The following is a 55,370-nucleotide window of genomic DNA, read 5'->3' on the forward strand; positions in this document are numbered from 1 at the left end:
CGGTGATGATTCCCGTGAGCGAGCGAGGCGGCGCCGAAAGCACGGACTGCCGCACCCCTCACCGATAAACTGTGCACCGGCATCTTCATGCGAGGGGACACGGATGCTTCTTCGAGTGCGCCTGGTGCTGCCCGACCGGCCCGGCTCTCTGGCCCAGGTGACGAGGGTCCTGGGGGCGGCGGGGGCCGACATCACCCAGGTGACCGTGCTCGACCGGGGCGCCGGCCGGGCCGTCGACGACATCACGATCTTCAACCCGGCGGGCACGCCCAGGCAGGCGCTGGTCAAAAGCCTGGAAGGCGTCGAAGGCGTGACGGTCGAGGGTGTCTGGACCACCCGGGAGGCCCCGGGCACCTACCCCGAGTTGGAGATCCTCAAGTTCATCACCACGGCGGGCGACCGGGCGCTGACCACGCTCGTCGACTCGCTCCCCGTGTTGTTCAGCGCCGACTGGGCCGCCACGATGACGGCCGAGCAGCGGGTGGTCTACGCGAGCTGGCGTGCCCCGCAGCAGCCGCCCGCCATCCCGGCCGACGTCCCGGCCCGCCCCGTCGCCCTGACCCTCGACGACGACCTGCACGTCATCCATGCCCCGCTGCCACCTCTGGCGCTGTCTCTGGTGCTGGCCCGCTCCGACGGCCCCTCGTTCCACCGCATCGAGGTGCACCGCCTGACGAGGATCCTGGAGATCTTCCTCAGCCTGCCCGCGACCGAACGCGGCATGGTCCGGCTGCTCCGCGACCAAGGACCGGAAGCATCCGGTCGAAAAACCCGCTAGAGTTAACGGAGCAACGCGGAAGTGGCTCAGTGGTAGAGCATCACCTTGCCAAGGTGAGGGTCGCGGGTTCGAATCCCGTCTTCCGCTCGGAGTTTGGGCTCGGTGGCGTGGCCGAGAGGCGAGGCAGCGGCCTGCAAAGCCGTCCACACGGGTTCAAATCCCGTCGCCACCTCCACGGACGATTAGCTCAGCGGGAGAGCGCTTCCCTGACACGGAAGAGGTCACTGGTTCAATCCCAGTATCGTCCACCAGCTCTGGCGGACCCCCGGCTTCTCGTCGAAGCCGGGGGTCCGTTCTGTGTGCCGCGGTTCTTGACGAGCCGCCGTTCGTGCGCTTACGAGGCCCTCTGGCGGCGCACCACCAGCCAGTTGATCCCCCACAGGACCAGCCCGACGGCCAGGAGCAGGCCCGCCCGGACGTACACCTCGGCGGGCCGGCCGGTCAGCGGGCTCGCCATGATGAAGGCCAGCACGGCGCCGATCACGGGAAAGGCCGTGGGCGTGCGATAGTGCGCGTGCTCCACCCGGTCCTTGCGCAGCACGAGCACGGCCACGTTGACGATCGTGAAGACGCACAGCAGCAGGAACGCCGTCGTGTCGCCGAGCCCCGCGATCTCTCCCGTCGAGATGAGCGCGATGGCCAGCGCGGTGGTGAAGATGATGCCGATCACCGGAGTACGGCGGCGCGGATCGACCCAGCCGAGGCGGCGGGGCACCACGCGTTCGTTGGCCAGGCCGTACACGAGCCGGGAGGCCATCATCATGTTGATCAGAGCCGAGTTGGCGACGGCGAAGATGGCGATCGCGGCGAAGAGTTGCGGCGGGAAGTTGAGCCCGCCGGCCTTCACCACCTCGAGCAGCGGGCCGGACGACTCCTCCAGGACCCCGGGCGCGACGAGCAGCGATGAGGTGAGGGCCACGAGAATGTAGACGACGCTGGTGATCGCCACCCCGAGGAAGATCGCCCGGGGGAAGTTCCGCGAGGGGTCCTGCGTCTCCTCGGCCATGTTCACCGAGTCCTCGAACCCGACGAACGCGAAGAAGGCCAGCGCGGTGCTGCCGAGCAGGGCGTACATCAGGCCGCCCGCCTGCTCGGTGTCGATCTCGACCAGCCTGGAGGGCTCGCCCGCCCCCGTGAACACGGCGTAGACGCCGATCAGGATGATCACCAGCAGGCCGGTGAGCTCGATCAGCGTGAACACGATGTTGGTCTTCACCGACTCGGAGACGCCCCGGTAGTTCAGCGCCGCGACGGCGACGATGAAGACGATGCCGACCACCACGCTCGGCAACGTGAAGAACGCCTCCAGGTAGTCGCCGCCGATCGCGCGGGCGGCGGCGCTGGCCGAGGTGAGACCGGAGCACATCACCGTGAACGCGACCATGAACGTGAAGAAGGGCTTCTTGAAGGCCTTCTGCGTGTAGAGCGCGGCGCCCGCCGCCCTGGGGTATTTCGTGACCAGTTCGACGTAGGACATCGCGGTGAGCAACGCGATGACGAAGCCGAACAGGAAGGGCATCCAGAGGGCGCCACCGACCTGGCCGGCCACCACGCCGGTCAGCGCGTAGACGCCTGTGCCCAGGATGTCGCCGATGATGAAAAGGATGAGAAGCTTGGGGCCGATAGCCCGTTTGAGGGGAATGTGGCCGGCTTCAGGTGCGGCGCCTGTCATGCGAATGTCATTCCCCGGTCACGGTTTCTGACACCGGGCTGGGTCACCCCGCGCGGTCGAGCCGTGACGCCGCCCGCCCGTCACTGGCCCGCCAGGCCGCTGTGGGCGACGCCGCGTACGATCTGCCGCTGGAACAGCACGAACACGACCAGCAGCGGCAGCCCGGCCAGCACCACCGAGGCCATGATCTGCGCGTACCGCAGGCCGAACGTGCCCTGCACGACGTTGGCCAGGCCCACCGGCAGGGTCATGGTGTTCGGGTCGGTGGAGACCAGGAACGGCCAGAGGAAGTTGTTCCACGTGTTGATGAACGTGAAGATCGACACGGCGGCCAGCACGGGCCGCGACAGCGGCAGCACGATCGTGAAGAACACCCGCCATCGCCCCGCCCCGTCCACGAACGCCGCCTGCTCCAGCTCGGGCGGCACGTCCTGGAAGAACTTGAACAGGATGAAGACGATCAGCGGCGCGGCCACCTGCGGCAGGATGATCGCCCACCAGGTGTCGACGAGCCCGAAGGTGACCATCTCGGCGAACAACGGCGCGATGAGCACCTGCGGCGGCACCATGATCCCGGCGAGGATCACCGCCAGCAGCGCCCGCTGCCCCTTGAACCGGGTGCGCGCGAACCCGTAGGCCGCCATGGCCGAGAACAGCACGGTCATGAACGTGACGATGACCGCGGTGACGGTCGAGTTGACGGCCCACTTGAGGATGCCGCCGGTCTCCAGGACCAGCGCGTACGAGTCGAAGGTGATCTCGCTGCCGAACCACTGCAGCGGGGTCACCGTGGTCTCGTCCTCGGGTTTGAGCGAGGTGGCCACCGCCCAGGCGATGGGGGCGAGCCAGATGGCCGCCAGCACGAGCGCGGCCAGCAGGAGGACGGCCTGGCTGAAGCTGAACCGCTTGGTCACGACGCGACCTCCTCGCGCTTGCGGAACAGCCGGAGCTGCGCCAGGGAGACGATGACGATCAGGACGAACAGGATGTAGGAGACGGCCGAGGCATAGCCGATGCGGTAGCCGGTGAAGCCGACGTCGTAGGCGTACTCGATGATCGGCCTGGTGGAGTCGTCGGGACCGCCGCCCGTCATGAGGTAGATCTGGTCGAAGACCTTGAGCGAGGCGACCAGCTGCAGCACCACGATGAGCGCGGTCGTGCGGCCGAGCAGCGGGAGCGTGATGGAGCGCAGCTTGTCCCAGGCCGTGGCGCCGTCGATCGAGGCGGCCTCGTACAGGTGCTGCGGGATGGCCTGCAGGGCGGCCAGGTAGAGCAGGAAGTTGAAGCCGACCGTCCACCAGACCGTGGTCAGCACCACCGACCACATGGCCGTGGACGGGTCGCCGAGCCACAGGACGTCGGTGCCGAGCGTGCCGTTGAGCAGGCCGTAGTCGGGCGGGTAGATCATCTGCAGCCAGAGGATGGACACCACGGCGGACGGCAGCAGGAACGGCCCGAAGAACGACAGCCGCCACAACCACTGCATGAACCGCAGGTGGTGCACCAGCAGCGCGAACACCAGCCCGAGGAACACCAGCGGGATGGTGCTCAGCACGGTGAAGACCAGCGTGTTCCACAACGAGCGCCACATGCGGGGGTCGCCGAACGCCTCGGCGTAGTTGGCGAACCCGACGAGGTGGTCGTTGCCGCCGGCGATGTTGACGCTCGACAGGCTCATCCGGAAGCCGAGCAGGGTAGGCCAGACCAGGAAGACCACGTACACCAGCAGGAACGGCGCCACGAACAGCAACCCGTGCTGGGTCCATCCGCGCCGGACCCTGGCCCTGGCCGCGGGGACGGAGGAGGCCGCGGGTGGTGCGACGGCAGCAGTCATGTGCCCTCCTTGGCCGGGCCCATCGCCTTGATGACCTCGACACGCCTGATCATGAGCGCTCCTCGTCGGGGAAGGGGTCCGGGGCGGACAGCAGCCGGCCGAGCGAGGCCCTGGCCGCGGCCAGGCCCTCCTCCGGCGTGCGCTCCCCGCTGATGACGGGGGAGAACGCCTCCCCGAACTCGATCCACAACCGCGACGCGGAGCCGGCGAACCACACCTGGGGATCGAGCGCCACCTCGGTGACGACCGAGCGGTACTCCGACTGCGGCTCCAGCGCCAGGTACTCGGGCAGTTCCAGGGTCGGCAGGTAGGCGGGCACGTGGCCGGCCACGGCCCAGTCGGCGCTGTTCCTGACGAGGTAGGCGATGAATTCGTAGGTGGCGCGCTCCACCTCGGGGTCGCGGTCGCGCTGGTGCGGCAGGACGAAGGCGTGGCAGTCGGCCTGCGCCGATCCGGTGCCGAAGACGGCGGGGAAGCGCGTCATGCTGAACGGTGTCCCGCGGTCCTTGAGCCCGGTGGTCTCCCAGTCGCCGTTCCACAGGAAGGCGGCCTGGCCGTTGGTGAAGTTGGCCACGGAGGCGCCGTAGTCGGTGCGCCAGTCGCACAACCCTTCCTTGCCGAGCCGCTGCATGAACCGCAGCACCTCGAGCGCCTTGGCGTCGTCGATGGTGATCGTGGCGCCGTCGTCGGACAGCAGGGTGCCGCCGCTCTGCGGGTACAGCGACCACCACACGCGCCACGGGCCGACCGTGCCGAGGCCGAGCGCGTCGAAGGCGAGCGGCGGTTTGCCGCCCATCACCTCTTTGGCCTTGGTCAGCTGGTCCACCAGTTCGTCGACGCCGTTGGTGGGCCGCAGCTTGCCGTCCGGGCCGAGCAGCCCTGCTTTGCCGCAGATGTCGGTGTTGTAGTACTGCACCATCGGGTGGGCGTCGAACGGGATGGCGTACAGCACGCCGTCGATGTGGGCCCGCTCCCAGATGGGCGGGCTGAAATCGGCGCCCCGCAGGCCGACCTCCTCCAGCAGCCGCTCGTTGACGGGGTCGAGGATCTGGCCGGCCCCGATCCCGGCCAGCCGGGCCAGGTGGAAGGTGGCCAGGTCGGGCGATCGCCCGCCGGACCCCGCCATGGCGATCTTCGTGTAGTACGGCTCGCCCCAGGCGAGCACGTTCTCCTCGACGAAGATCTCCGGGGCTTCCTTGGCGAACGCGTTCACCATGCTGTTCATGATGATCCCGTCGCTGGCGCCCATGAAGTGCCAGTACTGGACCCGGGTCCCGGAGGAGCCGAGTCCCACGGGGATGGCGCAGCCGGAGGCGGCGGCGCCGAGAAGGGCAAGGCTGCCGCCGAGGAGGTGCCGGCGGGATATGCCGGAGGGACCTTGCACAGTGGCCTCTTCCTACCGAGCCGATGCTTGGCCGTTGTTCGCTGATGTTCTCGTTGGCGCAAGAGGATTCAGGGCAGCCGCGAACCGGCCTGGCGCACCGCGCGCAGGCGACGGTGGCGATCCGCCGGGTTGCGGAGGTCGCCGCGCGGACCCCGTGTTTCGTTGGGGTTACCCGAGTGTTAGCGGTAACACCTGGCCTGTCAAGGCCCTCGCGGAAAACGCTTGCCCGACACCCGGGGGCGAGCGCGGACCCCTTGACCCCACCGCTGATAACGCTAACAATCTGGAGCGACGTCACGCCCGCGCAACACCAGGAGTCCCCTCCGTGCACCAGGCAGAACTCACGCTCGATCCCGCGTTCAAGGTGGCTCCGGTACGCCGGCGCACCTTCGGCACGTTCGTCGAACACCTCGGGCGATGTGTCTACACCGGCATCCACGAGCCGGACCACCCCTCGGCCGACGGCGACGGCTTCCGCCGCGACGTGCTCGACCTGACCAGGGAGCTGGGCGTGTCCACCGTCCGCTACCCCGGCGGCAACTTCGTCTCCGGCTACCGGTGGGAGGACGGCATCGGCCCGGTCGCCGAGCGGCCGCGCCGGCTCGACCTGGCCTGGCACAGCACCGAGACCAACGAGGTCGGCGTCGACGAGTTCGTCCGCTGGTGCCGCAAGGCCGGCGTCGAGCCCATGATGGCGCTCAACCTCGGCACCCGCGGCATCGCCGAGGCCCTCGACCTGCTCGAATACTGCAACCACCCGTCCGGCACCACGCTGTCGGACCTGCGCGTCGCGGGCGGTTCGAAGGAGCCGCACGGCATCAGGATGTGGTGCCTCGGCAACGAGATGGACGGCCCCTGGCAGACCGGCCACAAGACGGCCCGCGAATACGGCCGGCTGGCCGCCGAAACCGCCCGCGCCATGCGCACGATGGACAAGAACCTGGAGCTGGTGGCCTGCGGCAGCTCGGGCTCCGGCATGCCGACCTTCGGCGCGTGGGAGGCCACGGTGCTGGAGGAGACGTACGACGTGGTCGACTACATCTCCTGCCACGCCTACTACGAGGAGAAGGACGGCGACCTCGGCAGCTTCCTGGCCTGCTCGACCGACATGGAGTACTTCATCTCCTCGGTCGCGGCCACCGCCGACCACGTCGGGGCGCGGCTCAAGTCGCGCAAGCGCATCGACATCTCCTTCGACGAATGGAACGTCTGGTACCTGTCACGCTTCCGGGACGCCGAGCCGCCCACCGACTGGCCGGTCGCGCCGCCGCTGCTGGAGGACCACTACCACCTGGCCGACGCGGTGGCGTTCGGCGGGTTGCTGATCACGCTGCTGCGCAACAGCGACCGGGTGACCGCCGCGTCGCTGGCCCAGCTGGTGAACGTGATCGCGCCGATCATGACGGAGCCCGGCGGGCGGGCCTGGCGGCAGACGACGTTCCATCCGTTCGCGCAGGCGTCCAGGCACGCGGCGGGCGACGTGCTGCGGGTGGAGCCGGTCTCGCCGTCGTACGAGACGAAGGAGTACGGCGAGGTGCCGCTGCTGCACGCGGTCGCCACGCACGCCGAGGAGGGCACGACGCTGTTCGCGGTCAACCGCTCGACCGACGTGCCGCTGTCGCTGACGATCGACACGCGGGCGCTCGGCGGCGCGCGGATCGTCGAGGCCACCACCCTGACGGACGCCGACGTCTACGCCCGCAACACGGCCGACGCCCCCGACCGGATCGTGCCCAGGCCGAACCCCGACGTCGAGCACGACCCGGCACGCGTCCTGCTGCCGCCGGTGTCGTGGAACGTGATCAGGCTGGCCTGAGGCTCACCCCCGGGGCGGCGCCGGTGCTCTCCCTGATGACGAGCTCCGGCTCGACCAGGCGCCGCCCGTCGGGGTCTGCGCCCGCCATCCGGTCGAGCAGCATGTGGAAGGCGAGCCGGCCGACCTCGCCGAAGTCCTGCCGCACGGTGGTCAGCGGCGGCCAGTAGTAGGCGGACTCGGGGATGTCGTCGAAGCCGGCCACGCTGACGTCCTCGGGCACGCGCCGCCCGGCCTCGCGCAGCGCCCTCAGCACGCCGAGCGCCATCTGGTCGTTGGCCGCGAACACGGCGGTGAGCTCGGGCTCCCGCGCCAGGCCGCGGCCGAGCCGGTAGCCGGAGCGCGAGCTCCAGTCGCCGCGCAGCACGTCGGGCACCGGCCGGCCGGCCTCCTCCAGCACGCCGCGCCAGCCCTCGATGCGGCCGTCGGCGTCGAGCCAGTCGGCCGGCCCCGCCACGTGCCACACCGTGCGGTGGCCGAGGCTGAGCAGGTGCCTGGTCACGCGCACGGCTCCGGCCCGCTGGTCGACCTTGGCCACGGGCACGGGGAGGTCGTCGCCGGCGTCGACCGCCACCGCCGGCATCTCGGGCGGCAGGTGGCGCAGCCCCTCTGTGGCCGACTCGTGCGGCGCGACGATGATCACGCCGTCGACGGCCTGGGCGCGCAGCCGCTGCACGCCCTCCTCCATCGACCTGCGGTTGAGCGAGCTGAGGCTGGCGATGCTGACGTTGTAGCCGGCGTTTCTCGCGGCCTGCTCGATGCAGTAGAGGGTGGTGGCGGGGCCGTAGAGGGTGGTGTCGATGCTGACCACGCCGAGCACGCCGGAGCGGCCGGTGACCAGCTGGCGGGCCGCCTGGTTGGGCCGGTAGTCGAGCTCCCTGACCGCGGCCAGCACCCGGGCCCGGGTCTCGGCGCGCACCCGGTCGGGATCGTTGAGCACGCGCGAGACGGTCATGGCCGAGACACCGGCCAGCACCGCCACGTCCATGAGCACCGCCGGCCTGCCGTTCCTGGGTTTCACCGCAGCACACCCCCTGCCGGTAACGCTAACAGGCGGAGGGGGCGGGCGCGCGGGCCTGGCCATGGGGGGGCGATGGCCGGCGCCCACGTCGGCCATCGGCGGCTGAGGGGTCAGCCGGCCTCGTCGTGCACCAGCAGGACGAAGGTGCGGGCGTACGAGATGCCCTGCTCGGGCCGCGGCCAGTCCAGCTCGGCCAGGGCCCGCGAGCCCGCCTCGTGGTAGGCGCCGTTGACCCGGATCTCGGCCGTCTCGGCGCCCTCGCCCCCGCCGAAGAACGCCTTGACGCCGATCAGGCGCTCGCGCTCGAACGTGCCCTTCAGCGCGGGAGCCAGGTGCGGCAGGACCACGTGCTGGACGGCCCACCGCTGGACGGCCTCATGGTCGTCGCCGGTGCCCCAGCCGGTGATGCCGCCGTGGATGGCGTGCCAGCCGGAGAAGCCGTCGGGGTCGTCGGGGCCGAAGTGGGCGGCGTGCGAGCCGTCCTGGACGAGGAGCTCGATCAGGGCGCTGCCGGTCGTGCCGAGCCACACCTGGACGGCCCGGTCGAGGGCCTCCTCGGTGGTGCCGCCGTACCCGGCCACGCAGTCGCTGATCGTGGTGTCCTCGGGGCGGTCGACGTTGAGCACGAAGTCGAGGTCGAGGTGGCCGGGGTCGCCGGAGTGGTCGCCGCCCAGCACGACGGCGAGCGTGCCCGGCCCCTTGGCCATGCCGTCCTGGACCTGCCACGGCCTGCCCATGGCCGCGCCGAGGCGATCGGCGATCATGCCCAGGATCACGTCGTCCGCCGGTCGTCCCTCGTCCATGCTCATCCCTCTCGACCTCGCCGCGCACCGCTCCTGACCACCCTAGCGAGTCTTGATCATCATGCGCGGGCACGGACGCCCGCCCTGCGTGCCGCCGTTGCCAGGGAACTGCCAGGTACGGTCGTTACCCTGCATCGGCATGAACCGGCAGCGAACACCGAGCACGACGCTGGCCAGGTCCGGTCCCGTCCCCTGCCGCGCGCCCGCCGCCCGCGTGCCGCCCGCCCCGGAGGCACGGGCCCGGGAGCACGCGCCATGAAGATCCGCTACTTCATGCTGCACGCCTACGGCGCCGGCGGCACCATCCGCGCGGTCGTCAACCAGGCGAACGCGATGGCCGCCGCGGGCCACGACGTCGAACTGGTCAGCCTCGTGCGGCGCCGCGAGAGGCCCCGCTTCGGGCTGGACCCGCGCATCCCGATCGTGACGCTCGTGGACCAGCGCGGCGGCCGGCGTCCCGACTCGCTCGGGCGCAGGGCGTGGCGCCGGGTGCGGGGGAAGGTCGTGCCGCGCGGGGAGTTCGCCAGCGCCTACTTCACCGAACGGGTGGAGCGCGCCGCGATGGACTATGTGGCCGCGCTCCGCGACGGCGTCCTCGTGACCGCGCGGCCCGCGCTCAACCTGATCGCGGCCCGCCGCGCGCCCAAGGGTGTCGTCACGGTCGCGCAGGAGCACATGAACCTGCCGGCCTACCCCGACTCCATCCGCAGGCAGATCGCCCGTCACTACGGCCGCCTCGACGCGATCACCGTTCTGACCCGCACGAACCGGCATGCATACGAGCGCCTGCTCCCGGGGGCCCCGATCGTGCAGATCCCGAACGCGGCCCACCGGGCGGAGCAGGAGCCGTCCCAGCAGGTGAACCCCGTGGTGGTCGCGGCCGGGCGGCTGACCGCGCAGAAGGGGTTCGACCTGCTCATCGAGGCCTTCGCGAAGGTCGTGGCCCACCACCCGGAATGGCGGCTGCGCGTCTTCGGCACGGGCGCCAGGAAGGCGGAGCTCGACGGGCTCGTGCAGCGCCTGGACCTGGGCGGCCACGTGACGCTGCCCGGGCGTACCGGCCGGCTGGACCGGGAGCTGACGAACGCCTCCGTGTACGCGCTGAGCTCCCGGTTCGAGGGCTTCCCCATGGTGATGATCGAGGCCATGGCGCACGCGCTGCCCGTGATCGCGTTCGACTGCCCGACCGGCCCGGGGGACGTGCTTGCCGACGGGGTGGACGGCGTGCTCGTGCCGCCGCGTGACGTGAACGCGCTGGCCGACGCCCTGATGCGGGTCATCTCCGACCGGGATCTGCGGGTGCGCATGGGCCAGGCCGCGGCCGAGACGGCACGGGCCTACGCGCCGGAGCAGGTGATGCCGCTCTGGGAGGATCTGTTCGCGGAACTGGCACATGGCGAACGCGTGACCGGCACCTTCTGGCACGACCGGTGAGCGTATTCGCAAAAGATTTACCTCACGAAAGGCCCGGAAATATCGGGCTTTCTGACATCCGGTCATGAATTTTTGTTGTTTTCGTCAACAGCACCCCAAAATGCGCGGCACCCTGTCGTCATGCGTATCAGGAGAGCCCCACTTGTCGCCTTGGCAGGCGCCGCCGCCCTGGTCACCGGGGTAGCCGCGCCCGCCGCCGCCCAGGCGCCGGCCGCCGCGCCCGTCATGACCGCCGCGGAAAGGGACACCCCGGCGGTCTACGGCCGGGCGGCCCATCTGATCGACGCCGAGTCCGGCGACGTGCTTTTCAGCAAGGACGCCGGCGAGCGCATGCCGGTCGCCAGCCTGACCAAAACCATGACCGCATATATCGTATTGAAGTCGGCCAAACCCACCGACGTGGTCCGGATCAAGGCCGAAGACGTCGCGTACGCGGAGGACGGCGGCGGCACCACCGCCGGCCTGCGCCCCGGCGACCGGCTCACCGTCGGCGAGCTGATGTACGCCCTCATGCTCCCCTCCGGCGCCGACGCCGCCCACGCGCTGGCCCGCACGTACGGCCCCGGCGTCAAGGGCTTCGTCGCCAGGATGAACGCGACCGCCCGCGAGCTGGGCATGTCCGACACCGAGTACGTCAACGCCGACGGCCTGCCCACCCCGCGCGGCGACGGCTACTCCACGGCCGAGGACCAGGCCCTGCTGGCGGTCAAGGCGCTCCAGGTGCCACTGATCGAGGAGGTCGCAGGCACGCGGCGGCACACGCTCGCCGCCACCGACGACCACCGCGCCTACAGCTGGCGCAACACCAACAGGCTGCTCGGGACGCCGGGCGCGATCGGATTGAAGACCGGGTTCACCCGGGCGGCGGGCTACTGCCTCGCCTTCGCGGGCGAGTCGGAGGGGCGGCGGCTGGTCGGCGTGCTGCTCGACGAGTCCGTCTCCAGCCGGCGGTTCGGCACCGCCGAGGCCCTCCTGGCCTGGGGCGGGTCGCGCGTCTCCGCCTGAGCCGCATTCTCGTCATTGCAGTCATTACTGCAATGACAGTAATATCCGAAATATGCGTACCCCCTCGGAAGCCGAGCTCGAGTTCGTCGACGACGTCGCGGTGTTCTTCGCGCGGGAGGGCCTGCCACTGATCGCCGGCCGGGTGATCGGATGGCTGCTCATCAGCGACCCGGAAGAGCAGAGAGCGGCGGAGCTGGCCGATGTGCTCCGGGTCAGCCGCAGCTCCATCAGCAGCGCGACCCGCCTGCTCACCCCCAGCGGGCTCGTCGAGGGGGTCCGCCGCAGGGGCGAGCGGCAGGAGTATTTCCGCATCGCCGCCGACGGGTGGAGCCGCATGGTCGCCGGGCGTTACGCCAAGACGGCGGCGTTCAGGGAACTCACCGAGGACGGCCTGCGGGTGCTGGCCGGCAGCGCGCCCGAGCGGCGCGAGCGCCTTGTCGGCGTCCACCAGCTCTACCAGTTCCTGGAGCAGGAACTGCCGGCCCTGTGGGACCGGTGGGAGGCGTACCGCGCCGCCGCCGAGAACCCCGGCGGAACGCACGCGTCCGCCCCGGGCCCGACCGGGACGGACGCGTCCGGGGCAGGCGAGGCGGGAAAGGGCGCGGAGTGACGGCGGGGGCGCCCGCGGAGCCGTCCGGGTTGCGCAGCACCTATCTCACCTGCCCTGAGGGCCGGCTGCACGTCTACAGCGCCGGCGATCGGGGCTCCCCCGTGCTGCTGCTGAGCGGGGCGGGCATCGACAACGCGCTGCTCAGCTGGCGGCACCTCATCCCGGCCCTGAGCGCCCGGCACCGCGTTCTCGCCCTCGACTGGCCGAAGCAGGGCAGGAGCCGCCCCTGGGACGGACCGGCCACCCACGAGCGCCTGCTGGCCGCCGTCACCCAGGTGCTCGACCATTTCGAACTGACCTCCGCGGCCCTGGTCGGCCTCTCCCAGGGCGGCGCGCTCACCCTCGCGTACGCCATCGAGCACCCCTCCCGCGTCGACCGGATCGTGGCGCTCGCCCCGGCCGGGATCCTGTCGTTCCCGCCCGTCGTGCACCAGGCGCTCTGGCTCGTCGCCAAGCTGCCGCTGCTGAGCAAGACGTTGCCGAGCGCCATGTTCAGGAGCCGGGAGAGCGTCGCCGGCTTCGCCAGGCGGGCGCTCTTCGCCGGGCCCGTCGACGACTTCGACGACGTCGTGGACGAGATCATGGCGGAGGTGCGGGTCGCGGGAGCGGGTTCCTCCGACTGGCAGAACGCCTCCATCGGGCCCCTGCGGATGCGCGTCGACCTCAGGCCGCGCCTCGGGGAGATCGCCTGCCCTGCCCTGCTCATCCAGGGAGACAGGGACGCGGGGGTGAACGCCACGCGTACCGAAGCCGCCGCCGCGCTCATCCCCGGCGGCCGGTACGCGCTGCTCGAAGGCGTCGGCCACTGGTCCAGCCGCCAGGCCCCTGAGCGGGTCAACCCGCTGATCGGCGAGTTCCTCGGCGAGGGGCGGGGAACGATGGACGGTAGTGACCCTCTGGGCTAGTTTGCCCGACATGAAGCTTCGCATCGCGTTGAGCGTGCTGTCAGCGTCCGTCGTGCTCGCCGCTCCGCTCCCCGCCCACGCCGGAACGCCCGAGCTGGGCTGGGAGCTCAAGGAGACCGCGGTGACGGCGCGCCTGCGCGGCCTGTCGCCGGTCAGCCGGCACGTGGTGTGGGCCTCCGGCTCGCAGGGCACCGTGCTGAGGACCGTGGACGGCGGGCGACGCTGGCAGAACGTCTCCCCGCCCGGCACGGCCGCGCTCGAATTCCGCGACATCGAGGCGTTCGACGCCCACAGGGCCGTCGCGCTGTCCATCGGCGAGGGCACGGACTCGCGCGTCTACCGCACCGACGACGGCGGGCGCACGTGGACGGAGACGTTCAGGAACGACGAGCCGAAGGCGTTCTACGACTGCCTGGCCTTCTTCGACCGGCGGCACGGGCTGGCCATGAGCGACCCCGTGGACGGCCGGTTCCGCATCCTGGCGACCGGCGACGGCGGGCGGAGCTGGCAGGTGCTGCCCGCGGACGGCATGCCGCAGGCGCTGCCGGGCGAGGCCGGGTTCGCGGCGAGCGGGCAGTGCCTGGTGACGGCGGGCGGCCGGGACGTCTGGCTGGCCGGCGGCGGGGCGGAGCAGTCGCGGGTGTTCCACTCGGATGATCGCGGGCGTACGTGGACCGTCGCCGACACCCCGATCCCGGCGGGTGACCCGGCGCGCGGCGTCTTCGGGCTGGCGTTCCGCGACCGGCACCGGGGCATCGCCGTCGGCGGCGACTACCGTCCCGAACAGCGGTCGCCGAGCGCCGGGGCGGTCAGCGAGGACGGCGGGACGACCTGGCGGGCCGCCGCCACCCCGCCGCCCGCGTACCGGTCGGGTGTCACCTGGCTGCCCTTCCCGCCCTTCGCCGCCGTCGCCGTCGGCCCCTCCGGGAGCGACGTGACGTACTCGGGCGGCCGGAGCTGGAAGACGTTCGACGACGGCTCGTTCGACACGGTGTCGTGCACGCGGGACCTGTCGTGCTGGGCGGCTGGCGAGCAGGGCCGGGTCGCACGCCTGACCCTGCGCTGACCGGCCGCAACCCACCCGTGGGGTCAGCGCACGCCGCGCGGGCGGAACTGGACGCTGATGCGCGGCCCCGCCGGGCGGCTGGTCTTCGGGATCGCGTGCTCCCAGGTGCGCTGGCAGCTCCCGCCCATCACGATCAGATCGCCGTGGCCGAGGTCGTGGCGGATCGAGGAACCGCCGCCGCGCGGCCGCAGCAGCAGCGAGCGGGGGTCGCCGACCGAGAGGATCGCCACCATGGTGTCCTCGGTGCTGCCCCTGCCGATCGTGTCGCCGTGCCAGGCCACGCTGTCACGGCCGTCGCGGTAGAAGCAGAGCCCGGCCGTACGGAACGGCTCGCCCAGCTCCTCGCCGTAGTGGGCGTTGAGCACCCGCCTGGCCTCGTCGAGCGCCGGGTCGGGCAGGGTCTCGTGCTCGTCGTAGAACTTCAGCAGCCGGGGCACGTCGACGACCCGGTCGTACATGTGCCGCCGCTCCGCGTGCCACGGAACCGTCTCGGCCAGCCGTTCGTAGAGCTCGTCGGCTCCGGCCAGCCAGCCGGGGCGCAGGTCGATCCAGGCGCCGTGGGCGAGGTGGGTCCTGCGCACCGTGTCGCCGAGCGGGCCGACCGCGAGCTCCTCGTCGAGGCCGAGCAGAGATGCTTGGAACGCGGCTGTCATGAGGACGAGTGTACGTCATCGTTCAAACACACATTCGATCACGCGGCGGCGCCGGGCGGCGCGGGATGGCCGCCGATGACGCGCCCGGCCTGCGCGGCACGCAGTCCGTACAGGCCGGGCCGTCCGCGAGCGCGAAGCGGCTCCCAGCAGACCGGAACGTTCCTGGCCGGCTCCCGGCGACCCCGCGCTCGCTACGGGCATCATCCCATGTAACGTCTCCACTATGTTATCCCGTTACATGGGCGGGGCCGTCGCCGCCCGCACCGGAGATGAGATGTCCGGGCCCGCGCTGCTCGTCACCGGACTCGCCGTCACCGGATCTCCCCTGCTGGCGTCGTGGTTGCTGGCCGGGCTCACCGTCTCGGCCGCCGTGGGCGGGCCGCTGCTCGGAGTGCTGCTCGACCGGGCGCGGCGGCCCGGCAGGCTGCTCGCCTGCTGCCTGTCGGGATACGCGGCCGGCCTCCTGCTGGTCCTCTCGGGACTGGGCCGGGTGCCGGAGGCCGCGCTCATCGGGGTGGCCGTCGCGACCGGCCTGCTGGGTCCCGCGCTCGCGGGCGGCTGGACCGCGCAGTTGCCGCTGGCGGCCGGGCCCGAACGGCTGGGCCGTGCCACCGCGCTCGACGCCATGACCTACAACGTGGCAGGACTCGCCGGTCCCGCCGTGGTGGGCGTGCTCGCGGCCGTGGGCGGCGCCACCATGGCGGTGCCCGCCTGCGTCGCGCTCCTGATCGTCGCCCTGCCCGTCGCCTGGACCCTGCCCCCACGTCCGGACACGTCCTTCGCGGGGCGCTCCGCCGGGACCGCCGGCTGTGGGCGCGAGGAGGTCGGGCGCCAGAGGGGTGGGCGGTCCGTACGGGCGGAGCTGATCGCCGGGTTCGCCGCCATCACCAGGAATCCGCGGCTGCGCGGGGCGACGGCCGGATCCATGATCTCGTGCGCCGGTCTGGCCATGCTGGTCGTGGCGGTGCCCGTGCTGGGTGTCCGCCTCACCGGAGAGAGCGGCCACGGCGCGCTGCTGCTGTCCGTCACCGCCGCGTGCGGGCTGGCGATGAACGCGCTCCTGGCCACCCGCGCTCCGGCAGGCGCGGGGAACGGCGCACGGACCGCCCGCGACCCGGCAGGCGCGGGAGGCGAAGCGCGGGCCGCCCGCGACCCGGTGCGGTGGTGGGATGGTGTGCTGGTCTGGGGGACAGCGGTGCTGGGGGCGGGCATGGTGCTGGCGGCCGCGGCGCAGTCGTTCTGGATCGCCGTGGTCGCCGCCGCCCTCGCGGGAGCGGGTGAGGGGCCGCAGCTCACCGCGCTGTTCTCCGTACGCCACCGCGAGGCGCCCGCCCGCCTGCGGAGCCAGGTGTTCACCACGGCCGCCAGCCTGAAGATCACCTCGTACGCGCTCGGTTCCGCGATGGCGGGCCCGCTGGCGTCGTACTCGCCGGGCGCGGCCCTGCTGGCCGGAGCGGCGCTGCAGGCGGTGGCCGTGGTGGTGCTCATCCCCCGGCGGTGACCGGGCGAGCGCCGGGGGAAGGGGGTCAGCCGGGGGCGCGGGTGCCGGAGCGGGAGCGGTGGGCGGCGACGCGTTCGCGGGTGGCGCAGCGGGCGCTGCAGTAGCGTCGCGGGCTGCCGCCTCCGAGGTCGAGGAAAGGCCGCCCGCAGCTCCGTGCGGCGCACAGCCCGCCGGGAACCCTCTGGTGGTCGGCGAGCAGCACCGCCAGCGCCATCGCCGAGGACGCCAGGAACCACTCACCCCACGGCGCGTCGTCACCGCTGTCGACGTGCAGGTGCCAGGTCGTCGAACCCCCGTGGCTGGTGAGCCTGGGGGTCTGTGCTCCGCCGGCGAGCAGCCGGTTGAGCAGGGCCGCCGCCTCGCCGGCGGTCTGCGCGGCCAGCACCTCGCGCAGCCGCGCCGCCGCCTCCCGCATCGCCGTCAGGTCGTTCGCGCTGAGATCGAGGTCTCCGGTCTCCCCGTGGTCGCGCAGGACCCGCGACACCGACTCGATCGACGGCTGCTCGTGCAGCAGCTCCACGCACAGGTCGACGGCTCGCGCGGCCATCGCCTTGGTCGAGTGAACCTCCACCCCAGCAGCGTATGCCCGCCGTGGCCGGTATCGCCCGGGTGCGGCAGGCCGGGTGCGCGGACCGCTGATCAGAGCGGGCGGCGGCCGGCGAAGCCCAGCTCGGTGCGGTGATACCAGGCGAGCTCGCGTTCGCCCTCGATCCAGCAGAGCCGTACGGACACGCCGTCGAGCTCGGAGGGGAAGTCGACGAGCACGGGCGCGATGCCCTTGACCTCGATCCCCTGCTCGCTCCATCCGCTCAGGATCTCCTCGACGCGGGCCTGCAGCCCCTTCAGCTCAGGCAGGCCGCCGAGCTCGGAGCGCCCTTTCGTACGCCGGTCGAAATCGATCTCGGCCAGGTCGGCGCGGGCGGAGATCACGACGCGGGCGTCCTCGATCACGGCGGGGATCAGCGCACGGGCCTCGTCGAGGGTGAAGATCCGGTCCATGCGCCCACGCTAGCGGCTCGGTTCGAAGGCGTGGATGAGCAGCCGCTCGGCGTGGTCGAGGTAGTCGTCGAGGTAGGCCGCGGCCACGTCGGGCCCGCCCGACGCGATGAGCTCGAGCAGCGTGCGGTTGCGGTCGACGAACGGCTCGTGGAAGGCCCGCGGGTTCTCCATCACGTGGAAGACGAGGCGCAGCTCGGCCAGCAACTGGCGCATGGCCTCGTCGATCCTCGGGCTGCCGATGAGCGAGACGAGGGCCTGGTGGAAGCGGATGTTGGCGGTGCCGACGGCCTGCCAGTCGTCCTTCGCGGCGGCCCGCTCGGCGTCACGGACGGCCTCGCCGATCGTCGCGAGCTCCGCCTCGCCGGGAGTACGCCGCACCGCGGCGCCTTCGAGCACGCGGCGCACGCGGTAGAGGTCGGAGACGTCGGCGGCGGACGGCAGGCGGACGAACACGCCGCGGTTGAGCCGGTGGTCGAGCAGCCGCTCGTGGCCGAGCAGCCGGAACGCCTCGCGCAGCGTGTTGCGCGAGACGCCGAGCGCCTCGGAGATGGACTCCTCCGAGAGCCGCTGCCCCGGAGGGAAGAAGCCTTCGCTGATGCGGTCGCGCAGGATGTCGGCCACCCGTTCCGCCGTGCTGCTGCGTCCCAGGCGGGGCCGGTCCTGGGAGAGATCGGCAACCACGTTATCCACAATCGACAGGGAATCATGGAGCAAACCTCTTGTCGAATTGTTCAACGATCCTTACGTTGAAACTATCCCCCATCAACTCTAGGAGCATTCGATGTCAGGCTCCACGCAACAGACCCGGCGGGTGATCCTCGCCAGCCTGATCGGCACGTCGCTGGAGTGGTACGACTTCTTCCTCTACACCACCGCGGCGACCCTCGTCTTCCCCCAGCTGTTCTTCCCCGACCTCGACCCCTTCAACGCCATCCTGGCCTCGCTGACCACCAACGCCGTGGCGTTCGTGGCCCGCCCGCTGGGCGGCATCGTGTTCGGCCACTTCGGCGACCGCGCGGGCCGCAAGACCGTCCTCGTGGTCACGCTGCTGGTGATGGGCGTCTCGACGTTCCTCATCGGCGTGCTGCCCGGCTACGCGAGCGTCGGCGTGATCGCGCCGATCCTGCTGGCGCTGCTCCGGTTCGTGCAGGGCCTGGGGCTCGGCGGCGAGTGGGGCGGCGCGGTCATCATGTCGCTCGAGCACGGCGACGGCCGGCGGCGCGGCTTCAACGCCAGCTGGCCGCAGGTGGGCGTGCCCGCGGGCTACGTGCTGGCGACGGGCCTGCTCACGGTCATGTCCTTCACGATGTCCGACGCGGCGTTCCTGTCGTGGGGCTGGCGGGTGCCGTTCCTGCTGTCCGGCGCGCTGGTCTTCGTGGGGTTGTGGGTGCGGCTCAAGATCTCGGAGTCGCCGTTGTTCGCCGAGGTCGAGCAGCACGGCGCCAAGGCGAAGATGCCGCTGCTCGAGGTGCTGCGCACCCACCCGCGCGCCCTGCTGTCGGCCTTCACCGCGCGGATCGGGGTCGATGTCGCCTTCTACACCTTCACGGCGTACATCATCGTCTACATCACCGGTGAGCTGGACCTGCCGCGCTCGTACGCGCTGAACGCGGTGCTGATCGCGTCGGCGCTGCAGCTCGGCCTGATCCCCGTGGCCGGCGCGCTGTCCGACCGGTACGGCCGGCGGCCCGTCTACCTGGCGGGCGTGGTCGCCGCCGCGGTGTGGGTGTTCGCGTTCTTCCCGCTGCTCGACACCAGGTCCTTCCCCCTGATCGCGCTGGCCGCCATCGTGGCGCTGGTCACCCACGCCGCGATGTACGGCCCGCAGGCCGCGTTCATCGCCGAGCTGTTCAGCACGCGCCTGCGCTACAGCGGCGCGTCCATGGGCTACCAGGTGGCCGGCATCGTCGGCGGCTCGCTGGCCCCGGTCATCGCTCTCCAGCTCTTCCACACGTTCCAGACGACGCTGGCGGTGTCGGTCTACGTGGTCGCCGCCCTGGCGGTGACGGCCGTGGGCCTGGCCATCGCCCCCGAGACGCGCGACCTCGACCTCGCCGACGACCCCGACGTACCCGCCAGGCCCTCGCTGCCGGGCCAGGTGGGCCCGTTCGCCTGAGATCCGCAGGAATGCCGCGAAAGCCGCGGGCGGCGGCTGCCAACGCCGCCCGCGCGAGAGGATCCGGATGAGAATCGCCCTGGCCGTCGTTGCCGCGATCATCGTGATCCCCCTGCTCGTCGGGGGCGTGGGCGGCATGGAGAGCACGAGCGGCGGCGAGGTGGCCGTGGTGCGCGACGGCGGCCCGCTCGACGACAACAAGGTGCGCGAGGTGATCAACCCCGGCTCCGGGGTGACCTGGACCGGCATGTGGTCGTCGGTGCACCGCTATCCGGCGCAGCAGCGTTTCTACACGATCACCGCGGACACCAGGCGGGCGACCGCCCTCGGGGTGGACGTGGTGACGGTCCCGAGCAGCGACGGCGTGAACCTCGGCATCGAGGGCACCCTCTACTTCACGCTCAACCTCGACCACGGGACGCTGAAGAAGTTCGACGACAAGTACGGGACGCGCACCTTCCGCGCCCAGGACGACAGCTCCCTCTACCCGTGGGACGGCGACCAGGGCTGGGCGGCCTTCTTCGGCCAGGCCGTCCGGCCGGTGATCGACAACGCGCTGCGCGGGCAGATCGGCGCGATGCGCTGCGCCGAACTGGTGCCCTCCTGCTCGCTGCTGGAGAGCTCCGGCCTCAAGCCGCAGGACAGCAACGCCACCATCGCCAAGGTGCAGGACGCGGTCAACGCCTCGCTGGCCCGCGACCTGCCCGCCACGCTGGGCGGCGACTTCCTGACCGGGCTCCGCTTCACGCTGGTCAAGGTGACGCTGCCCGCAGAGGTGCAGAAGGCCGTGGACCGCTCGCTGGCCGCCGCCGCGGCCGTCTCCGAGGCCCAGGCGAAGGTCGCCCAGGCCGAGGCGGAGGCGGAGGCGAACAGGGCCAGGCAGGACGGCTACGACAAGTGCCCGTCCTGCGCGGAGATCGAGAAGCTCAAGTCACTGCCGCAGGGCATCACCGTGTACGCCCCAGGCAACCCGCAGTCGGTCGTCGTGCCCGCACGCTAGGCCGCGGTCTCGGGGGCCGCGGTCCGCTCCGGCCGCCAGCGGCCCTTGAAGGCCGCCATGGAGACCAGGAACACGACCTGGCCGGCGAGCGCCACGGTCAGCCACGTCTGCCAGCCGCCGGCCTCGACGACGATCGGGGAGACGACCAGCAGGACCACGATCATGACGCGGACGACCATGCCCCAGATGCCCAGCGCCGAGCCCTGCAGCCGGGACTCGACGTCCTCGGCGTTCTCGGAGAAGCTGGCCATCCACGGCACGTACGCGATGCCCATGAACAGCAGGATCAGCGCGTACACGATGGTCACGTGGGCGGTGGGGACGCCGGGACCGATCAGGGCGATGAAGTACGCCATCGCACCGGTCGTCAGCACCGTCCCCACGGCGATGAATGGCTTGCGCAGCCGCAGCCGGTCGGACATGCGGCCGACGACGACCACGGTCAGGGCGTTGACCACGATGCTCAGCGCGACGACCCGGTTGGCCACGGCCGGGTCCATGCCGAACGCGCCCGACAGGATCGTCTGGCCGAAGATGGCGAACGTCCAGTAGAGCACCTGCCAGCCGGTGTTGCCGAGCACGTGCGCCCACAGGTGCGGGTGCCTGAACAGCTCCCTGACCTTACCGTGAGTGACGATCTCCCCCACCCGTACGGCCTGCTCGTCCTCCAGCACCTGCGCCCGCAGCGCGGCCGACGGCTCGGCGATCTTCCAGGCGATGATCGCGCACATGGTCAGTGACACGACGCCCATGATGATCGCCTGCGACTGCCACGCGTTGCCGAACAGCGGCAGCGTGAAGCCCGCGATGAGCGCGGCCAGGAACGAGGCCCCGACCGGCCCCCACGTCCAGAACGCGAACGCCTGCGCCCGCCCCATCCGCGGCGAGAAGTCCCGCACCAGCGACGCGGTGATCGTGATGCCGGCGCCCTCGATGAACAGCATGAGGCACCGGATCCAGAACAGCCCGGCCACGGTGTCGACGGTGGCGAGCAGGAAGTTGCAGGCGGCCGTGACGGTCAGCGTCGGCACGAGGATCTTGACCCGGCCCCACCGGTCGGACAGGATGCCGCCGAAACCGGCCGAGATACCGCCCACCAGCACGGACAGTGCGGCGATCTGGCCGTAGACGGTGAGCGACATGCCCAGGTCGTCCATGAGCAGGGGCAGGATGGTGGCGATCGTGGTCTCGAAATTGACCACGAGACTGGCCAGCACGGCTATCGCGAGCAGGAAGATCCTGCGACGGCCGACGGGATAAACGCTCAGTTCGCGGACATAGAACGGCTTCATTCCCATACTCCGGGGACGGACCTGAGACTGTCGCTCTAGAACGCGTTTCTAGTGGCTCAAGAGTTTCCGTTTCGCACCGGCTAGTCAATCTTTCCGGCCATCACAAACCCATCTCGATCACTCACAGCGAGCGGAGCGGTCCATCTCGTTGCCAGGCATGGCAGGTTGTGACGGAATCGCCATCGATTCACGGAACAGGCGGCCCTGAATAGGCATAAACTGCGCGCCTGTGAGCCTGCCTGTACGCGAACGTGCCCCCCGGCCGGGAGGCGGTCGCCATCGCCGTCCCGTGCCCACGTCCTTGCCGTCGGACGCCCCCCTGCTCGTGCTCGCCACCCCGGGCGACACCGCCGGAGTGGCCGAGGAGATCGCGGCGGTCGTACGCGTCGACCACCCGCAGATCGAGGTGCGGCTGAAGAGCGTCACCGACCTTGCCGACTCGCTGCCCTCCGGCCGTGACGCCGTCGTCGTGCCGCTGCTCACCTGGGAAGACCCCGTCGTCATGGCGGAGATCGGCAAGGCCGTCGCGGCCAGCGGCTCGGGAGCCGTCGTGACCGAGGCGCTCGGGCCGCACCCGCTGCTGGCCGAGGCGCTGCACATCCGCCTCGCCGAGCGCGGCCTGGCCAGGGTCGACCGCGTACGCCTGCTGAACGTCTCCAGCCCCACCGACGCCGTCATCCTCGGCACGGCGGGCGGCCAGCGGGCCGTGCAGGCCGTGCAGGCCACCGCGGTGCTCCTGGCCTCCAGGCTCACGCTGCCCGTCCTCGCCGCCTCGATGGACAGCGAGCCCGGCGTCGTCCTCGCGGCCCGGCAACTGCGCAAGGCCGGCGCTGAGCGCCTCGCCATCGCGCCCTGCATCATCGGGCATGAGGCCCCGCAGGGCATCGTCGAGCAGGCGGCCGCGGCGACCAACGCCGGGCACGCGGAGCCGCTCGGCTCCCACAGCGCCATCGCCGAACTTGTCGCGCGAGCTTACGGAAGTCAACTCGCCACTTGACATCCACTTGTAGAGATCGCGGGACTTCCGTTACCGTCTGCGCATGCGGCGTGTCCTGTGCGAGGGTGAACGGTTGGGCCTCCGTGACGTCACGGAGGCCGACGTCACCGCCCTGCACGCCGTCTACGGCGACCCCGCCGCGACCCAGCACATGCCCTTCACCCCGCGCGGCCTGCACGAGGTGACCGCGCTGGTCCAGCAGGCCATGGAGGCCGCCTGCGCCGAGCCGCGCCGCCTCTACGTGCTGGCCGTGATCGACGCCGGGCGCCGCGACGTGATCGGGGTGGCCCGCCTGCGCGTCGAGGCCGACCACCCGCACAGCGCGGAGATCGGCTTCGGGCTCCATCCCGGCCAGTGGGGCCGGGGCATCGGCACCGACCTCGTGCGCCTGCTGCTGAAGTTCGGCTTCAAGCAGCTCGGGCTGCACCGCATCTGGGGCGCCCGTTCCCCCGCCAACCTGCCGGCGCAGCTCGCGATGCTGACGGCGGGCATGGTCGAGGAGGGCCGCATCCGCCACCACCTGCACACGCCGCACGGCTGGCGCGACTCCATCGTGCACTCGGCGCTCGAGGACGAGTGGACCGAGCGCTAGACGCCCCACCCCTTGACGACCAGGGCGGCGACCTGCGCGGGAGGGCCCGCGCCGGCGTCCACGGCGTAGTCCTCGACCTGGGCCGCGTCCAGAATCGATGCCAATTCCCCGGCCCTCTCCAGGTGCCGGTCAAGTGACCCGGGATCGTTCGTGTGGCGTGTTCTCAGCCGCTCGCGTACCTCGGGGAGAGCGGCGTGGAGCCGGCAGACCGTGAGCGGGACACCCAGCACCTCCGCGTAGGAGGCGCGCTCGGCGCGGCTCTCGACGACGCCGGCGAGGACCAGCCGCTGCGCGCCCGCGGCCAGGAAGTTGGCCGCCACCGGGCGCAGGTTGCGCATCGTCAGGGCCCCGTTGAAGGGATCGCCGGGGGGCGCGGGCCAGGCCCGGCGGAGCCAGTCGACGTCGATGACCGCGTTGGGCACGCCGGCGTCGGACAGAACGTCGCCGGCGGCGTCCGCCACCGACGTCTTCCCCACACCCACGGTGCCGGTGATCAGGAGAGCCTCAGCCACTTACGTGACCTTACCGCTCTTACCGGGCGGACCCGCCGGGCAGGCGGAGTGGCGCGATCCGCGATTGTCGGTGGGGCGTCCTACGATGAGCCTCCTCACGGAGGGAAACTGCCATGCTCGACGCGCTGATCGTGCCCCTGTTCGTCACCACGGACCTGCCGCCGGGGGCGGAGCTGGCCGAGTTCGGGGAGCTGCTCGCCGAGACGGCGCGCGTGCTCGGCCACGACGGCGCGGGCTACGCCGCGTTCCTGGCGGGGAAGGTGTTCTGGCTCGACCGGCCCGTGCTGCCGGGGCAGCGTCCCGCGGCCGAGACGGAGCTGCGCTTCACCGGGATGCTGGGCCGTCTCGCCGCCTCGGGCACCGGCCACACCGCGCGCAGCGTGGTCCGCGACCTGCGACAAGCGATCGGCGAGGCCGTGACCGGGCGCTACGGCGACGTGGGCGTCGCCCCCGCCGTGTTCGCGATCCGCGACCAGGACGTCCGGGAGCGCACGCCCGGCACCGCCCTCTCCATCGACACCCGCGACGCCGCGGCCGAGCTGGTTAGCGCGGCCCGCCCCTACCTCTAGGCTCAGCAGGGCAGGCCGACCAGCACGTACGGCGCCCAGAGGTCGGGCTCGGCGGAGCCGTAGAGCTCGCGCAACCCCAGCACGGCCGAGCGCAGGGCCCGCGCCTCGCCCTCGCCGTCGCGCCGCCTGGCGTAGAAGTCGCGCAGGAGAGCCAGGGTGATCTCGGGCGCCACCGGCCAGAGCGCCAGCAGCGCCGACCTGGCCCCCGCGTTCAGGAACGCGTGCCCCAGCGCGGCCACGTCCTCCGCACCGGGAACGGCCACCCGGGCACCCCCGCGGACCTGCGCACGGGCTTCCTCCCCGGTCTGCTCGTGGGTGGTGAGGACCACGAGGCCGGCGTCGACGTCCATGCCCATCAGCCGCCTGGCCGTGAGCAGGCCGTCGGCGAGCCGGACGCCGGAGCCGAAGGGGTCGCCGCCCTGACCGAACACGCCGTGGCACGCCAGGTGCAGCACGTCCCACGTGCCGGGCAGAAGTGCCGAGGTGGCGGACGGGCCGGTGCGGGGCCTGGTGCCGAGCAGGGCGGCCACCTCCTCCGCCTCGGCCTCCACGGGAGCCTTCGCGCCGTCCCCCCGCGGGAAGCCCAGCACCAGCGAACTCCCGCCACCAGCCCGGGGTCGCCGCGCCAGGCGGGCCAGGACGGCGGCGGACGGGGCGTAGGCGACGGGAAACCGTTCGATCAGCGTCCGGCCGTCCGGGGCGAGCGCGTGGAGCGGGATGCCGTGCAGTTCGGCGTGCGGGAGGAGGTGCACGAGGTCGAGGTCGTCGCCGAAGGCTTGGAGCGCCTCCCGCAGCAGCAGATCGGCCAGCCGCTTCCAGAGGTCCGCGCGCCGCCGCCGCGCCTCGACGTCCAGCAGTCCAGGCCGCTCGCGCGCGGCGGCGAGGAAGTCGCTGAGGACATCCCGGCCCGCGGCGGTGGGAAACACCCGCGGCTCGGCCCAGCCCGTGCGATGGGCGAACACGGTGACGGCGCCTTCCCCCACGGAGAACCCGAGCAGTCCGACGGCCCCCCGGGAGGCGGCGCCGGTGCCGGCCGGAGAGCGCACGGCCGGCCCGGGCGCGACGAGGGCGTCCAGCTGGGCCCGGCCGGGCGGGGCGCCCAGCCGTAGCGCCACGTGGATCGGGGCCGGAGGTTCCGTGCGCCGCCACGACGACTCCACGTCGGCCCTGGCCTCGCGGGCGCGCCGGATCAGCTCCGCCGCCTGCTCCGGGTCCCGGGTGTTGCGGGCTGCCGTCATGAGCGTGCGCACCGCGTCGAGCCCTCGCCGCCCGGCCTCCAGCATCTCGCCCGGCCCCTCCGCGGCCGCCGGGCCGGGCTCGCCTCGCACGGGAACGGGACGCGACGCGCCGCCCGGCCGAACGGAGGCCGGGCCGGGCTGTTCCGGGGTGTCGCCGCTGCCTTCGGGCGGGCGCGGCGGGGGGTCGAGGTGGGCGGCCAGCGTCTCGAGCTTGACGCGTTCGAGGATGGTCCAGGCGGTCAGGCCGCGGCGAAGACGTACGGCGAGGTCGAAGGCCCGGTCACGGGCGGGCAGGTGGCCGAGCTCGAAGGCGCGTTCCGCGTCGGCCAGCGCGGCGGGCAGGTCGCCGAGCGCCTCCGCGGCCAGGGAACGATGGTGGCAGGCGACGCCCAGCTCCAGGTCGTGCCCGAGTTCGGCCAGCAGGTCGATGGCCGTGGACAGCCGCAGGCGGGCGCGGGCGTACGAGGAGGTCGTGACGTCGCGCGCGCCCAGGCGGCTCAGCGCGAGGGCCCTGCCGGGGCGGTAGCCGAGCTCCTCGGCCAGGGCCAGCGCCTCCTCCAGGAGCCCTGGCGCCCGGGCCGGGCTCAGACGGGCGAGGGCGATCAGGGCCAGCACCACGCCGTGACCCCTGCCATGAGCACGTTCCAGGGTCAGGCACCGTTCGGCGAGCGGCTTGGCCTCGTCCGGTTCCCCGCGCAGCGTGCGGACCAGGGCCAGGTCAGCGTAGGCGTCCGCGAGCCCGGTCCGGACGCCCAGTTCCTCGCTGATGGACAGCGCCTGCTGGTAGCGGGACGCCGCCTCGTCCAGTTCGTCCAGCCTGAGGTGGAGGGCGGCCCGTCCGGCGAGGAGCGGGGCTCTCAGGGCGCGCCAGACCGGGGCGGCGGCCAGGGCGAGTCCCTCGTCGAAGGCGTTCGCGGCGTCCTGCCACCGGGCCTGCGCGGTGAGCGTACGGCCGAGCAGGTCAAGGGCCTGGACCAGCCGGACCGGGAGGGCCGACCGGGTTGCCCTGGCCAGGCTGACGGCTTCGGCGAGGTGCCGGACCGCCTCGTCCGTCCGTCCGAGGTCACTGACCGCCGCCCCCAGGTTCCGCAGGTGCTCGATCCGGTGGCCGTCGCGTAGCCGGTGGCCGCGCGCCGCATGGTCGCGTGCGGCGATCGGGTCTCCCAGGGCGCGGCAGAGGGTGGAGAGCTTGGCCAGAAGGTACGAGCGTTCCTCCGTGCTCTCGACGGGCTCCGCCGGAGCGGAACCCGGACCCGTCCCGGCGACATCCGGCTCGACCGGGGCCGGGTCGGCGAGGGCGCGCTCCGCGGCGGTGAGCGCCTCCTCGGCGAGGGTGCGGGCCGCCGGCAGGTCGCCTGCGGCCTCCGCCTCCTCGATCCGCAGCCAGAGCTCCAGCCGCTCCGCCCTGGCGTCCCGGCCGCCGCCCGCCCGCGAAGTGGTGAGCGCCTGGTCGAGGGTGGCACGGCCGCGGGTCACGTCGCCGAGGGCCAGCTGGATGGCGGCCAGCCGGGACAGGACTTCGACGTCCAGTTCCCCCGCCACGGGCACGATCACCTCGAACGGCACCCCCACCACGTCCCCGGCCGTCTCCAGCCCGGCCAGGCCGGTCTCCAGCGCGGCCCTGGCGCGGCGGAACTCGCCTTGCCGCTCCAGCGCGAAACCGAGCCGGGTGGAGGCGAGCGCCGCCAGCCGGTCCTGGCCGCCTTCGCGGTAGCCCGCCATGGCCTGCTCCAGCGCGGTCACCTGCGCGGGCACATCGCCGGTGAGCGCGGCCAGCGCCGCCAGCCGATCGCGTACGACGGCCTCTTTGACCGGGTCGCCCGCGGCCGCCCCGAGCGCGGAGCGCAGGCGTTCCGCCGCCTCCCGCAGGTCCCCGAGCCGCACGTCCAGAGCGGCCCTGCCCAGGGCGGCGGTCAGGAGCGCCTCGCGATCGCCCGCGACGGCGGCCAGCTCCGAGGCCCGGTCGAGGTCCGCCGAGGCGTCCTCGGCACGGTCGAGCACGGCCAGGCAGGCGGCCCGCATGGTGAGCGCCGTCGACTCCTTGGCGGGGGCGCGCAGCCGGGCCAAGGCCTCCGCCGCGGCGCCGAAGTACTCCAGTGCCCGCTGCGGCTCGCCCTCCGCGTACGCGAGCGCGCCCAGGTTGTACCGGACGGATCCGGCCCCGTCGTCGTGGCCGGCGGCCTCGTACTCGCGCTCGGCCAGTTCGAACGCGAACCGCGCGCCGGCCGTGTCACCGCGTTCACGGCGGCGCTGCGCGATGCGGTACCACTCGTCGGCGGGCTCGCGGCGCCGTCCCCTCCGCCGTACGATCTCCACCAGCCGGGTCTCGCAGGCGGCCGCCTGTGCCCGGTGGCCGCGCCCGGCCAGGATGACGGCGTGCGCGTCGAGCGTCCTGCAGGCTTCCTCCCACGCTCCCGCCGCCTCCAGCTCCCTGGCGCAGGCGGTGATGCGCTCGCCGGCCGCCGTGAGGTCGCCCTGGTCGACGGCCGCCCTGGCGGCGGGCACCAGGGCCATGGCCGCACGTTCGGTCTCGCCCAGCTCCGCGTACAGCTCGCGGGCCCTGGCCGTGCGGGCCACGGCCGCGGCGGGGTCGCCGGCGGCCAGGTGGGCGCCGGCCGCGCGCTCCTGGTGGGAGGCCTCCTCGGCGGCCAGCCCGGCGTCCTCGCACAGGGCGATGGCGCGCAGGTGCTCCTCGACGGCTCCGGCCGGGTCGCCGGAGCGCAGGTGAACGGCGGCCTTCCTGCCGAGCTGGAGCGCCTCGGAGCCCGGCTCGCCCAGCTCGCGGTAGAGCGCGGCCGACCGTTCGTACGCCTCCAGCGCCCGGTCGAGCCGGCCGGCGTCCTCCTCCTCCGCTCCTTGCCTGGACAGCGCGTACGCCATCCGCGAGCGCGACCCCGCCTCATCGAACGCCGTGGAGGCCCTGGCCAGCACGTCACCGGCGATGTGCGGGCGGCCCAGCTCGGCGAACCGCGACGCCACCTGGAGCAGGTGCTCGCCGCGCTCCCCTGGCGCTCGGGTCCGCCGTCCGGCGAGCCGCAGCAGTTTGCCCGCCGTCTCCTCGTCCGGACAGCGCAGGGCCAGCTCGGTCGCGGCCTGCGCGAGCCGCTCGTCCACCGGCACCGGCTCCGGCTGCTCGATCAGGTCGTCCAGCAGGTTCCCTAGCCGCGGCAGCAGCCCGGAGCCGCCGTCAACGCCGGCGGCCATGGTGAGGTCCAAGGCGGCGCCAGGGGCGGCGTCGTGAACGGCGGCTGCTGCGGGGGCGGCCGCACCCCCGGCGGCGGGTGAGGGGCCGGAGGCGGTGCGGGCGGGGATCGGTGGGGCCAGGGTCAGGGCTTCGGTCAGGTCACCGGTGTCACCGCGCGCGGAGAAGCGGGCCAGCAGGGCCTCACCCAGCGCCTGCTGGGCGGGGGCCGGATCGCGGGCGATCTTGAGGGCGAGTTCGGCCGCCTGGCGGGCGGAGTCCACGGCGTCGTCCAGGTCCTCCGGCCGTCCCTCCCGCGTGGCGCGCCACCGCAGCACCTCGGAGATCAGCCCGTACGCCTCCGCCCGCAGCGCAGGCCGGTCACCGGCCGCCAGGGCCTCGCGCAGCGCGGCGACGGCCTCGTCGGCGCGCTGCGCGGTGAGACGCAGCTTGAGCGCCCGGCCGAGCAGCAGCAGCACCTCGGCCCTGGCCGTGTCGTGCCGGTCCTGGGCGGCGAGCGCCGCGTGGGCGGCCGCGACCGGCTCGGCCGGATCACCGCCGGTGGCGACGGCTCGTTGGAACAGCGCGTTGGCCAGGCCGGCGAGCAGGCGGGCACGCTCGGGGTGGCCGGTGGGCGCGAGCGTGGCCCCCTCGCGTGCGGCGTCGACGGCGGCGTCCAGGTCGGCGAGGTCGCCGGTGACGGCGTAGCGCCTCCGGCAGCGCTCGCCCAGCAGAATGAGCCGGGCGACGGGGTCGGCGCCGAGCCCTCGGATCGCCTCCCCGGGCGTCACGCGTATCGCCTCCAGCATTTCCATGCCGGCTTCGAGCGACCGCTCGTCCCCCGTGACCACGAACCACTCGACCAGCCCGGCCGCGTAGGGAGCCACCACCCCGGACGTGGCCCACGGCTCGTGCCAGAAGTCCAGCGCGCACTGTCCCACCCTGATGAACGCCAGCAGGTCGCCGTCCGCCAGCGACCGGCCGGCCCGCTCACGGGTGAGGTCGACGAGCGCGCGCAGCGCCTGCGACCTGTCCTGGCTGTCCGGAGGGCTCTGCGCCGCCCTCAGGTAGGCCCTGACCAGTTCCTCGTCGCCGGGCGCGGCACGGCTGAGTGCGTCCGCCAGCTCACCCGTGTGGGCGACGGGGTCGGCCAGGGCCGCCCGGAACAGCAGGTGCACGGCGTCGTCGGCGACCTCGGACGCGCCCGTCTCCTCGTGCAGCCGCACCAGGCCGCTCCCCAGCGCGGACAGCGCGCGTGGGGCCCACGCGGGGCCGGTCGCACGCATGCGCCCGTCCGGGCCGGCGGATCCGGCGGTCCGGTCGCGCTCGGGCTCAGACCCGACGGGCTCAGGCTCGGCGGATCCTGATGCTCCGGCCGGTTCGTCCGCTCCGCCGGTGCCGGGCGGCCGCACGGGGCCAGGCGAACCGGCGGGATCACCGGCTCGCGCCGGGCCCGGCGAAGACATGGGGTCAGGCGGACGTGCCGGTTCGGGCGAGCGGGCCGGATCGGATGGGCGTACGGACTCCTGCAGCAGCAGCTCGCCCAGCCGCTCGGCGACCTCCTCCGCCCCCGGACGCGCCACCGCGTGCCGGACCAGGGCCTCGATCAGCAGCCCGACGTGCGGGTACCCACCCGGGTCCACCAGCCGGAAGATCTCCTCGACCAGACCGGCCCAGCCGGCGGCCGAGTCGCCGGAAGGCATGCTGGAGCCGCGCAGCCGCTCGGGCAGCCGCCCCGGGTCGAGCAGCGCCACGGCGGCGAAGAACGCGCCCGCCACCGCGGCGTCCTGCGTGACGCGCTGGTCGAGCCGGTAGCGGGCGAGGTGCAGCATGCCGATCAGGCGCCATGCGGCGGCGTCGGAGCGGTCGCCGGCGCACGCGCGCATCGCCTCCTCGGCCTCGGCCAGCGCCGCGGGATCCCAGATCAGCTCGGGATCAGCGGCCTGCTCGAAGCGTTCGATGCGGGCGGCCAGCGCCTCGGCCGGATCGGTCATGGCCAAAGGCTCTCACCAGCGTGCGCCCGCGTACAGACATGCTGATCACGGTGTCGGCTCGATCCGGGAGACGCCGGGCATCGGCAGGTCGAACGCCGGCGTGACCGGCCCGCCCGCGACGGCGAGCGCCAACTTCTCGTACAGACCCTGGCACGTCACGGTGAGGTCACGCCGGTCGCGGGTAGACAGGATCCATGCTCTACGGCAAGGAACATGTCCAGCGCTATCAGGAAACCGATGGCGCCGAAGGACACGACTGGAACAACACCACAGTGCTCCTTCTCACCACCAAGGGCCGCAAGTCGGGCCGGCCGTACACGACGCCGCTCATCTACCAGCGGCACGGCGACGACCACGTGATCGTGGCCTCCAAGGGCGGCGACCCCGACCATCCGGAGTGGTACAAGAACCTGCTCGCCAACCCGGACGTCGACGTGCAGGTGAAGGACCAGCGGTTCAAGGCCCGCGCCCGCACGGCGGCCCCTGGGGAGAAGCCGGAGCTCTGGCGGCTGATGACGGCCACCTGGCCGGACTACGACAACTACCAGCGCCAGACCGACCGCGAGATCCCGGTCGTCGTCCTGGAACGCATCCACTGACGCGCCACGAGCGCTATTCCACCGGGACGAACTCCACGTAGCCGTTGCTCCACCCCGCGTACCACTCATATGTCTCCGGGACGGTCAGCCCTCGAGAGATCATCGTCTGCTGGAACATTCTCAGCAGTTCCTCGGAGCTGGCCGTCGCTTCACCGCCTGCGGTCAGCTCGACCGTGCCGGTTCGCGGGCAGGCAGAACTCACGCGAGCAAGGATGTGTAGAGGTCGCGCGTGCGGTGGGCGATGCGCGACCAGGAGAAGTGTCCGACCGCGCGGGCGCGGCCGGCCCGGCCCATCGCCTCGGCGCGGGACGGGTCGCCGAGCAGGGCGTTGACGCGTTCGGCCAGGTCGGCGGCGAACCGCTCGGGGTCGTGCGGCGTGCCGTCGCCGCTCTGGGAGATGGGCACCAGCAGCCCGGTCTCGCCGTCGGCCACCACCTCGGGGATGCCGCCCGTCGCGGTCGCGACCACGGCCGTCTCGCAGGCCATCGCCTCCAGGTTGACGATCCCCATCGGCTCGTAGACCGACGGGCACACGAACACCGTCGCGTGCGTCAGCAGCTGGATCACCTCCGGCTTGGGCAACATCTCCTGGATCCAGAACACCCCGTCGCGGTCGAGGCCACGCACCAGGGCGGTCACCTCGGCGGCGATCTCCGGCGTGTCGGGCGCTCCCGCGCAGAGCACGAGCTGGGCGCCGCGGTCGAAGGAGCGCGCCGCGTGCAGGAGGTGGACCAGGCCCTTCTGGCGGGTGATGCGGCCGACGAACACGACGTAGGGCCTGCCCGGGTCGACGCCGTGCTTCTTCAGCACGTCGAGGCCGGGGTCGGGGGCGTATTCCGCGGTGTCGATGCCGTTGTGCACGACGGCGACCCTGCCGGGCGGGATCTCGGGGTAGGCGGCCAGGACGTCGCGTCGCATGCCCTCCGACACCGCGATTACCGCGTCGGCCGCGGCCAGGGCGGTGCGCTCGGCCCACGACGAGATGGTGTAGCCGCCGCCGAGCTGCTCGGCCTTCCACGGCCGCAGCGGCTCAAGGCTGTGCGTGGTGACCACATGGGGGATGCCGTGCAACATCTTGGCGACATGCCCGGCGAAGTTGGCGTACCAGGTGTGCGAGTGAACGACGTCCGCGCCCTCGCAGGCGGCGGCCATCTCCAGGTCGACGCCGAGCACCTGGAGCGCGGCGTTGGCGCTCTCCAGCCCGCCCGGCACCCGGTAGGCCGCGACCCCGGCCTCGGCGCGCGCGGCCCCGAAGCAGCGCACCCGCACGTCGGCCAGTTGTCGCAGCTCCCTGGCCAGGTATTCCATGTGCACCCCGGCTCCGCCGTAAACCTCCGGCGGGTACTCACGGCTGAGCAGATCAACGCGCATGACACGACCTTATGGCGGCCGCATCCGGCGGACCACCACAAGGGGCGGGTGTTGCGCCGTTGGCCGGTTCTGCCCGCCCGCGACACGTCGGGGAGGCCCTGCCCGGGAAGCTCCGGCGGGCACATTGATCCGCAAATCCGGACACGCGCGAATGCCGCCGTGCGGGCTTTCGTCGATAGATCGGCCATTTGAGGGTAGCGTCCAGAACATGAGGTCCCGGAAGGTGCTTGCGGTCGTGCTGGCAGGTGGAGAGGGCAAGAGGCTCATGCCGCTCACGGCGGATCGGGCCAAACCGGCCGTGCCGTTCGGGGGAATGTACCGGCTCATCGACTTCGTGCTGTCAAACCTGGCCAACGGCGGCTTCCTGAAAATCGTCGTGCTCACGCAGTACAAGAACCACAGCCTCGACCGGCACGTGTCGCGCACCTGGCGGCTGACGGCGATGCTGGGCAATTACGTCACCCCGGTGCCCGCACAGCAGCGGCTCGGCCCGCGCTGGTTCTCCGGGTCGGCGGACGCGCTCTTCCAGAACCTCAACCTGATCTACGACGAGATGCCCGAGCACGTGATCGTGTTCGGGGCCGACCACATCTACCGGATGGATCCGCAGCAGATGGTCGAGCAGCACGAGGACTCCGGCGCCGACGTCACCGTCGCGGCGATCCGGCAGCCGCTGTCGCTGGCCGACCAGTTCGGCGTGATCGAGACCGACCCCGAGGGACGCCGGATCGTCGCCTTCAGGGAGAAGCCGAAAGACGCGGTGGGGCTGGCCGACTCGCCCGACGAGGTGTTCGCGTCGATGGGCAACTACGTGTTCAAGACGCAGTCGATGATCGACGCCTTGCGCGAGGACGCGCTCGACCCCACGAGCAAGCACGACCTGGGTGGAAACATCATCCCCATGCTGGTCAAGTCGGGCGGGGCCGACGTGTACGACTTCGCGCACAACATCGTCCCCGGCTCCAGCGAGCGCGACCGGGGCTACTGGCGTGACGTGGGGACGCTCGACGCCTACTACGACGCCCACATGGACCTCATCTCGGCCCACCCGGTTTTCAACCTCTACAACGACAAGTGGCCGATCTTCACCGGGCACGACCCGCTGCCGCCCGCCAAGTTCGTGCACAACGACGGCGACCGGGTGGGGCGGGCGATCGACTCGCTGGTGTCGCCCGGCGTGATCGTCTCCGGCGGGACGGCGATCCGGTCGGTCCTGTCGCCCAAGGTGGTGCTCCACTCGCACTCACGGGTGGAGGACTCCGTCCTGATGGAGAACGTCAAGATCGGCAGGGGCGCGGTGGTGCGCAAGGCGATCATCGACAAGAACGTCGTCATTCCCGACGGCGCGCGGATCGGCTTCGACCTCGAGTACGACCGCACCCGGTTCGCGCTGACGCGGGGCGGGGTCGTGGTCATCGGCAAGAACGAGATCGTCGACCGGTAGGCGGGCGGATCCCGGCGCGGTCGCGGCGGGCGGCATTCAGGCGGCCGGGAGTCACGGTGTCCCGCGTCGCCGGCGGCGCTGCCCGGAAGGGGGGACCGGGCCGGCGCCGGAGCGCCGGGCGGCAGTGTCACAAAGGTCGTCAACAGGCAGGGGAGCCCGGACTTCCGGGGAAGGGTCCCGGGCCACGTGGCCGTGTCCCGGGACCGCACGAATCGGCCCGAACAGGATCGAACCAACCCTTGTCAGCGCTGGCTCAGCCAGGCCGTCCGCTTAGTGCTGGCCGTACCAGATGCCAGGCCAGGCGTACGGGTTCCCCCAGGGGCGGTAGCCATGGTGCGGCCAGCCCCAGTGGTGGTGCGGACGGTAGCCATGGTGGTGGCGGTCACCGTGGTGCCCGCGCTTCCAGTCCCTGGCGTACCTGTCGTCCTCCATGGCCTCCAGGTCGGTGGTGTCGTGCTCCTCAGCCCGCTGGGCATCCTCGGAGTGCCACGCCTCCTCGGACTCGGCGGCCTCCTCGGACTCCCAGCCCTCCTCGGATTCGGCGGCCTCCTCCGCCTGCCACGCCTCCTCGGACTCAGCGGCCTCCTCAGAGTGCCAAGCCTCCTCCGACTCAGCGGCCTCCTCCGACTCCCAGGCCTCCTCCGACTCAGCGGCCTCCTCCGACTCCCAGGCCTCCTGGGACTCAGCGGCCTCCTCAGAGTCCTCCGACTCCCAGGCCTCCTCGGACTCAGCGGCCTCCTCGGAGGTCTCCGCCTCCTCCGACTCCCAGGTCTCCTGCGACTTCTCCGGCTCGCGTACGTCGTAGGCGGCTTCGGTTTTCTCCGCTTCCTCGACGTTCCGGGCTTCCGCGGCTTCCTGGTTTTCCGCGGTCTGAGCCGTCATGTCGCCGTAACGGAAGGCCTTGCGCTTGTGACGGTCGTCGGTGCGCTCGCGGCGGTCGGAGCAGGCCTCCTGGTCGTGACGGGACGCGTGGACGCCCCACTTGTCGATGCGGAGTGTGTGGGTGGCGTCGGACACGCTCAAGGCGCAGGTGACCTCATCAGCGTGGGCAGGAGCGGCTATGGCGACTAGCGCGGCGGCGGTGGCCAGAGCGCCACCTGTGGCTATGAGCTTACTTCTCACGTTCTCCCCCTGTTATCACGAAGTGACAAGCATTAATCACTCTAAGTAGTCGCTCTCGTAACGTCGTGTAACGCCACGCGAGGAACGTCTCACCGCTTTGCCGGATGTCTCGGGACAAGATCGACGCTCATGCGGCGGCGTCCGGTACCCGCCGGAGTGCCCCGTCCCGGCCCGCCGCGGGCGCGCTCCGTCCGCATGATTGGGCCTTGCTGCGGCCGTGGTTCGGGATCACTGTGAACGCAGGAGGCAGTGAGATGTCGCACCCACTCGGAGTCAGCCGCCCGGATCTCGAAATCACCGACCTGCCCACGCCCGAGGAGGTCTTCAAGGTCTCCAGGATCGGCCCCAAGGAACTCTTCAAGTACGCCGTCGGCCCGAGCCTGATCGCTCTCGGCATCTCGATCGGCAGCGGCGAGTGGCTGCTCGGGCCCCTGAGCGTGGGCCAGTACGGCTTCATCGGCGTCGGCTGGGTGATCCTGGTCTCGGCGCTGCTGCAGACGTTCTACAACGTCGAATGCTCCCGGTACATCCTCGCGACGGGTGAGACGCCGGTCGTCGGCTGGGGCCGGGTGCCGCCGGGGTGGCCCCTCTGGGTGCCGCTCTCGGTGGTGATCGTGATCTTCGCGTTCATCGCGGGCGGCTGGGCCTCGTCGGCGGGGGACGGCGTGTACGCGCTGATCCACGGTGCGCCGCCGCCCGCCGGGGAGCTGGAGCCGCGCTGGTGGGCCGTCGCCCTGCTGGTGCTGGTGTTCGTCATCACCGCGCTGGCCCGCCGGATCAGCCGCGTGCTGGAGCTGGCGAACTGGGTGATGGTCGGCTCGATCCTGCTCGCCCTGCTGGCCGTGGACCTGCTCGTGGTGCCGTTCAGCCAGTGGTGGGAGGGCATCCTCGGTTTCATCACCCCGGCCGCGCCACCCGCGGGGATCACCGCCACGCAGCTCGGCGGCCTGGCCGGGTTCACCGCGCTGGCCTCCGGCCTCAACTGGTACGTCATGGGCCACTACCGCGACAAGGGCTACGGCATGGGCCACCGGGTCGGCTTCATCTCCGGCCTGCGCGGCGATCGGCGCGAGATCCTGGCCAGCGGCGTCACGTTCCCCGACGACGAACGCAACCGGGGACTGTGGCGCAGGTGGTACCGGCTGCTGATGGTCGACATGTGGGGCGTGTTCTTCGTCGGCGCCATCCTCGGCATGCTGCTGCCCACGATCCTCATGTCGCACGCCGTCACGATGTCGGGCGAGAAGCCGACGCGGGAGAACGTACCGACGTTCGTGGCCTCCGTGCTGGGCGCGGAGTACGGCCAGGCGGTCTTCTTCATCGGGCTGCTGCTGGGCGTGCTGGTGCTGTTCTCGACGCAGCTCGGGATCTTCGAGGCGATGGTCCGGGTCACGACGGACGCGGCCAACGCCACGAGCCCGCGCCTGCGCGCCCTCATCCAGGGCGACCCGCGGCGCTTCTACTACCCGTTCATGATTCTGCTGCTGATCGTCATCTCGGTCATCATCTTCCAGTCGCTGCCGGTGGCCCTGGTGGAGTGGTCGGCCAACATGTCGAACCTGGGCGCGCTGCTCTATCCGTTCCTGCTGATGTACCTGAACAGCAAGCTGCCGCGCCCGGCCCGCCCGCGGCCGTGGCACTACGTGATCCTCGTGCTGAACTTCCTGTTCTTCGGGTTCTTCTTCGTCAACTTCATCGCCGACTTCATCGGGGACCCGCTGGTGACGTTCTAGGCGTCACGGAAACACGTGCACGTAAGCCGAAGTGACCTGGTTCCCTCCCGGTGCCCTGCTACTTGTCGCGGACTTGTCAGCGCATCGGAGGGAACCTTCTCATGACCTTGTCGTTCGGCCGCCTGACCCGTCCCGCCGGCCTGGGGCTCGCGGTGGCGCTCGGTGCCACGCTGTGCGCCGGGGTCGCGGTCACGCGGACGCCGCTCTACTCCATCTCTGGCGAACGAGCCGGGTTGGAAGCTCGACGGCCCGCTGCTCTACCAGTTCGGCCAGGCCGGCTGGCACGCGCGGACGGAGAGCGCGCCGGGCTCCCCGGCGCGCTCTCCGTCGTTCCCGCCCCTCAGCGGCGGAAGATGTCCAGCAGCTCCTCGGCGCGGGGGGTGCGGGCGATCCACACCTCGCGTCCGCGCCGCTCCCTGCTGATGAGCTGGGCGGCGATGAGCCGGTCGCAGTGGTACGTGATGCTGCTGGGCGCCACCTGCATGTCGCCGGCCAGCATGCTCATGGTCATGGGCTGCCCGATCGCGCAGAGCAGGTCCGCGCGGACCGGCCCCATCAGCGCCGACAACTCGCCGTGCGCCGTTCCCGCGGGCCGGTGCCAGAGCTGGTCCGCTCCGGGCACCGGGTAGGCGATCCACACCGCGTCCTCGTTGTCCAGGCTGACGATGACCGCGTCCTTGCCGGCCAGCATGGGCACCAGGACGATCTTCCTGTCGCCCAGCTCGTACGTGCTGGACTCGACGTCGGCGATGAGCAGCCCGCGCTCGCCGTACGTGATGCGGTGGTTGAGCGCGCCGAGCAGCAGTTCCGGGCCGCCGCGGACGGAGGCGACGCCGACCCGCCGGATCTCCCGGTCCAGCAGGGGGCGGGCGCGGCGCCACAGCGGTTCCGTGGTGTCCCAGACGTCGGCGAGGGCGCCGGCGTAGCCGTGCAGCCAGCGGTCCGGCCGCTCGGCCGCGGGACGCCAGTGGGCCGGCAGCGGCCTGTCGCCGAATGCCTGCTCCAGGTCCTTGATCAGGGCGTCGCGCGGGAGGTCGCGCAGGGTGTCGATCTGGTCCTGCACCGAGACGTCGCCGCCGGTGGGCGTACGGGGCACGAGGCTGTCGGGGACCACCGAGTAGCCGGGGGCGGCGAGCGGCCGTACGGCCTGGTGTCCCTGCGGCCGGACACGCGCTCTGATCGTCTTGCGCCAGAGCTCCGGCAGGCCGCGGCGGCGTCCGGCGAGCGCGTCGGAGATCATCGCCAGGGCGGTGAGGTGCGGTGAGATCGAGATGGACAGCTGGGGCGCGGAGGTCATGCGCAGTTCGCTCCACACAGCGGTGCTGGTTACGTCGGACTCCTTGAAGTCGGGGAACTCGATCAGGTGCACATCAACCTATTCCTGCCGCTTTCTCCTGACTTACAGTCCGGTTACACCATGAAGCGGCAGGTCAGCGCACGCGCAGGAGGCGGGCCGACCAGGCCGGTCATCTGGCCGCGTGCTCGACCTCCGGCGTGGGAGGGGCGGAGCCGATCGGCGGGACGCGACGCAGCGACGTGACCGCGAGCACCGCGGCCGCCAGCATGATCACGGCGCTCGCGGCCCCGGCGGCGGCCAGCCCGTCGGAGAACGCGCTCCTGGCCGTCGCGAGCAGTTCGGCGGCGACCCCCGCGGGCTGGTCCGCGGCGGCTCCGACAGCCCCGCCGAGGGTGTCGCGGGCGGCGTCCGCGGCCGCTTCCGGCGTCCCCTCCGGTACGGACAGGCTCGCCCGGTAGACGATCGTGGCGAGGCTGCCGAGCACGGCGAGCCCGAGCGCGGCGGAGAACTCCTGCCCGGTCTCGGAGAGCGCCGAAGCGGAGCCGGACCGTTCCGGCGGGGCGGCGCCGACCACCATGTCGATGCCGAGCACCATCAGCGGGGAGCTGCCGGCGAAGAACATCGACTGCCCGATCACGACGTACGCCAGCCCGCTGGAGCTGCCCGCCTGGGTGAACAGGAGCATGCCGAGCACGCCGACCGCCAGCCCGCCCGCGATGACGTGGGCCGGGCGGAACCGGCGGGCCAGCACCGGGGTGACGGCGAAGCCGACGATCACCGTGGCGCTCATGGGCAACATCCAGAGCCCGGCCTCGAGCGGGGACAGCTCCTCGACCAGCTGCAGGTACTGGCCGGCGAGCAGACCCAGCCCCGGGCCGATCATGGTGACCAGCATGAGCGTGCCGAGGGACGCGCTGAACTTGCGGTCGCCGAACAGCTTCAGATCGAGGAGCGGGTCGGCGAGCAGCCGCTGGCGCCGGATGAACACGACCCCCAGGGCCAGTCCCGACACGATGCCGGCCGCCGGGCCCCAGCCGAGCCCGCCGGCGGCGAGCTCCTTCACGCCGTAGATGGCGGGCAGCACCGCGGCCATCGAGAGCACCACGCTCACCAGGTCGATGCGGCCCGAGCCAGGGTTGCGGTATTCAGGCAGCAGGAGCGGCCCGGCCACCAGCAGCACCACCATGACGGGCACGTTCACCAGGAAGACCGACCCCCACCAGAAGTGTTCCAGCAGCACGCCGCCGACCAGCGGCCCGATCACCATGCCGCCGATGAACCCGGTCATCCACAGGCTGATGGCCCGGGTACGCTGCCCCGGATCCCGGAACATGTTGCTGATCAACGACAGCGTGGACGGCATCAGCGTGGCGCCGGCGACGCCGAGCAGGCCCCTGGCCACGATCAGCGCCTCCGCCGTCGGCGCGTACGCCGCGAGCGCCGAGGCACCCGCGAACGCGGCGCCGCCGATCAGCAGGATCTTCCTGCGCCCGACGCGGTCGCCGAGCGTGCCCATCGTGATGAGGAAACCAGCGATGAGGAACCCGTAGATATCGGAGATCCACAACAGCTCCGAGCCGGTCGGCCGCAGATCCTCGGTCAGCGCCGGCACGGCCAGGTGCAGGACGGATATGTCGATCGACAGCAGCAGGGTGGGGAGGATGAGCACGGTCAGGCCGGTCCATTCCCGCCAGCCCGCCTGTGCGGGGGCAATCTCCTTCATGCCGGCCACGGTAGGACCTCAAGTCGAGTTGAGGTCAATTCTGCTCACAGGTTATAACCTGCGACGCTTCTCTCCCTCTATAACCACACATGTCATGCCCAAGGGTGATGAAGTGGCCTTGTACCAAGAGGGCGAGGTGCGCATAGAGGTTATAACGTTCCCATGGACCCAGGCCCGACGGCGATGCGCGAACCGGCGGCCGAGTACGGCCCGCTCGGCACCGGCCATCTGGGCTGCGTCATCGCGCAGCAGGCGCTGGTGGCCAACACCACCGGGCGCGGCGGCCACGACGCCGCGTTCGTACCGCGTAGCGGTGCAGGAATAGCCCGGTTCGCCGCCAGGCGGACCGGCGTCTTGTGGTTCAAAGGGGACGGGTTTGCTGCTCGATGGACTGGCGCAGGACACTGATCGGAGCGCCGCCCACGCTCCCAGCGAAGTACGAGCCCGACCACAGCTTGTTCGCCCGGTAATAGTGGGCGGCCAGTTCGGGAAACTCCTGGCGCATCCGCCGGGAGGAGACTCCCCTTCAGCGAGTTGACCAGTTTCGACAGGGCGATCTTGGGCGGGAAGTTCACCAGCAGGTGGACGTGGTCGTGCCCCCCGTTGAACTCGCGTAGCTCGGTCTCGAAGTCGGCGCACACCGATCTCGTGATCTCTTCCATGCGGGTCAGATGAGTGCCGGTGAAGACTCGATGCCGGAACTTCGTCACGAAACCAAATGAGCATGTAGAACGAAAACGCAGTGACTGCCGGTCCTAATCTCGCTGTCCTCGGCCATAAACCAACTGTATTCTGGCCGGGTGCAGTTGCGGTACTCCTACCGGATCGACCCGACACCGGCCCAGCAGATCGCGCTGGCGCGGGCGTTCGGGTGCGCCCGCGTGGTGTTCAACGACGCGCTGCGCATGCGTAACTCCGCCCATGCGGCCGGGCCCGAAGATCGCACCGCCCCGGTTCCGGTCGCATAAGGACAACCGGCAGGCGATCCGCTTCACCAAGAACGCCCGCTTCTCCATCACCGGGCAGGGCAAGCTGCGCCTGCCGAAGATCGGGGACGTGGCGGTGCGCTGGTCGCGGGAACTGCCCTCACCGCCATCCAGCGTGACCGTGATCAAAGACGCGGCAGGCCGGCACTTCGCCTCGTTCGTGATCCAGGTCGCCGAGACAGTCCTGCCCGCCACCGGCGCGGAGACCGGGATCGATCTCGGGCTCGGGCATTTCGCCGTCCTGTCCGACGGCCGGAAGATCGACTCGCCCCGGTTCCTGCGCCGGGCAGAGAAGAAGCTCAAGAAACTCCAGCGGGATCTGTCGCGCAAACAGAAAAGATCAGCCAACCGGGGCAAGGCTCGCACGAAGGTCGCCCGCCAGCACGCCAAGGTCACCGACGCGCGCCGTGGATTCCACCACCAGCTCTCCACAAAGATCATCCGCGAGAACTGTGAGGATGGTGGTGTGCCGCTTCGAGCCCTGGCTTGACTCGCGCGAGAACAGACTATGGTGTCTTGGCTTGGATCTGTCGGCCGGGGTTTCGAAGTGGTGCTCGCTGTCACCGGGGCGTCGGAGCGTGTCTCGATAGGGGCCTTGCCGCGAACAAAGCACCGTCACAGTTCTGACCGCTCCTGCCGCCCCGGCGACGGCTGACCAGCCCTCACGCCGAGCAGGAGCCGGACCACGATGACCAGCATGCCGCGCACCAGCACGCTCGTGCACACGGGCCCGGACCGCCAAGTGGTGGTCCTGGGCTCGCGCACGCGCTGGTGACGAGCTGCGTGGTGCTGGCGGCCGTCGCCATGCTGCTCACCCCCTGCCGATGCCGCTGTGGCTGCTCGCGCCGGTGCTGGTCGTCCTGGGGTTCGGGCTCGGCGTGGGGCAGCCGCTGACCATGTCGTGGCTGGCCGAGCCGGCGCCGCCGGGCTCGTGGCGGCCGGCGCGGGCGCCGGGGGTGTGTTAGTGCTCACCGCGCTCGGCCTCGGCTGGGCCGGCGTCGCCGCCCGCCGCCTGCCCGTCGACCCCTGACCGGCCAGGCGGCGGCGCGTGTTTCAGCGGCGGGTCACCAGTCGCCGCCCTCCTCCTCGTCGCCCTCGAAGAACTCCTCGACGACCTCCTCCACGACCTCGCCCGCCACGAGACCGCCGACGACGCCCGCCGCGCCGGCCGCGGCGACCATGCCCAGGCCGGGCCCGCTGTGGTGCCCGTGGTGCCCGCCGTGGTGTCCCTCGTGGTGGCCGTAGTGCTCATGGTGACCGCCGTGCCCGGCGTACTGGGACAGGCTGTCGAGCCAGCGGCCCAGCTCGCCCGCCCAGTCGGTGACGAGGGCGTCGTCGTGGCTGACGTGGAAACGGCCGATGGCGTCGCTGGAGGAGTAGTGGCCTGCGCGCTTGTCGGCCTCCAGCACGACCTGCAGCCCCGCCGGGTCGGCCACGAAGGTCACCTCGACCTCGCGGACCACCCCGGAGTAGGGGCCGGACGCGTAGAACTCGATCTCCTGGTAGAACGGCAGCTCCTGCCGCACCCCGTGAAGCTGCCCCGCCTCCAGGTCGGCCGACTTGAAGCCGAAGCCGAGCTGCAGGAACGCCTCCAGGATGCGCAGCTGCGAGGGCAGCGGCTCGACCGCCACCATGTCGAGGTCGCCCTTGTCGACGGCCTTGGCGATGGCCAGTTCCGTGCGCACTCCCACGGCCATGCCGGTCAGCGGCTGCCCGCCGATCTCGCTGATCGGCGTCTCCCACGGCACGGGGAACGCGAAACCGAGGACCCGCTCCTCGCCCTTGGCCAGCGTGAAAGGACCGGAGACCTCGGTGCGGGAGAACTCGCCGAGCCCCGCCTGCTCGCCGTCGCCGTGCTCGATCTCGACCCGGGCCACCAGCCCGAGCGTGATGTGCTCGATCTCGGCGTCGAAGTCGCCGCCTTTGAGCCGTACCTCCCCTTCCAGCGTGCCGCCCGGCCGGGCCCGGGCGGTGGACAGGACGGTGTCCACCGAGGGCGCGCCGACGCCGAAAGCACCCAGCATCCGTTTGAAGACCACGACTCTGTTCTCCCTGTGCAAGATCGGTTGTGTGCCGCTGACCCAACGATCTGTACCCGGCCGGAGTTCCGCTGGTCCAGCAGGTGTCGGAAGCGTCCCTCATGTCTGTTTCGTCGCGTCTCCGTGGAACCTCACCCGTACGACGCCGTCCCGCGCGGCCCGCAACCGACATGCGTTGAGCCATGCTTGTATATGGCCAATCATTGATGTTTCATTTTTCGTTGACCGGGATCGGTGGGCTGACAGTGGGCCGTGCGAGACACGCACATGGCGACGCGAGGGGGCAGATGAGATCCCTGCGGGCTCTGCGGTGGTTGCCCTTCGCCGTCATGTTCTGCGTCGCCGTCCTCGACGTGCTGGCGGGCCCGACGCTCATCTTCCTGCCGCTGCTCACGCTGGGCCCGGCCTTCGCCTCGTTGTCGGGCGGGGTGCGGCGGACCTCCGCGGTGGGCGCGGTGGCGCTGGCCATCTGCCTGTTCCTGGCGTCCTACAACGACCTGGTGCTCCACTGGCAGAACAACCTCACGGTCGTCAGCATCGCGGGCGTGACCGCGGCCAGCATGCTGGCCGCCCACCTGCGGCTGGAGCGCGAGCGCGAGCTGGCCAGCGTCAAGCAGGTCGCCGAGGTCGCCCAGCGGGTGCTGCTGCGGCCGGTGCCGCGGCGGGCGGGAGATCTGCAGGTGGCGCTCTCCTACACCTCGGCGGCGGCCGAGGCCCAGATCGGCGGCGACCTGTACGAGGTCGTCACGACGCCGCACGGCGTTCGCCTGCTGATCGGCGACGTCCAGGGCAAGGGCCTGGCCGCGGTCGAGACGGCCGCCTGGGTGCTCGGCGCCTTCCGCGAGGCCGCCTATGACGAGGCCGAGCTGACCGACATCGGCGAGCGGCTGGAGGTCAGCCTGACCCGGCACCTGGACGACGAGCAGTTCGTCACGGCGACCGTCGCCGAGGTGCACGAGGGCGAGATGACGCTGGTGCACTTCGGCCATCCGCCGCCGATGCTCATCAGGCCCGACGGCACCTGCTCCACGATGGAGCCGCCCGAGCAGGGGCTGCCGCTGGGCCTCGGCGCCCTCGACGCCGCGGCGGCCAAGCCCCAGCGCATCCCGTTCGGGGAGGGCGACCGCATCCTGTTCGTCACCGACGGCGTCATCGAGGCCAGGGACACGGCCGGCCAGTTCTACCCGCTCACCGACCGCGCCGGGCTCCTGACGCTCACCGACCCGCAGGCCGCGCTGGACGCGCTGCGGGCCGACCTGGTGGAGCACGTGGGCGGGCCGCTGCTCGACGACGCCGCGATGTTGCTGCTGCACCGCCGCGGCTCGTGAGACCCGCGTCGCGGAAAGACGCCGAACGATAACGATTGACTGTGAACCAGGCGCTCGATGCGCCCCGCCTCCCCAGCCCGTGGAACGCTACTGGCGGCATGTCGACGGGAGGATCGGTGAGGCTCGGGTGACTTCGGGTGACCGTCAAGGGATGAGGCGGCGGCTCGGGCGGGCGGCCGCCTCGGCGGCGACCGCCATGGCCGTGGCTCTGGCCGTCACGAGCTGCTCGTTGCTGGGCCAGTCCCCGCAGCAGCGGCCTCCCACCGTGCAGAAGACCACCGCCGCGCCCCAGGCGTCGCCGGGCGCGAGCGGCCTGGCCGGGAAGCCGCCGCAGGTGGAGGACGGCTGGCCGCGCTGGGGGTTCACGCACACCGGCGTCAGCGCCAACAACATCACCCGGGAGTTCGAGCAGCGGGTGGCCGGCCGGTTCGCCAAGACCCCGATGCTGCAGAACCAGCACATCATGGGCTTCGGGGCCTTCAACCCCGAGCCGCACCCCGGGCGGTACGTCTGGGAAGACCTCGACAGCCGGATGAACCTCATGAGGCAGTCGGGCGCCACGCCGGTCATCACGCTCTGCTGCGCTCCCGACTGGATGAAGGGCGGCCCCGAGGGCCCGACGTCGGAGGAGGGCTGGGCCGAGCACCTGGAGGACGCCCCCTATCCCGAGCACTTCGACGACTTCGCCAAGCTGTCGGCGGCCGTCGCCACGCGGTACAAGGACGTCAAGTACTTCATGGTGTGGAACGAGTTCAAGGGCTTCTGGAAGGACCACTCCAAGCCCGCCGACTACAAGGGGTACACCGAGCTGTACAACAAGGTGTACGACGCGGTGAAGGCGGCGCGGCCCGACGCTCAGATCGGCGGCCCCTACCTCGGCTTCGACAGCAACAAGGGCGGCGACACCGAGCTGCGCGGCGAGTGGGGCGTCGTCAACCAGCACGTCCTCGACGCCTTCACGTACTGGTTCGAGCACAAGAAGGGCGCCGACTTCGTCGTGGTCGACGGCGCGTCGGTGACCGACGCCCACGAGCTGCTGCCTGACGAGTTCGGTGCGCTGAGCAAGTTCAGCGCGGTCACCCAGTGGTTGCGCGACAAGACCGGCGACCTGCCCGTGTGGTGGTCGGAGTGGTACTTCGTGCCGGAGGACGGCACCACGTGGCCCGAGCCCAAGCGGCTCGCCGTACAGGCCGCCTCGATGATCGAGTTCGCGCGGAGCGGCGCCGCCACGGCGCTCTACTGGAACCCGCAGGCCAAGGAGGGCAGCTGCCCGGCCTGCCTGTGGGAGCCGCGCACGGGCGCCGAGCAGCCCACGGCCAGGCTGGTGGCCGGCTTCACGAAGTGGTTCCCCGCCGGGGTCGAGCTGGAGGCGGTCACCTCCTCCGACGCCAAGGTCAGGGTGCTGGCCCAGCCGGAGCAGCTGCTGCTGGTCAACACCTCCGACGGCCAGGTGACGACGACCGTCGCCGGCACGCGGTTCACGCTCAAGCCGTACGAGATCAAGTGGAGCGGCCGCTGACCGGCCGCCGGTGAGACGGGTGCTAGATTCGTGATCGAACCGATCAGTTCGATCACACTGGAGGCAGCCGTGACCGACGCTCTGACAGGCGACCTTCCCGCCGACCTCGCGCCTCCCGCAGGCACACCGGCGGTGACGTTCGCCAGCGGCGGCCACGCGCTGCTGGGCGTCCTGCACCTGCCCGCAGGCCCCGGGCCGCATCCGATCGTGGTGCTCCTGCACGGGTTCCCGGGCAACGAGCGCAACTTCGACCTCGCGCAGTCGCTGCGCCGCGCGGGCTACGCGGCCCTGGTGTTCCACTACCGCGGCTCGTGGGGCGTGGGCGGCTCATATTCGTGGGGCAACGTGCTGGAGGACGCCGCCCGCGTCACCCGGGCCGTGCGCGAGGACGCCGTGGCGTCCGCGCACCGTCTGGACCCCGACCGGCTGGCGTTGGTGGGCCACAGCCTCGGCGGCTTCGCCGCCCTCATGACGGCCGCCGCCGACCCCGCGGTCCGGGCCGTCGTCTCGGTGGCCGCCTTCGACATGGGCAAGGCCGCGGCGGCCTGCCGGGCCGAGCCCGGCGCGCGGGCGGATCACGCCTCCGCGTGGGACGAGGAGTTGCTGCCGCTCCGTGGCACCAGCGGCGCGGCCCTGGTCGCCGAGATGGAGGCGGCCGGCCAGGCATGGAGCCTGGCCGGCCTGGCGCCCCGCCTGGCCGACCGGCCCGTGCTGCTGGTCGGCACCGGCCGCGACAGCGTCACGCCCGCGCGGACACATCATCATCCGCTGGTCGAGGCCTACCGTGCGCATCCGGTGTCCGGGCTCGAGCACCGGCTCTATCCGACCGACCACGCCCTGTCGGACCACCGGCTGACCCTGGCCCGCGACGTCACCGACTTCCTCGACCGCCACCTTGCGGATTAAAACGTGTGAACGCCGCGAACAGGCCCCTTGACCATCGGCTGCCGCCACAATACCGTCCCGATGAGGCCAATCCAGGTAAAACGTTTTGCGCGGTGAAGCCGCGCCGGAGGGCAGCACCATGGCCAGCACCAGGCAGGTACGCGTAGGGCTCGTGGCCGGAGGGCTGGGAGCGTACTGGCCCCAGTTTCCCGACCTCCTTCCCCAGCTCCAGCGCTCGGCGGCGCGGGTCTCGGAGCGCATGAGGGAGCTGGACGCGGAGATCGTCGACGTCGGGTTCATCTCCGACGCGCAGGAGGGGGCGGTCGCGGCCGAGAAGTTGCGGGCCGCCGACTGCGACCTCATCGTCGGCTTCCTGACCACGTACATGACGGCCACGATGCTGGTGCCGATCGCGCAGCGCAGCGGCGCGCCCGTGCTGCTGATCAACCTGCAGCCGACCGAGTCGATGGACCACGCGACATTCGACACCGGCCAGTGGCTGGCCTACTGCGGCGCCTGCCCGCTGCCCGAGATGGCCAACGCCTTCCAGCGGTGCGGCATCCCGTTCCGCTCGGTGTCCGGCTACCTGGAGGACGAGCGGGCCTGGAAGCGCATCGGCGGCTGGGTGCGGGCGGCCGCCGCCAGGGCCGCGCTGCGGCACGGGCGGCACGGCCTGATGGGCCACCTCTATCCCGGCATGCTGGACGTGTCCACCGACCTGACGCTGGTGAGTGCGAACTTCGGCGGGCACGTCGAGGTGCTCGAGTTCGACGACCTGCGGGTGCGCGTGGAGAAGGTCACCGACGCCGAGGCCGCCGCCAAGCGCGCCGAGACCGAGAAGATCTTCGACTTCGCCGACTCCGTCAACGAGACCGACCTCGACTGGGCCTGCCGCGTCTCGGTCGGCCTCGACCGGCTCGTGGCCGACTTCGAACTGGACAGCCTGGCCTACTACCACCGCGGCCTGGACGGCGAGACGCACGAGCGCCTCGGCGCCGGCATGATCCTCGGCGCGTCCCTGCTCACCGCCCGCGGCGTCCCCGCCGCCGGCGAGTACGAGCTGCGCACCAGCCTGGCCATGCTCGTCATGGACCGGCTCGGCGCGGGCGGCTCCTTCACCGAGTTCCAGGCGCTCGACTTCCACCGCGGTCACGTCGAGATGGGTCACGACGGGCCCGCCCACCTCGCCATCAGCGCCAGGAAGCCGCTGCTGCGCGGCCTCGGCGTCTACCACGGCAAGCGCGGCTGGGGCGTCTCGGTCGAGTTCGACGTCAAGCACGGACCGGTCACCGCGTTCGGGATCATCCAGCGCCGCGACGGGCGCTTCGCCTTCCTCGCGTCCGAGGGCGAGACGGTCGACGGGCCCCACCTGCAGATCGGCAACACCACCTCCCGCGTCGACTTCGGCCGCGACCCCGGCGAGTGGACCGACGAGTGGAGCGCCACCGGCATGTCACACCACTGGGCTCTCGGCACCGGCCACCGCGCCGGCGAGCTCAGGTCCCTGGCCCATCTCCTCGACCTCGAGTTCGTCCAGATCTAGCCGGTGAGCAGGCCGGCGAGCACCGCGCCGGCCAGCGCCCGGTGGCCGGCCGGGTTGAGGTGCAGGTGGTCGCCCAGGTCGAGCCGGGCCAGAAGCCGGCGGGGCGCGGCCGGGTCGCGGGCCGCCCGGTCGAAGTCGATCACGGCGTCGAACCTCCCGCCGGTCCGGATCCAGTCGTTGACCGTCCGCCTGGCAGCCTCGCGGTGGCCCGGGGCGTCGTCGTACGGGACGTTGCCGCCGAAGGGCGTGAGCGTGCCGCCGTACACGCTGATGTCGTGCGCGTGCGCCCGGACGATGATCTGCTCGTAGGCCGCGATCAGGTCCTCGGCGACCCGCTGCTGCGCTGGGCGGGTGGCCGGCGCCGTGCCGATGTCGTTGACGCCCGCCAGCACGATCAACCACCGGACGCCACTCTGGGCGAGCACGTCGCGGTCGAGCCGGGCCAGGCCGCTCGGACCCAGGCCGTCGTCCAGCAGGCGGTTGCCGCCCGCGGCCTGGTTGGCGACGGCGACGCCCGCGGCGGCCCCCAGCCGGTCGAAGAGCTGGTCGGGCCAGCGGTCGTTGTGGTTGGTCGTGGAGCCCCTGCCGTCGGTCAGCGAGTCTCCCAGCAGGACGAGCGCGGCCGTGCCCGGCTCGGACCACACTTCCAGGGCGCTGAGGAAGTACCAGTGGTCGACGGGGGTCGCGCCCGGCAGGTCGGCGGCGGTGACGTGGTCGCCCGTCGCCAGGTAGGAGGTGGTCCTGGAGCCCGGATGGGAGGTGACGTCCTCGGAGGCCTGCCCGTCGGCCAGGTGGAGGGTCACGGTGAGGACCGAGCCGGGCGCGGGCGCGAGATCCAGCGGGTCGGACACGACCTGCGCCCCGACCGGCACGACCGCGAAGGGCCTGCCGGAGAACGTCACCGGCCGCGCGGTCCCCGGCTGGATCGTGCGCACCCCGGCCCGCCCGCCTTCGGGCAGCGCCACGGAGGCGGCGGTGATGGGCAGCGGCGCGCCACCGAACGCGTTGGAGAGGCGCACCCGCAGCCGCGACCCGCCCGCCGACACCCGCACGCTCTGCCGCAGCGTGCTGCCGGCCAGCACCAGGCCGTCCTTCGTGTACGGCGGAGGCGGCATGTCTCCCGGCTCGGTGAGCTGCGGCGTGGCCGTCCACGTGCTGACCCAGCGCCCGGGAGAAATGTTTCTCGACGACACCGAACATTTCTATCGGATCCGGGCCTGCCCGGGCGAAAGCATGATCGGGAAGCTACTTTTACCCGGGCTTGCGGATCAAGTGATGTGCCGGTCGGCGGACCGCGCCTAGGGTCGCGTCCATGGGCACTCCAGAGACCGGCGAACGGGAGGCGATCCTGGGGGCGGCGATCCGGCTGTTCGCCGCCCTCAGCTACGACGCGACGTCGATGGGGCAGGTGGCAGAGGCCGCCGGGGTGGACGTGGCCACAGCGACCCGCTATTTCCCCACCAAGAGAGGGCTCTACCTGGAGGTCATGGAGCATGTCCTGCGGACGCTCGCCGCCAGGGTCGAGCCGCCGGCCCGCGAGGCGCAGACCGGCCCGCCCGAACGGAGGCTGGAGGCGCTGCACCGCTTCGTCGACGCGTACATCGACCTCTGCGCCGAACATCCCGAGATCCCCGCCTTGTGGACGCACCGCTGGATGTCCGACGCCAGCGACATCGACCACCTCGAAGCGCACGACCTGCAGCCGCTGACCCAGCAGTTCGTCGACGGCTTCGCCACGCTCGCGGAGCCGGCCGGGGCCGACCCGCCGATGCTCACGTACACGATCGTGTGGTGCATCCACGGTTTCACGCTGAGCGGGATCCTCGACGGAACCGGCCACCGGATCGTCATGAGCGACCCCGCGCTGCTGCGGCGCTTCCGCGCTCACATGCACCAGTTGCTCGACCGCGTCCTAGGCCGGCCGGATTGACGACCGGCCAGGTCCCGGACATGATCACCCGCATGGCTGATTCCGGACATGCCCCGAGCGAGCGGGCCGAGCACGCGATGCGGGTGGCGGTCTCGGCCGGGCGGCGGCTGGGGCTGCGCGCGCTGGAGCCGCGCGTGCTGCACGACGTGTTCAACGTGCTGGTGCACCTGGCGCCCGATCCGGTGGTGGTCCGCGTGCCGACCCTGGCCCTGGCGTCCGCCGCCGAGCAGGCCGGCCGCCAGCGGCGGGAACTGGCCGTGGTGGGCTGGCTGGCGGACCAGGGCGCGCCCGTGGTGCCGCCGAGCCCTCTGGTGCCGCGCGAGCCGGTGGAGTGCGACGGGATGTCCTTGACCTTCTGGCAGTACGTGGACGAGCGCGACCCCATCGCCGCCGCTCCCCCGGACGAGCTGGAGAACAGGTTCGTGGAGCAGACCGGGTGGGTGGCCGAGCTGCACCGGCTCATGGCCGGCTACCCCGGCGAGCTGCCGGTGCTGGCGCCGCTGGTGCCGGGGACGGCGCTGTCACTGGCCGAGCTGCGCGAGAGGCCCGGCATCCTGACCGCGGCGGACCTGGACCGGGCCGGGCGGGAGAACGCCGTGGTCGAGGCCCTGGCCCGTGACCTGCCCGGTGCGTTTCCCGGCGCCCGCCTGCAGGCCGTGCACGGTGACTCGCCGCCGTACAACGTGCTGCTGACGGCCGGGGGACACCTGTTCGGCGATTTCGAGGACGTCACGCTGGGGCCGGTCGAATGGGACCTGGCCGGTGCGGGGCCGCGCGCGGTCGAGGCGTACGAGCGGGCGGGCGGCGGGCCGGTGGACCGGGCGCTGCTGGAGTTCGTGGAGGGCGCCCGGCTGCTCCAGGTGGTGGCGGCCCTGGCTCTGGCCGGACGGATGCCGGAGCTGGCCGCCATGCTGGAGCCCCTGGTCGTGCGGTGGCGGGCCCGGCCGCCGCTGGAGCTGCCGTCCTCCTAGCGGGGCACGCTGGTCATATGCCAGATCGTAACCATCCCCTCACACACAAAAGTGTATTCTGCCCGTATGTGGCGTTTTGTCCGATTGGCGCCCTTCTCGCTCATGAGCGAGGCGTGGTGAGGCCATGCACGGCGAACACCTCCCGAGTCCGGGCGGGACGAGCGCGTCGTCCCGCTTCGACGAGCTGCTGATCGAGACCGTCAGCGCAGCGGGAGCGCACATCGGCATGGCGTACGTGCTGGACAGAAGCGGCCACGTCCTCGAGATGGAGTCGGCGGTGGGCATACCCGGCTCGATCGCCAGGGCGTGGGCGAGGGTCAGGGTCAAGACCGACCGTTCCCTGCCGATCGCCGTGTCCGTACGCGATCGGCGGCTCATCTGGGTCGGCGGCAGGGAGGAGCTGGCCCGCGCTTTCCCGGCCGCCGCGCTGGCCCTGCCGTACCACTTCGCGGCCGTGACCACCCCCGTCTGCTCGGGCGGCGCCGTGTGGGGCGGCCTCGTGCTGCTGTGGCCGTCGGGACTCGCCTCCGAGCTCACCCCGCGCCAGCGCGACGTCATCGACCACGCCTGCGGCGAGATCGGGGCCCTGCTCCGGCGGGCCGCCGCGCAGGGCCACCCCATCACCCCGCGACCACAGCCGCGGCTCCTGGACCCGCGTCGCGAGACCGGCACGGGCCGGCGCGCCCACCGGCTCGCGCTGGACTGCCTCAACCGCCTGCCGGAGGGGTACTGCTGCCTCGACACGGAGGGACGGGTGAGCCTCGTCAGCGCTCCGGCCGCCGAGTTGCTCGCCCTGAGCCCGTCGGAGCTGCTCGGGCGGACGCTGTGGGAGTCGCTCCCGTGGCTGAACGACCCCGCGTACGAGGACCACTACCGAGACGCGGTCGTCAGCCGGCAGGCCACCCACTTCACCGCCCGCGCCCCCGGCGCGCGGCAGCTGACCTTCCGCCTCTATCCGGGCCTGACGGGCATCACCCTACGCGTCGCGCCCGCCAGGGCCGCCCGCGCCGCCGAGCCGAGCCTCGTCGCCGGACCGATGGCGGGCCCGGTCATGAGCCCGGACGTGAGCTCGGTCATGAGCCCGGTCGTGAGCCCGATAGCCGGCCCGGGAGCGGGCCCGGTGGTCGGCCCCGCTGTGGACCCGGGGGTGGACCCGGGGGTGGACCCGGGGGTGGACGCCGCCCGGGAGCCGCGCGTGATGGCGCTGCACGAGATGTTGCACCTGGCGACCGCGCTGGCCCGTGCGGTGACCGCGCAGGAGGTGGTCGACCTCGTCGCCGACCACGTCATCCCCGTCTACGGCGCCCAGGCTCTGGCCATCCTCACCTGGCAGGACAACCGGATGCGCGTGGCCGCGTCGCGCGGCTACAGTCAGGACGCCGTCAAGCGGTACGACAGGCGCCCCGTCATCCACCAGACCGGCCCGCCGGACCACTACGAAGCCGGCGAACCCGCGTTCTTCTCCACGTGGGACGAGCTCCGCCGGCAGCGTCCCGACTCCATCCGCGCCGACGACATGAACGCCTGGGCGTTCCTGCCGCTCGCCACCTCGGGCCGGCCCTTCGGCACGTGCGTGCTCGCCTACGCCCGCCCGCACCATTTCAGCGGCGAGGAGCGGGCCACGCTCACGGCGCTCGGCGGGCTGGTCGCGCAGGCGTTCGAGCGTGCCCGGCTCTACGACAACAAGCACCAGCTCGCCCAGTGCCTGCAGGCGAGCCTGCTGCCGCACCAGCTGCCCGAGATCCCGGGCCTGGAGGTGGCCGCCCGGTACGTGCCCGCCCTGCCCGGCATGGACATCGGCGGCGACTTCTACGACCTCATCCGCCTGAGCCCCACCATGGCGGCGGCCGTCATCGGCGACGTCCAGGGGCACGACATGAACGCCGCCGCGCTCATGGGACAGGTGCGCACCGCCATCCATGCCCATGCCTCCGCCGGGGCGCCTCCCGGCGAGGTGCTCGCGCACACCAACCGGCTGCTCGCCGAGCTGTCCCCCGACCGGTTCACCAGCTGCCTCTATCTCAGCATCGACCTGGCGGAGCGCACCGCGTGCCTGAGCAGCGCCGGGCACTTCCCGCCGCTGCTCACCCGCCCCGGCGCGGCCACGCAGGTCATCGACGTCTCCCCCGGGCCGCTGCTCGGCATCGACCCCGACGCGAAGTACGCCGCCACGGACCTGGTCCTCGATCCCGGCTCGGTCCTGACCCTCTACACCGACGGCCTCATCGAGGAGCCCGGGCTCGACCTGGGCGACGCCATCACCGGGCTGGCCCGCCGTTTCGCCCCCTCGCCGGGCACTCCGCTGTGCGACCTGGCGGCGGCCCTCATCGACGAGGCCGCCGCCGATCATCGTACGGACGACATCGCCGTACTGCTCCTGCGCGATATCGGCCCTCAATGACGGGCCCGATGACGGGCCCGATGACGGCCCTCGGAGGCGCGGGCTCCGCGGCACAACAGGCCCGCGCCGCCATTTCCCTGGCTTTCTCGCGGGTGAACGAGGAGCCGCGAATAATACGTGGCACGCGCCGGGCTCCGCCCTTTATCGTGGTTTCACGTGAGAGGCGGAAAACCGCCGATCAGCGGGCCACGACATCGCCGGAGGAGGAGCCATGGGTCGCGCAGCCGCCGCCAAACGGGCGCAACGCCAGGCCGGTCAGGCCGTGGTCCGGCGTGCTTCTGGGTGATTTGTCGAGAGAATCGCTCACCAGCCGCCTGAACATCCAGGTGGCTTTTTTCTTTCCGTACGACATGGGCTGATGGTGAAAAGGCATCACGTCTGCCTTGCAAGCAGAGGTTCAGGGTTCGAGTCCCTGTCGGTCCACCCTTCTCCTTTTCCATGCCAGATCGTCTAACAGGTAGGACGCCCGGCTCTGAACCGGGTAGGTGCACGTTCGAATCGTGCTCTGGCAGCTCATCGAGGGCCCCTTCTGTCCTCGCCGCTCGCGCCCGGCTGGTCGGGCACCGGCCTTTTAAGCCGGATTGGCAGGGTTCGAGCCCCTGGGGCGGTACGTCGCAAACGTCACACGCCTTCGTTACCATGGCCGTCCTTGATCACGTAAGGAGGGGGACGTGGCGGAGCTCCGCGTGTTGTGCGTGCACGCGCACCCGGACGACGAGGCGATCTGGACGGGCGGCACCCTGGCCAGGTACGCCGACGAGGGCGCCGTCACCGCGGTCGTGACGTGCACCTGGGCCGAGGGCACCCGGCGGGCCGGCGAGCTGGAGCGCTCCCTCGCCATCCTCGGCGCCGGCGAGCCGCTGCTGCTCGGCTACGCCGACGCGCGCAAGCCCGAGTCCGCACCCGGAGCGCCGCGCTTCGTGGACGTGCCGCTCGACGAGACGGTGGGGGTGCTGGTCGGGCACATCAGGCGCATCCGCCCCGACGTCGTGCTCACCTACGACGGCTACGGCGTCTACGGCCATCCCGATCACGTGCACGCCCACCGCGTCACCATGGCCGCGGTGGAGGCGGCCGGCTACGACCAGCTCCACCGCGACGCGGGAGCGCCCTGGCGGCCCCGCTCGCTCTACCTGGCGACCATCCCGCGATCCGTCGTGCTGTCGCACTGGCGGGCGGTCTTCGGCGCGGATCCCGGCCCGGATCAGGCGCTGCCCGGCGTGCCCGACGACCAGATCACCACCCGTCTCGACGTCTCGCGATGGAGCGAGCACAAGTGGGCCGCGATGCACGCGCACGAGTCGGAGGTCGGGCGCGGCGCGTCGATGACCATGCTGACCGCGCTGCCCGAGCCGGCCCGCGCCCTGATGCTGGCGAACGAGTGGTACCGCCGCGTCTCTCTCCCCGGCGCTTCTCCCGCCGGCGTCCTTCCCGCCGGAGACGTGGAGACCGCCCTCGGGTGACGCGCGTGGTCCCCGGAGGGCGGGACGGCGGCGGGCCGCTCAGGGCG

General features: G+C 71.8%; 48 protein-coding genes, 6 tRNA genes and 2 pseudogenes (1 of these 56 running past the window's edge). 33 read left to right on the top strand and 23 right to left on the bottom strand.

Features of this window, described 5'->3' with window-relative positions:
• The first annotated feature begins 103 nt into the window (after nucleotides 1-103).
• From ACZ6SA_RS26690 to ACZ6SA_RS26705, 4 genes are all read left to right on the top strand, one after another.
• Entirely contained in the window at nucleotides 104-778 is a 675-nt protein-coding gene (locus ACZ6SA_RS26690; RefSeq protein ID WP_443154029.1) for an ACT domain-containing protein, read from the top strand.
• Between the two features lie 15 nt (nucleotides 779-793).
• A tRNA-Gly gene (locus ACZ6SA_RS26695) sits at nucleotides 794-865 on the top strand.
• Nucleotides 866-879: 14 nt separating this feature from the next.
• Nucleotides 880-953 (top strand) — tRNA-Cys (locus ACZ6SA_RS26700).
• 1 nt (nucleotide 954) lies between these two features.
• Nucleotides 955-1,029: transfer RNA gene (locus ACZ6SA_RS26705), tRNA-Val, on the top strand.
• Nucleotides 1,030-1,112: 83 nt separating this feature from the next.
• Here the strand turns inward: ACZ6SA_RS26705 and ACZ6SA_RS26710 are convergent.
• From ACZ6SA_RS26710 to ACZ6SA_RS26725, 4 genes are all read right to left on the bottom strand, one after another.
• Nucleotides 1,113-2,450 (bottom strand): APC family permease, encoded by a 1,338-nt coding sequence (locus tag ACZ6SA_RS26710; RefSeq protein ID WP_443154028.1) that lies wholly within the window; start codon nucleotides 2,448-2,450, stop codon nucleotides 1,113-1,115.
• Between the two features lie 80 nt (nucleotides 2,451-2,530).
• Nucleotides 2,531-3,364, bottom strand: a complete 834-nt coding sequence (locus ACZ6SA_RS26715; RefSeq protein ID WP_465831103.1) for a carbohydrate ABC transporter permease — start codon at nucleotides 3,362-3,364, stop codon at nucleotides 2,531-2,533.
• On the bottom strand, nucleotides 3,361-4,284 hold the full coding sequence (locus ACZ6SA_RS26720) for a carbohydrate ABC transporter permease (RefSeq protein WP_347643928.1): 924 nt from the start codon (nucleotides 4,282-4,284) through the stop codon (nucleotides 3,361-3,363). Before ACZ6SA_RS26720 ends, ACZ6SA_RS26715 begins: the two co-directional genes overlap by 4 nt.
• A gap of 49 nt (nucleotides 4,285-4,333) precedes the next feature.
• Nucleotides 4,334-5,668 (bottom strand): extracellular solute-binding protein, encoded by a 1,335-nt coding sequence (locus ACZ6SA_RS26725; RefSeq protein ID WP_347643929.1) that lies wholly within the window; start codon nucleotides 5,666-5,668, stop codon nucleotides 4,334-4,336.
• A 325-nt stretch (nucleotides 5,669-5,993) separates the two neighbouring features.
• Here ACZ6SA_RS26725 and arfA point away from each other — a divergent pair, with 325 nt between their 5' ends.
• Nucleotides 5,994-7,484 (top strand): arabinosylfuranosidase ArfA, encoded by a 1,491-nt coding sequence (arfA, locus tag ACZ6SA_RS26730; RefSeq protein ID WP_465831106.1) that lies wholly within the window; start codon nucleotides 5,994-5,996, stop codon nucleotides 7,482-7,484.
• Here the strand turns inward: arfA and ACZ6SA_RS26735 are convergent.
• Nucleotides 7,471-8,469 carry a LacI family DNA-binding transcriptional regulator gene (locus tag ACZ6SA_RS26735; protein WP_347644347.1) on the bottom strand — a complete coding sequence of 333 codons (999 nt, stop codon included), beginning with the start codon at nucleotides 8,467-8,469 and terminating at the stop codon, nucleotides 7,471-7,473. The two genes, arfA and ACZ6SA_RS26735, sit on opposite strands and share 14 nt — an antisense overlap.
• A 143-nt stretch (nucleotides 8,470-8,612) precedes the next feature.
• Entirely contained in the window at nucleotides 8,613-9,305 is a 693-nt protein-coding gene (locus ACZ6SA_RS26740) for a DUF6348 family protein (RefSeq protein ID WP_465831108.1), read from the bottom strand.
• Between the two features lie 255 nt (nucleotides 9,306-9,560).
• Between ACZ6SA_RS26740 and ACZ6SA_RS26745 the strand changes: the two genes are divergently transcribed.
• The 5 genes from ACZ6SA_RS26745 (at nucleotide 9,561) to ACZ6SA_RS26765 (ending at nucleotide 14,325) form a co-directional block, all read left to right on the top strand.
• The gene (locus tag ACZ6SA_RS26745) at nucleotides 9,561-10,739 is read left to right on the top strand and encodes a glycosyltransferase family 4 protein (RefSeq protein ID WP_465831110.1); all 1,179 of its coding nucleotides are present in this window, start codon (nucleotides 9,561-9,563) and stop codon (nucleotides 10,737-10,739) included.
• A 120-nt stretch (nucleotides 10,740-10,859) separates the two neighbouring features.
• Nucleotides 10,860-11,744, top strand: coding sequence for a D-alanyl-D-alanine carboxypeptidase family protein (locus ACZ6SA_RS26750; RefSeq protein ID WP_465831112.1), 885 nt, complete (start codon nucleotides 10,860-10,862; stop codon nucleotides 11,742-11,744).
• 52 nt (nucleotides 11,745-11,796) lie between these two features.
• Entirely contained in the window at nucleotides 11,797-12,354 is a 558-nt protein-coding gene (locus ACZ6SA_RS26755; protein WP_465831114.1) for a GbsR/MarR family transcriptional regulator, read from the top strand.
• Nucleotides 12,351-13,259, top strand: a complete 909-nt coding sequence (locus ACZ6SA_RS26760; protein ID WP_465831116.1) for an alpha/beta fold hydrolase — start codon at nucleotides 12,351-12,353, stop codon at nucleotides 13,257-13,259. Before ACZ6SA_RS26755 ends, ACZ6SA_RS26760 begins: the two co-directional genes overlap by 4 nt.
• A gap of 10 nt (nucleotides 13,260-13,269) precedes the next feature.
• Nucleotides 13,270-14,325, top strand: coding sequence for a WD40/YVTN/BNR-like repeat-containing protein (locus ACZ6SA_RS26765; RefSeq protein WP_465831118.1), 1,056 nt, complete (start codon nucleotides 13,270-13,272; stop codon nucleotides 14,323-14,325).
• Nucleotides 14,326-14,348: 23 nt separating this feature from the next.
• Here ACZ6SA_RS26765 and ACZ6SA_RS26770 read toward each other — a convergent pair whose 3' ends face one another.
• Nucleotides 14,349-14,978, bottom strand: coding sequence for an alpha-ketoglutarate-dependent dioxygenase AlkB (locus tag ACZ6SA_RS26770; protein WP_347643937.1), 630 nt, complete (start codon nucleotides 14,976-14,978; stop codon nucleotides 14,349-14,351).
• Between the two features lie 223 nt (nucleotides 14,979-15,201).
• Between ACZ6SA_RS26770 and ACZ6SA_RS26775 the strand changes: the two genes are divergently transcribed.
• Nucleotides 15,202-16,479 (top strand): MFS transporter, encoded by a 1,278-nt coding sequence (locus tag ACZ6SA_RS26775; RefSeq protein WP_347643938.1) that lies wholly within the window; start codon nucleotides 15,202-15,204, stop codon nucleotides 16,477-16,479.
• 25 nt (nucleotides 16,480-16,504) lie between these two features.
• Here ACZ6SA_RS26775 and ACZ6SA_RS26780 read toward each other — a convergent pair whose 3' ends face one another.
• The 3 genes from ACZ6SA_RS26780 to ACZ6SA_RS26790 form a co-directional block, all read right to left on the bottom strand.
• A complete protein-coding gene (locus ACZ6SA_RS26780; RefSeq protein ID WP_347643939.1) occupies nucleotides 16,505-17,050 on the bottom strand; it encodes a CGNR zinc finger domain-containing protein in 546 nt (181 codons plus the stop codon).
• A gap of 68 nt (nucleotides 17,051-17,118) precedes the next feature.
• Complete coding sequence (locus tag ACZ6SA_RS26785) at nucleotides 17,119-17,478, bottom strand: DUF2203 domain-containing protein (protein ID WP_347643940.1); 360 nt, start codon at nucleotides 17,476-17,478, stop codon at nucleotides 17,119-17,121.
• A gap of 9 nt (nucleotides 17,479-17,487) precedes the next feature.
• Nucleotides 17,488-18,159 (bottom strand): GntR family transcriptional regulator, encoded by a 672-nt coding sequence (locus ACZ6SA_RS26790; protein WP_347643941.1) that lies wholly within the window; start codon nucleotides 18,157-18,159, stop codon nucleotides 17,488-17,490.
• Nucleotides 18,160-18,259: 100 nt separating this feature from the next.
• On the opposite strand from ACZ6SA_RS26790, the gene ACZ6SA_RS26795 reads away from it, so the two are divergent.
• Both ACZ6SA_RS26795 and ACZ6SA_RS26800 read left to right on the top strand, forming a co-directional pair.
• Entirely contained in the window at nucleotides 18,260-19,594 is a 1,335-nt protein-coding gene (locus tag ACZ6SA_RS26795; RefSeq protein ID WP_465831122.1) for an MFS transporter, read from the top strand.
• A gap of 67 nt (nucleotides 19,595-19,661) precedes the next feature.
• Nucleotides 19,662-20,594 (top strand): SPFH domain-containing protein, encoded by a 933-nt coding sequence (locus ACZ6SA_RS26800; protein WP_347643943.1) that lies wholly within the window; start codon nucleotides 19,662-19,664, stop codon nucleotides 20,592-20,594.
• On the opposite strand, the gene ACZ6SA_RS26805 is transcribed toward ACZ6SA_RS26800, so the two are convergent.
• Entirely contained in the window at nucleotides 20,591-21,886 is a 1,296-nt protein-coding gene (locus ACZ6SA_RS26805; protein WP_347643944.1) for an MFS transporter, read from the bottom strand. The two genes, ACZ6SA_RS26800 and ACZ6SA_RS26805, sit on opposite strands and share 4 nt — an antisense overlap.
• Nucleotides 21,887-22,175: 289 nt before the next feature.
• On the opposite strand from ACZ6SA_RS26805, the gene ACZ6SA_RS26810 reads away from it, so the two are divergent.
• Together ACZ6SA_RS26810 and ACZ6SA_RS26815 are read left to right on the top strand one after the other, a co-directional pair.
• Nucleotides 22,176-22,883, top strand: coding sequence for a sirohydrochlorin chelatase (locus ACZ6SA_RS26810; protein WP_347643945.1), 708 nt, complete (start codon nucleotides 22,176-22,178; stop codon nucleotides 22,881-22,883).
• Between the two features lie 43 nt (nucleotides 22,884-22,926).
• On the top strand, nucleotides 22,927-23,475 hold the full coding sequence (locus ACZ6SA_RS26815; protein WP_347643946.1) for a GNAT family N-acetyltransferase: 549 nt from the start codon (nucleotides 22,927-22,929) through the stop codon (nucleotides 23,473-23,475).
• Here the strand turns inward: ACZ6SA_RS26815 and ACZ6SA_RS26820 are convergent.
• Nucleotides 23,472-23,987 (bottom strand): P-loop nucleotide/nucleoside kinase family protein, encoded by a 516-nt coding sequence (locus ACZ6SA_RS26820; RefSeq protein ID WP_347643947.1) that lies wholly within the window; start codon nucleotides 23,985-23,987, stop codon nucleotides 23,472-23,474. The genes ACZ6SA_RS26815 and ACZ6SA_RS26820 overlap by 4 nt on opposite strands.
• A 113-nt stretch (nucleotides 23,988-24,100) precedes the next feature.
• Here ACZ6SA_RS26820 and ACZ6SA_RS26825 point away from each other — a divergent pair, with 113 nt between their 5' ends.
• A complete protein-coding gene (locus ACZ6SA_RS26825; RefSeq protein ID WP_347643948.1) occupies nucleotides 24,101-24,556 on the top strand; it encodes a hypothetical protein in 456 nt (151 codons plus the stop codon).
• 2 nt (nucleotides 24,557-24,558) lie between these two features.
• Here the strand turns inward: ACZ6SA_RS26825 and ACZ6SA_RS26830 are convergent, their stop codons facing one another.
• Nucleotides 24,559-30,969 (bottom strand): CHAT domain-containing protein, encoded by a 6,411-nt coding sequence (locus ACZ6SA_RS26830; RefSeq protein WP_465831126.1) that lies wholly within the window; start codon nucleotides 30,967-30,969, stop codon nucleotides 24,559-24,561.
• Between the two features lie 194 nt (nucleotides 30,970-31,163).
• Here ACZ6SA_RS26830 and ACZ6SA_RS26835 point away from each other — a divergent pair, with 194 nt between their 5' ends.
• Nucleotides 31,164-31,568 carry a nitroreductase family deazaflavin-dependent oxidoreductase gene (locus ACZ6SA_RS26835; RefSeq protein WP_347643950.1) on the top strand — a complete coding sequence of 135 codons (405 nt, stop codon included), beginning with the start codon at nucleotides 31,164-31,166 and terminating at the stop codon, nucleotides 31,566-31,568.
• A 13-nt stretch (nucleotides 31,569-31,581) separates the two neighbouring features.
• Here ACZ6SA_RS26835 and ACZ6SA_RS26840 read toward each other — a convergent pair whose 3' ends face one another.
• Together ACZ6SA_RS26840 and glgA are read right to left on the bottom strand one after the other, a co-directional pair.
• Nucleotides 31,582-31,770, bottom strand: a complete 189-nt coding sequence (locus ACZ6SA_RS26840) for a hypothetical protein (protein WP_347643951.1) — start codon at nucleotides 31,768-31,770, stop codon at nucleotides 31,582-31,584.
• Nucleotides 31,767-32,939: a glycogen synthase gene (glgA, locus tag ACZ6SA_RS26845; RefSeq protein WP_465831129.1), complete on the bottom strand. Its 1,173-nt coding sequence runs from the start codon at nucleotides 32,937-32,939 to the stop codon at nucleotides 31,767-31,769. The genes ACZ6SA_RS26840 and glgA overlap by 4 nt, the downstream gene beginning before the upstream one ends.
• 208 nt (nucleotides 32,940-33,147) lie before the next feature.
• On the opposite strand from glgA, the gene glgC reads away from it, so the two are divergent.
• Nucleotides 33,148-34,383: a glucose-1-phosphate adenylyltransferase gene (glgC, locus tag ACZ6SA_RS26850; RefSeq protein WP_347621076.1), complete on the top strand. Its 1,236-nt coding sequence runs from the start codon at nucleotides 33,148-33,150 to the stop codon at nucleotides 34,381-34,383.
• 270 nt (nucleotides 34,384-34,653) lie between these two features.
• On the opposite strand, the gene ACZ6SA_RS26855 is transcribed toward glgC, so the two are convergent.
• Complete coding sequence (locus ACZ6SA_RS26855) at nucleotides 34,654-35,406, bottom strand: hypothetical protein (RefSeq protein WP_465831131.1); 753 nt, start codon at nucleotides 35,404-35,406, stop codon at nucleotides 34,654-34,656.
• 353 nt (nucleotides 35,407-35,759) lie between these two features.
• Between ACZ6SA_RS26855 and ACZ6SA_RS26860 the strand changes: the two genes are divergently transcribed.
• Nucleotides 35,760-37,238, top strand: coding sequence for an Nramp family divalent metal transporter (locus ACZ6SA_RS26860; protein ID WP_443154006.1), 1,479 nt, complete (start codon nucleotides 35,760-35,762; stop codon nucleotides 37,236-37,238).
• Nucleotides 37,239-37,578: 340 nt separating this feature from the next.
• Here ACZ6SA_RS26860 and ACZ6SA_RS26865 read toward each other — a convergent pair whose 3' ends face one another.
• Nucleotides 37,579-38,607 (bottom strand): ArsR/SmtB family transcription factor, encoded by a 1,029-nt coding sequence (locus tag ACZ6SA_RS26865; RefSeq protein ID WP_465831134.1) that lies wholly within the window; start codon nucleotides 38,605-38,607, stop codon nucleotides 37,579-37,581.
• Nucleotides 38,608-38,704: 97 nt separating this feature from the next.
• Complete coding sequence (locus tag ACZ6SA_RS26870) at nucleotides 38,705-40,258, bottom strand: MFS transporter (RefSeq protein WP_347643956.1); 1,554 nt, start codon at nucleotides 40,256-40,258, stop codon at nucleotides 38,705-38,707.
• A 162-nt stretch (nucleotides 40,259-40,420) separates the two neighbouring features.
• On the opposite strand from ACZ6SA_RS26870, the gene ACZ6SA_RS26875 reads away from it, so the two are divergent.
• Entirely contained in the window at nucleotides 40,421-40,666 is a 246-nt protein-coding gene (locus ACZ6SA_RS26875; protein WP_347644359.1) for a hypothetical protein, read from the top strand.
• Here the strand turns inward: ACZ6SA_RS26875 and tnpA are convergent.
• Nucleotides 40,620-41,036: pseudogene (gene tnpA / locus ACZ6SA_RS26880) on the bottom strand (IS200/IS605 family transposase). The gene ACZ6SA_RS26875 and the pseudogene tnpA overlap by 47 nt on opposite strands.
• Before the next feature lie 22 nt (nucleotides 41,037-41,058).
• Here tnpA and ACZ6SA_RS26885 point away from each other — a divergent pair.
• A pseudogene (locus tag ACZ6SA_RS26885) lies at nucleotides 41,059-41,695 on the top strand (RNA-guided endonuclease InsQ/TnpB family protein); the annotation flags it as partial.
• Nucleotides 41,696-42,068: 373 nt separating this feature from the next.
• The gene (locus ACZ6SA_RS26890; RefSeq protein ID WP_465831136.1) at nucleotides 42,069-42,209 is read left to right on the top strand and encodes a hypothetical protein; all 141 of its coding nucleotides are present in this window, start codon (nucleotides 42,069-42,071) and stop codon (nucleotides 42,207-42,209) included.
• Between the two features lie 99 nt (nucleotides 42,210-42,308).
• Here the strand turns inward: ACZ6SA_RS26890 and ACZ6SA_RS26895 are convergent, their stop codons facing one another.
• Entirely contained in the window at nucleotides 42,309-43,283 is a 975-nt protein-coding gene (locus ACZ6SA_RS26895; protein WP_465831138.1) for a sporulation protein, read from the bottom strand.
• A 287-nt stretch (nucleotides 43,284-43,570) separates the two neighbouring features.
• Here ACZ6SA_RS26895 and ACZ6SA_RS26900 point away from each other — a divergent pair, with 287 nt between their 5' ends.
• The 4 genes from ACZ6SA_RS26900 to ACZ6SA_RS26915 all read left to right on the top strand — a co-directional run bounded on the left by ACZ6SA_RS26900 (nucleotide 43,571) and on the right by ACZ6SA_RS26915 (nucleotide 48,558).
• Nucleotides 43,571-44,611: a PP2C family protein-serine/threonine phosphatase gene (locus ACZ6SA_RS26900; RefSeq protein WP_347643961.1), complete on the top strand. Its 1,041-nt coding sequence runs from the start codon at nucleotides 43,571-43,573 to the stop codon at nucleotides 44,609-44,611.
• Between the two features lie 151 nt (nucleotides 44,612-44,762).
• Entirely contained in the window at nucleotides 44,763-46,130 is a 1,368-nt protein-coding gene (locus tag ACZ6SA_RS26905; RefSeq protein WP_347643962.1) for a GH39 family glycosyl hydrolase, read from the top strand.
• 69 nt (nucleotides 46,131-46,199) lie between these two features.
• The gene (locus ACZ6SA_RS26910; protein WP_465831140.1) at nucleotides 46,200-47,036 is read left to right on the top strand and encodes an alpha/beta hydrolase family protein; all 837 of its coding nucleotides are present in this window, start codon (nucleotides 46,200-46,202) and stop codon (nucleotides 47,034-47,036) included.
• 85 nt (nucleotides 47,037-47,121) lie between these two features.
• Nucleotides 47,122-48,558, top strand: a complete 1,437-nt coding sequence (locus tag ACZ6SA_RS26915) for an arabinose isomerase (protein WP_465831142.1) — start codon at nucleotides 47,122-47,124, stop codon at nucleotides 48,556-48,558.
• On the opposite strand, the gene ACZ6SA_RS26920 is transcribed toward ACZ6SA_RS26915, so the two are convergent.
• Complete coding sequence (locus tag ACZ6SA_RS26920) at nucleotides 48,555-49,751, bottom strand: SGNH/GDSL hydrolase family protein (protein WP_465831144.1); 1,197 nt, start codon at nucleotides 49,749-49,751, stop codon at nucleotides 48,555-48,557. The genes ACZ6SA_RS26915 and ACZ6SA_RS26920 overlap by 4 nt on opposite strands.
• A gap of 119 nt (nucleotides 49,752-49,870) precedes the next feature.
• On the opposite strand from ACZ6SA_RS26920, the gene ACZ6SA_RS26925 reads away from it, so the two are divergent.
• From ACZ6SA_RS26925 to ACZ6SA_RS26935, 3 genes are all read left to right on the top strand, one after another.
• On the top strand, nucleotides 49,871-50,488 hold the full coding sequence (locus tag ACZ6SA_RS26925) for a TetR/AcrR family transcriptional regulator (protein WP_347643966.1): 618 nt from the start codon (nucleotides 49,871-49,873) through the stop codon (nucleotides 50,486-50,488).
• Between the two features lie 32 nt (nucleotides 50,489-50,520).
• Nucleotides 50,521-51,459, top strand: coding sequence for an aminoglycoside phosphotransferase family protein (locus tag ACZ6SA_RS26930; protein WP_347643967.1), 939 nt, complete (start codon nucleotides 50,521-50,523; stop codon nucleotides 51,457-51,459).
• Between the two features lie 124 nt (nucleotides 51,460-51,583).
• Nucleotides 51,584-53,860 carry a SpoIIE family protein phosphatase gene (locus ACZ6SA_RS26935; RefSeq protein WP_347643968.1) on the top strand — a complete coding sequence of 759 codons (2,277 nt, stop codon included), beginning with the start codon at nucleotides 51,584-51,586 and terminating at the stop codon, nucleotides 53,858-53,860.
• 178 nt (nucleotides 53,861-54,038) lie between these two features.
• On the opposite strand, the gene ACZ6SA_RS26940 is transcribed toward ACZ6SA_RS26935, so the two are convergent.
• Nucleotides 54,039-54,212, bottom strand: coding sequence for a hypothetical protein (locus ACZ6SA_RS26940; RefSeq protein ID WP_347643969.1), 174 nt, complete (start codon nucleotides 54,210-54,212; stop codon nucleotides 54,039-54,041).
• Between ACZ6SA_RS26940 and ACZ6SA_RS26945 the strand changes: the two genes are divergently transcribed.
• The 4 genes from ACZ6SA_RS26945 to ACZ6SA_RS26960 all read left to right on the top strand — a co-directional run bounded on the left by ACZ6SA_RS26945 (nucleotide 54,213) and on the right by ACZ6SA_RS26960 (nucleotide 55,323).
• Nucleotides 54,213-54,283, top strand: a tRNA-Ala gene (locus ACZ6SA_RS26945). It abuts the gene before it with no gap.
• A 16-nt stretch (nucleotides 54,284-54,299) separates the two neighbouring features.
• A tRNA-Gln gene (locus tag ACZ6SA_RS26950) sits at nucleotides 54,300-54,372 on the top strand.
• A 25-nt stretch (nucleotides 54,373-54,397) separates the two neighbouring features.
• Nucleotides 54,398-54,470 (top strand) — tRNA-Lys (locus tag ACZ6SA_RS26955).
• Between the two features lie 61 nt (nucleotides 54,471-54,531).
• Nucleotides 54,532-55,323 (top strand): PIG-L family deacetylase, encoded by a 792-nt coding sequence (locus ACZ6SA_RS26960; protein WP_347643970.1) that lies wholly within the window; start codon nucleotides 54,532-54,534, stop codon nucleotides 55,321-55,323.
• Nucleotides 55,324-55,362: 39 nt separating this feature from the next.
• Here ACZ6SA_RS26960 and ACZ6SA_RS26965 read toward each other — a convergent pair whose 3' ends face one another.
• On the bottom strand, nucleotides 55,363-55,370 hold the final stretch of the coding sequence (locus tag ACZ6SA_RS26965) for an RrF2 family transcriptional regulator (RefSeq protein WP_347643971.1). The gene runs 406 nt beyond the window's last position; only the last 8 of its 414 coding nucleotides appear in the window; its start codon lies off the right edge, out of view — the gene reads right to left on this strand; its stop codon occupies nucleotides 55,363-55,365.

It is taken from the genome of Nonomuraea sp. NPDC049378 (assembly GCF_055586745.1).

Excerpts from the sequence above, each read along its gene's own strand:
- ACZ6SA_RS26785 (WP_347643940.1), bottom strand. The coding sequence starts at position 17,478 with ATGGACCGGATCTTCACCCTCGACGAGGCCCGTGCGCTGATCCCCGCC.
- ACZ6SA_RS26930 (WP_347643967.1), top strand. The coding sequence starts at position 50,521 with ATGGCTGATTCCGGACATGCCCCGAGCGAGCGGGCCGAGCACGCGATG.
- ACZ6SA_RS26795 (WP_465831122.1), top strand. The coding sequence starts at position 18,260 with ATGTCAGGCTCCACGCAACAGACCCGGCGGGTGATCCTCGCCAGCCTG.
- ACZ6SA_RS26735 (WP_347644347.1), bottom strand. The coding sequence starts at position 8,469 with ATGGACGTGGCGGTGCTGGCCGGTGTCTCGGCCATGACCGTCTCGCGC.
- ACZ6SA_RS26875 (WP_347644359.1), top strand. The coding sequence starts at position 40,421 with ATGGACCCAGGCCCGACGGCGATGCGCGAACCGGCGGCCGAGTACGGC.
- ACZ6SA_RS26925 (WP_347643966.1), top strand. The coding sequence starts at position 49,871 with ATGGGCACTCCAGAGACCGGCGAACGGGAGGCGATCCTGGGGGCGGCG.
- ACZ6SA_RS26815 (WP_347643946.1), top strand. The coding sequence starts at position 22,927 with ATGCGGCGTGTCCTGTGCGAGGGTGAACGGTTGGGCCTCCGTGACGTC.
- ACZ6SA_RS26860 (WP_443154006.1), top strand. The coding sequence starts at position 35,760 with ATGTCGCACCCACTCGGAGTCAGCCGCCCGGATCTCGAAATCACCGAC.
- ACZ6SA_RS26765 (WP_465831118.1), top strand. The coding sequence starts at position 13,270 with ATGAAGCTTCGCATCGCGTTGAGCGTGCTGTCAGCGTCCGTCGTGCTC.
- ACZ6SA_RS26740 (WP_465831108.1), bottom strand. The coding sequence starts at position 9,305 with ATGGACGAGGGACGACCGGCGGACGACGTGATCCTGGGCATGATCGCC.
- ACZ6SA_RS26890 (WP_465831136.1), top strand. The coding sequence starts at position 42,069 with ATGCCGCTGTGGCTGCTCGCGCCGGTGCTGGTCGTCCTGGGGTTCGGG.
- ACZ6SA_RS26940 (WP_347643969.1), bottom strand. The coding sequence starts at position 54,212 with ATGTCGTACGGAAAGAAAAAAGCCACCTGGATGTTCAGGCGGCTGGTG.
- ACZ6SA_RS26775 (WP_347643938.1), top strand. The coding sequence starts at position 15,202 with ATGTTATCCCGTTACATGGGCGGGGCCGTCGCCGCCCGCACCGGAGAT.
- ACZ6SA_RS26905 (WP_347643962.1), top strand. The coding sequence starts at position 44,763 with ATGAGGCGGCGGCTCGGGCGGGCGGCCGCCTCGGCGGCGACCGCCATG.
- ACZ6SA_RS26800 (WP_347643943.1), top strand. The coding sequence starts at position 19,662 with ATGAGAATCGCCCTGGCCGTCGTTGCCGCGATCATCGTGATCCCCCTG.
- ACZ6SA_RS26745 (WP_465831110.1), top strand. The coding sequence starts at position 9,561 with ATGAAGATCCGCTACTTCATGCTGCACGCCTACGGCGCCGGCGGCACC.
- ACZ6SA_RS26825 (WP_347643948.1), top strand. The coding sequence starts at position 24,101 with ATGCTCGACGCGCTGATCGTGCCCCTGTTCGTCACCACGGACCTGCCG.
- ACZ6SA_RS26835 (WP_347643950.1), top strand. The coding sequence starts at position 31,164 with ATGCTCTACGGCAAGGAACATGTCCAGCGCTATCAGGAAACCGATGGC.
- ACZ6SA_RS26900 (WP_347643961.1), top strand. The coding sequence starts at position 43,571 with ATGAGATCCCTGCGGGCTCTGCGGTGGTTGCCCTTCGCCGTCATGTTC.
- ACZ6SA_RS26690 (WP_443154029.1), top strand. The coding sequence starts at position 104 with ATGCTTCTTCGAGTGCGCCTGGTGCTGCCCGACCGGCCCGGCTCTCTG.
- glgA (WP_465831129.1), bottom strand. The coding sequence starts at position 32,939 with ATGCGCGTTGATCTGCTCAGCCGTGAGTACCCGCCGGAGGTTTACGGC.
- ACZ6SA_RS26710 (WP_443154028.1), bottom strand. The coding sequence starts at position 2,450 with ATGACAGGCGCCGCACCTGAAGCCGGCCACATTCCCCTCAAACGGGCT.
- ACZ6SA_RS26870 (WP_347643956.1), bottom strand. The coding sequence starts at position 40,258 with ATGAAGGAGATTGCCCCCGCACAGGCGGGCTGGCGGGAATGGACCGGC.
- glgC (WP_347621076.1), top strand. The coding sequence starts at position 33,148 with ATGAGGTCCCGGAAGGTGCTTGCGGTCGTGCTGGCAGGTGGAGAGGGC.
- ACZ6SA_RS26755 (WP_465831114.1), top strand. The coding sequence starts at position 11,797 with ATGCGTACCCCCTCGGAAGCCGAGCTCGAGTTCGTCGACGACGTCGCG.
- ACZ6SA_RS26805 (WP_347643944.1), bottom strand. The coding sequence starts at position 21,886 with ATGAAGCCGTTCTATGTCCGCGAACTGAGCGTTTATCCCGTCGGCCGT.
- ACZ6SA_RS26770 (WP_347643937.1), bottom strand. The coding sequence starts at position 14,978 with ATGACAGCCGCGTTCCAAGCATCTCTGCTCGGCCTCGACGAGGAGCTC.
- ACZ6SA_RS26935 (WP_347643968.1), top strand. The coding sequence starts at position 51,584 with ATGCACGGCGAACACCTCCCGAGTCCGGGCGGGACGAGCGCGTCGTCC.
- ACZ6SA_RS26830 (WP_465831126.1), bottom strand. The coding sequence starts at position 30,969 with ATGACCGATCCGGCCGAGGCGCTGGCCGCCCGCATCGAACGCTTCGAG.
- ACZ6SA_RS26720 (WP_347643928.1), bottom strand. The coding sequence starts at position 4,284 with ATGACTGCTGCCGTCGCACCACCCGCGGCCTCCTCCGTCCCCGCGGCC.
- ACZ6SA_RS26750 (WP_465831112.1), top strand. The coding sequence starts at position 10,860 with ATGCGTATCAGGAGAGCCCCACTTGTCGCCTTGGCAGGCGCCGCCGCC.